This window comes from Roseovarius sp. MBR-79, assembly GCF_053628555.1.
On record NZ_JBRJGP010000006.1, the window covers coordinates 108005 to 163267 of the forward strand.

Annotated in this window: 53 protein-coding genes, 2 tRNA genes and 1 pseudogene; 31 read left to right on the forward strand and 25 right to left on the reverse strand. The window is 66.2% G+C overall.

Annotated elements, in window-relative coordinates; genetic code table 11:
• The first annotated feature begins 42 nt into the window (after positions 1 to 42).
• Entirely contained in the window at positions 43 to 879 is an 837-nt protein-coding gene (locus tag ACSSV8_RS08015; RefSeq protein ID WP_354538246.1) for a sulfite exporter TauE/SafE family protein, read from the forward strand.
• Positions 873 to 1646, forward strand: a complete 774-nt coding sequence (locus ACSSV8_RS08020) for a hypothetical protein (protein WP_354538245.1) — start codon at positions 873 to 875, stop codon at positions 1644 to 1646. Before ACSSV8_RS08015 ends, ACSSV8_RS08020 begins: the two co-directional genes overlap by 7 nt.
• 3 nt (positions 1647 to 1649) lie before the next feature.
• Here the strand turns inward: ACSSV8_RS08020 and ACSSV8_RS08025 are convergent, their stop codons facing one another.
• Genes ACSSV8_RS08025 through ccmI form a run of 3 tightly spaced genes read right to left on the reverse strand, consistent with a single transcriptional unit; the run spans position 1650 to position 3575 of the window.
• Positions 1650 to 1883: a DUF1289 domain-containing protein gene (locus tag ACSSV8_RS08025; RefSeq protein ID WP_454282081.1), complete on the reverse strand. Its 234-nt coding sequence runs from the start codon at positions 1881 to 1883 to the stop codon at positions 1650 to 1652.
• Positions 1873 to 2355 carry a Holliday junction resolvase RuvX gene (ruvX, locus tag ACSSV8_RS08030; protein ID WP_454282082.1) on the reverse strand — a complete coding sequence of 161 codons (483 nt, stop codon included), beginning with the start codon at positions 2353 to 2355 and terminating at the stop codon, positions 1873 to 1875. Before ruvX ends, ACSSV8_RS08025 begins: the two co-directional genes overlap by 11 nt.
• Positions 2352 to 3575, reverse strand: coding sequence for a c-type cytochrome biogenesis protein CcmI (gene ccmI / locus ACSSV8_RS08035; protein ID WP_454282083.1), 1224 nt, complete (start codon positions 3573 to 3575; stop codon positions 2352 to 2354). The genes ruvX and ccmI overlap by 4 nt, the downstream gene beginning before the upstream one ends.
• A gap of 197 nt (positions 3576 to 3772) precedes the next feature.
• Here ccmI and ACSSV8_RS08040 point away from each other — a divergent pair, with 197 nt between their 5' ends.
• From ACSSV8_RS08040 to rarD, 6 genes are all read left to right on the forward strand, one after another.
• Positions 3773 to 5017, forward strand: a complete 1245-nt coding sequence (locus ACSSV8_RS08040; protein ID WP_454282084.1) for a sarcosine oxidase subunit beta family protein — start codon at positions 3773 to 3775, stop codon at positions 5015 to 5017.
• Positions 5018 to 5030: 13 nt separating this feature from the next.
• The gene (locus tag ACSSV8_RS08045; RefSeq protein WP_454282085.1) at positions 5031 to 5360 is read left to right on the forward strand and encodes a sarcosine oxidase subunit delta; all 330 of its coding nucleotides are present in this window, start codon (positions 5031 to 5033) and stop codon (positions 5358 to 5360) included.
• Positions 5361 to 5422: 62 nt separating this feature from the next.
• Positions 5423 to 8431 (forward strand): sarcosine oxidase subunit alpha family protein, encoded by a 3009-nt coding sequence (locus ACSSV8_RS08050; RefSeq protein ID WP_454282086.1) that lies wholly within the window; start codon positions 5423 to 5425, stop codon positions 8429 to 8431.
• Positions 8424 to 8993 carry a sarcosine oxidase subunit gamma gene (locus ACSSV8_RS08055; protein ID WP_454282087.1) on the forward strand — a complete coding sequence of 190 codons (570 nt, stop codon included), beginning with the start codon at positions 8424 to 8426 and terminating at the stop codon, positions 8991 to 8993. Before ACSSV8_RS08050 ends, ACSSV8_RS08055 begins: the two co-directional genes overlap by 8 nt.
• A 101-nt stretch (positions 8994 to 9094) precedes the next feature.
• On the forward strand, positions 9095 to 9694 hold the full coding sequence (locus tag ACSSV8_RS08060) for a superoxide dismutase (RefSeq protein ID WP_454282088.1): 600 nt from the start codon (positions 9095 to 9097) through the stop codon (positions 9692 to 9694).
• Between the two features lie 102 nt (positions 9695 to 9796).
• The gene (gene rarD / locus ACSSV8_RS08065; RefSeq protein WP_354538236.1) at positions 9797 to 10693 is read left to right on the forward strand and encodes an EamA family transporter RarD; all 897 of its coding nucleotides are present in this window, start codon (positions 9797 to 9799) and stop codon (positions 10691 to 10693) included.
• On the opposite strand, the gene ACSSV8_RS08070 is transcribed toward rarD, so the two are convergent.
• On the reverse strand, positions 10654 to 11205 hold the full coding sequence (locus ACSSV8_RS08070) for an LOG family protein (RefSeq protein WP_454282089.1): 552 nt from the start codon (positions 11203 to 11205) through the stop codon (positions 10654 to 10656). The genes rarD and ACSSV8_RS08070 overlap by 40 nt on opposite strands.
• Positions 11206 to 11306: 101 nt before the next feature.
• On the opposite strand from ACSSV8_RS08070, the gene ACSSV8_RS08075 reads away from it, so the two are divergent.
• From ACSSV8_RS08075 to ACSSV8_RS08085, 3 genes are all read left to right on the forward strand, one after another.
• Positions 11307 to 12578, forward strand: a complete 1272-nt coding sequence (locus ACSSV8_RS08075) for a LysM peptidoglycan-binding domain-containing protein (RefSeq protein ID WP_454282090.1) — start codon at positions 11307 to 11309, stop codon at positions 12576 to 12578.
• Between the two features lie 66 nt (positions 12579 to 12644).
• Positions 12645 to 14465, forward strand: a complete 1821-nt coding sequence (locus ACSSV8_RS08080; protein ID WP_454282091.1) for an ABCB family ABC transporter ATP-binding protein/permease — start codon at positions 12645 to 12647, stop codon at positions 14463 to 14465.
• 140 nt (positions 14466 to 14605) lie between these two features.
• The gene (locus tag ACSSV8_RS08085) at positions 14606 to 15190 is read left to right on the forward strand and encodes an HNH endonuclease (RefSeq protein ID WP_454282092.1); all 585 of its coding nucleotides are present in this window, start codon (positions 14606 to 14608) and stop codon (positions 15188 to 15190) included.
• 216 nt (positions 15191 to 15406) lie between these two features.
• Here ACSSV8_RS08085 and ACSSV8_RS08090 read toward each other — a convergent pair.
• Together ACSSV8_RS08090 and ACSSV8_RS08095 are read right to left on the reverse strand one after the other, a co-directional pair.
• Positions 15407 to 15535: pseudogene (locus ACSSV8_RS08090) on the reverse strand (IS110 family transposase); the annotation flags it as partial.
• Between the two features lie 104 nt (positions 15536 to 15639).
• Positions 15640 to 16458 (reverse strand): quinoprotein dehydrogenase-associated SoxYZ-like carrier, encoded by an 819-nt coding sequence (locus ACSSV8_RS08095; RefSeq protein WP_454282093.1) that lies wholly within the window; start codon positions 16456 to 16458, stop codon positions 15640 to 15642.
• A gap of 130 nt (positions 16459 to 16588) precedes the next feature.
• Between ACSSV8_RS08095 and ACSSV8_RS08100 the strand changes: the two genes are divergently transcribed.
• Positions 16589 to 17614, forward strand: coding sequence for a quinoprotein relay system zinc metallohydrolase 2 (locus ACSSV8_RS08100; protein ID WP_454282094.1), 1026 nt, complete (start codon positions 16589 to 16591; stop codon positions 17612 to 17614).
• 4 nt (positions 17615 to 17618) lie between these two features.
• Here ACSSV8_RS08100 and ACSSV8_RS08105 read toward each other — a convergent pair whose 3' ends face one another.
• Positions 17619 to 18272, reverse strand: coding sequence for an SDR family NAD(P)-dependent oxidoreductase (locus ACSSV8_RS08105; protein ID WP_454282095.1), 654 nt, complete (start codon positions 18270 to 18272; stop codon positions 17619 to 17621).
• Between the two features lie 109 nt (positions 18273 to 18381).
• Here ACSSV8_RS08105 and ACSSV8_RS08110 point away from each other — a divergent pair, with 109 nt between their 5' ends.
• Entirely contained in the window at positions 18382 to 18951 is a 570-nt protein-coding gene (locus ACSSV8_RS08110; RefSeq protein WP_354538228.1) for a biotin transporter BioY, read from the forward strand.
• A gap of 60 nt (positions 18952 to 19011) precedes the next feature.
• Here ACSSV8_RS08110 and gpt read toward each other — a convergent pair whose 3' ends face one another.
• The 3 genes from gpt to fabI are packed head-to-tail and all read right to left on the reverse strand — an operon-like array spanning position 19012 to position 20935.
• Positions 19012 to 19509 (reverse strand): xanthine phosphoribosyltransferase, encoded by a 498-nt coding sequence (gpt, locus tag ACSSV8_RS08115; protein ID WP_354538227.1) that lies wholly within the window; start codon positions 19507 to 19509, stop codon positions 19012 to 19014.
• A 1-nt stretch (position 19510) separates the two neighbouring features.
• On the reverse strand, positions 19511 to 20119 hold the full coding sequence (locus tag ACSSV8_RS08120) for a LysE family translocator (RefSeq protein ID WP_354538226.1): 609 nt from the start codon (positions 20117 to 20119) through the stop codon (positions 19511 to 19513).
• 9 nt (positions 20120 to 20128) lie between these two features.
• Positions 20129 to 20935 (reverse strand): enoyl-ACP reductase FabI, encoded by an 807-nt coding sequence (fabI, locus tag ACSSV8_RS08125; RefSeq protein WP_354538225.1) that lies wholly within the window; start codon positions 20933 to 20935, stop codon positions 20129 to 20131.
• A 153-nt stretch (positions 20936 to 21088) separates the two neighbouring features.
• Between fabI and pdxH the strand changes: the two genes are divergently transcribed.
• The 5 genes from pdxH to ACSSV8_RS08150 all read left to right on the forward strand — a co-directional run bounded on the left by pdxH (position 21089) and on the right by ACSSV8_RS08150 (position 27024).
• Entirely contained in the window at positions 21089 to 21691 is a 603-nt protein-coding gene (pdxH, locus tag ACSSV8_RS08130; RefSeq protein WP_354538224.1) for a pyridoxamine 5'-phosphate oxidase, read from the forward strand.
• Positions 21692 to 21831: 140 nt separating this feature from the next.
• Complete coding sequence (locus ACSSV8_RS08135) at positions 21832 to 22344, forward strand: cold-shock protein (protein WP_354538471.1); 513 nt, start codon at positions 21832 to 21834, stop codon at positions 22342 to 22344.
• Positions 22314 to 22817: a DUF192 domain-containing protein gene (locus ACSSV8_RS08140; RefSeq protein ID WP_454282096.1), complete on the forward strand. Its 504-nt coding sequence runs from the start codon at positions 22314 to 22316 to the stop codon at positions 22815 to 22817. The genes ACSSV8_RS08135 and ACSSV8_RS08140 overlap by 31 nt, the downstream gene beginning before the upstream one ends.
• 57 nt (positions 22818 to 22874) lie before the next feature.
• Positions 22875 to 22951, forward strand: a tRNA-Pro gene (locus tag ACSSV8_RS08145).
• Between the two features lie 416 nt (positions 22952 to 23367).
• Entirely contained in the window at positions 23368 to 27024 is a 3657-nt protein-coding gene (locus ACSSV8_RS08150) for a vitamin B12-dependent ribonucleotide reductase (RefSeq protein ID WP_454282097.1), read from the forward strand.
• 165 nt (positions 27025 to 27189) lie between these two features.
• Here the strand turns inward: ACSSV8_RS08150 and ribA are convergent, their stop codons facing one another.
• Positions 27190 to 28281, reverse strand: a complete 1092-nt coding sequence (ribA, locus tag ACSSV8_RS08155; protein ID WP_454282098.1) for a GTP cyclohydrolase II — start codon at positions 28279 to 28281, stop codon at positions 27190 to 27192.
• Positions 28282 to 28436: 155 nt separating this feature from the next.
• Here ribA and ACSSV8_RS08160 point away from each other — a divergent pair, with 155 nt between their 5' ends.
• Positions 28437 to 29123 carry a response regulator transcription factor gene (locus ACSSV8_RS08160; protein WP_354538220.1) on the forward strand — a complete coding sequence of 229 codons (687 nt, stop codon included), beginning with the start codon at positions 28437 to 28439 and terminating at the stop codon, positions 29121 to 29123.
• A 137-nt stretch (positions 29124 to 29260) separates the two neighbouring features.
• Here the strand turns inward: ACSSV8_RS08160 and speB are convergent, their stop codons facing one another.
• A complete protein-coding gene (speB, locus tag ACSSV8_RS08165) occupies positions 29261 to 30220 on the reverse strand; it encodes an agmatinase (protein WP_454282099.1) in 960 nt (319 codons plus the stop codon).
• A 438-nt stretch (positions 30221 to 30658) separates the two neighbouring features.
• Here speB and ACSSV8_RS08170 point away from each other — a divergent pair, with 438 nt between their 5' ends.
• From ACSSV8_RS08170 to ACSSV8_RS08185, 4 genes are read left to right on the forward strand one after another with little or no spacing between them, the layout of a single operon-like run.
• Positions 30659 to 31447, forward strand: a complete 789-nt coding sequence (locus ACSSV8_RS08170; protein WP_454282100.1) for an exodeoxyribonuclease III — start codon at positions 30659 to 30661, stop codon at positions 31445 to 31447.
• A gap of 56 nt (positions 31448 to 31503) precedes the next feature.
• Positions 31504 to 32418 carry a co-chaperone YbbN gene (locus ACSSV8_RS08175; protein WP_354538470.1) on the forward strand — a complete coding sequence of 305 codons (915 nt, stop codon included), beginning with the start codon at positions 31504 to 31506 and terminating at the stop codon, positions 32416 to 32418.
• A gap of 26 nt (positions 32419 to 32444) precedes the next feature.
• A complete protein-coding gene (locus ACSSV8_RS08180; RefSeq protein ID WP_354538217.1) occupies positions 32445 to 33089 on the forward strand; it encodes an LON peptidase substrate-binding domain-containing protein in 645 nt (214 codons plus the stop codon).
• Complete coding sequence (locus tag ACSSV8_RS08185; RefSeq protein WP_354538216.1) at positions 33086 to 33274, forward strand: Trm112 family protein; 189 nt, start codon at positions 33086 to 33088, stop codon at positions 33272 to 33274. Before ACSSV8_RS08180 ends, ACSSV8_RS08185 begins: the two co-directional genes overlap by 4 nt.
• A gap of 9 nt (positions 33275 to 33283) precedes the next feature.
• On the opposite strand, the gene mazG is transcribed toward ACSSV8_RS08185, so the two are convergent.
• The gene (gene mazG / locus ACSSV8_RS08190; protein WP_454282101.1) at positions 33284 to 34099 is read right to left on the reverse strand and encodes a nucleoside triphosphate pyrophosphohydrolase; all 816 of its coding nucleotides are present in this window, start codon (positions 34097 to 34099) and stop codon (positions 33284 to 33286) included.
• A gap of 63 nt (positions 34100 to 34162) precedes the next feature.
• Here mazG and ACSSV8_RS08195 point away from each other — a divergent pair, with 63 nt between their 5' ends.
• Complete coding sequence (locus tag ACSSV8_RS08195) at positions 34163 to 35329, forward strand: M20 aminoacylase family protein (RefSeq protein ID WP_454282102.1); 1167 nt, start codon at positions 34163 to 34165, stop codon at positions 35327 to 35329.
• Between the two features lie 7 nt (positions 35330 to 35336).
• Here ACSSV8_RS08195 and ACSSV8_RS08200 read toward each other — a convergent pair whose 3' ends face one another.
• The 9 genes from ACSSV8_RS08200 to ACSSV8_RS08240 form a co-directional block, all read right to left on the reverse strand.
• The gene (locus ACSSV8_RS08200) at positions 35337 to 36821 is read right to left on the reverse strand and encodes a sulfatase-like hydrolase/transferase (RefSeq protein WP_454282103.1); all 1485 of its coding nucleotides are present in this window, start codon (positions 36819 to 36821) and stop codon (positions 35337 to 35339) included.
• Positions 36821 to 37606: a phosphonoacetaldehyde hydrolase gene (gene phnX / locus ACSSV8_RS08205; protein WP_454282104.1), complete on the reverse strand. Its 786-nt coding sequence runs from the start codon at positions 37604 to 37606 to the stop codon at positions 36821 to 36823. Before phnX ends, ACSSV8_RS08200 begins: the two co-directional genes overlap by 1 nt.
• Positions 37603 to 38790, reverse strand: coding sequence for a 2-aminoethylphosphonate--pyruvate transaminase (locus tag ACSSV8_RS08210; protein WP_454282105.1), 1188 nt, complete (start codon positions 38788 to 38790; stop codon positions 37603 to 37605). The genes phnX and ACSSV8_RS08210 overlap by 4 nt, the downstream gene beginning before the upstream one ends.
• A complete protein-coding gene (locus ACSSV8_RS08215) occupies positions 38787 to 39848 on the reverse strand; it encodes an ABC transporter ATP-binding protein (protein WP_454282106.1) in 1062 nt (353 codons plus the stop codon). The genes ACSSV8_RS08210 and ACSSV8_RS08215 overlap by 4 nt, the downstream gene beginning before the upstream one ends.
• On the reverse strand, positions 39845 to 40840 hold the full coding sequence (locus tag ACSSV8_RS08220) for an ABC transporter ATP-binding protein (protein ID WP_454282107.1): 996 nt from the start codon (positions 40838 to 40840) through the stop codon (positions 39845 to 39847). Before ACSSV8_RS08220 ends, ACSSV8_RS08215 begins: the two co-directional genes overlap by 4 nt.
• Positions 40840 to 42000, reverse strand: a complete 1161-nt coding sequence (locus ACSSV8_RS08225; protein WP_454282108.1) for an ABC transporter permease — start codon at positions 41998 to 42000, stop codon at positions 40840 to 40842. The genes ACSSV8_RS08220 and ACSSV8_RS08225 overlap by 1 nt, the downstream gene beginning before the upstream one ends.
• Position 42001: 1 nt before the next feature.
• Positions 42002 to 42994, reverse strand: a complete 993-nt coding sequence (locus ACSSV8_RS08230) for an ABC transporter permease (RefSeq protein WP_354538207.1) — start codon at positions 42992 to 42994, stop codon at positions 42002 to 42004.
• Between the two features lie 61 nt (positions 42995 to 43055).
• Positions 43056 to 45113 (reverse strand): ABC transporter substrate-binding protein, encoded by a 2058-nt coding sequence (locus ACSSV8_RS08235; protein ID WP_454282109.1) that lies wholly within the window; start codon positions 45111 to 45113, stop codon positions 43056 to 43058.
• Between the two features lie 134 nt (positions 45114 to 45247).
• A complete protein-coding gene (locus ACSSV8_RS08240) occupies positions 45248 to 46138 on the reverse strand; it encodes a LysR substrate-binding domain-containing protein (RefSeq protein ID WP_454282110.1) in 891 nt (296 codons plus the stop codon).
• A gap of 187 nt (positions 46139 to 46325) precedes the next feature.
• Between ACSSV8_RS08240 and ACSSV8_RS08245 the strand changes: the two genes are divergently transcribed.
• From ACSSV8_RS08245 to ACSSV8_RS08255, 3 genes are read left to right on the forward strand one after another with little or no spacing between them, the layout of a single operon-like run.
• Positions 46326 to 47264 carry a sulfurtransferase gene (locus ACSSV8_RS08245; protein WP_354538204.1) on the forward strand — a complete coding sequence of 313 codons (939 nt, stop codon included), beginning with the start codon at positions 46326 to 46328 and terminating at the stop codon, positions 47262 to 47264.
• Positions 47265 to 47273: 9 nt separating this feature from the next.
• Positions 47274 to 48398: a YeeE/YedE thiosulfate transporter family protein gene (locus ACSSV8_RS08250; RefSeq protein WP_454282111.1), complete on the forward strand. Its 1125-nt coding sequence runs from the start codon at positions 47274 to 47276 to the stop codon at positions 48396 to 48398.
• Complete coding sequence (locus ACSSV8_RS08255) at positions 48395 to 48574, forward strand: hypothetical protein (RefSeq protein ID WP_354538203.1); 180 nt, start codon at positions 48395 to 48397, stop codon at positions 48572 to 48574. The genes ACSSV8_RS08250 and ACSSV8_RS08255 overlap by 4 nt, the downstream gene beginning before the upstream one ends.
• 4 nt (positions 48575 to 48578) lie before the next feature.
• On the opposite strand, the gene ACSSV8_RS08260 is transcribed toward ACSSV8_RS08255, so the two are convergent.
• The 3 genes from ACSSV8_RS08260 to surE form a co-directional block, all read right to left on the reverse strand.
• Positions 48579 to 49745, reverse strand: coding sequence for a peptidoglycan DD-metalloendopeptidase family protein (locus ACSSV8_RS08260; RefSeq protein WP_454282112.1), 1167 nt, complete (start codon positions 49743 to 49745; stop codon positions 48579 to 48581).
• 70 nt (positions 49746 to 49815) lie between these two features.
• Positions 49816 to 50472, reverse strand: coding sequence for a protein-L-isoaspartate(D-aspartate) O-methyltransferase (locus ACSSV8_RS08265; protein WP_354538201.1), 657 nt, complete (start codon positions 50470 to 50472; stop codon positions 49816 to 49818).
• The gene (gene surE / locus ACSSV8_RS08270; RefSeq protein ID WP_454282113.1) at positions 50469 to 51251 is read right to left on the reverse strand and encodes a 5'/3'-nucleotidase SurE; all 783 of its coding nucleotides are present in this window, start codon (positions 51249 to 51251) and stop codon (positions 50469 to 50471) included. Before surE ends, ACSSV8_RS08265 begins: the two co-directional genes overlap by 4 nt.
• 285 nt (positions 51252 to 51536) lie before the next feature.
• Here surE and ACSSV8_RS08275 point away from each other — a divergent pair, with 285 nt between their 5' ends.
• The 4 genes from ACSSV8_RS08275 (at position 51537) to ACSSV8_RS08290 (ending at position 55095) form a co-directional block, all read left to right on the forward strand.
• Complete coding sequence (locus tag ACSSV8_RS08275; protein ID WP_454282114.1) at positions 51537 to 53027, forward strand: SulP family inorganic anion transporter; 1491 nt, start codon at positions 51537 to 51539, stop codon at positions 53025 to 53027.
• 14 nt (positions 53028 to 53041) lie between these two features.
• The gene (locus ACSSV8_RS08280; protein WP_454282147.1) at positions 53042 to 53896 is read left to right on the forward strand and encodes a universal stress protein; all 855 of its coding nucleotides are present in this window, start codon (positions 53042 to 53044) and stop codon (positions 53894 to 53896) included.
• 63 nt (positions 53897 to 53959) lie between these two features.
• Positions 53960 to 54934 carry a quinone oxidoreductase family protein gene (locus tag ACSSV8_RS08285; RefSeq protein WP_354538197.1) on the forward strand — a complete coding sequence of 325 codons (975 nt, stop codon included), beginning with the start codon at positions 53960 to 53962 and terminating at the stop codon, positions 54932 to 54934.
• 71 nt (positions 54935 to 55005) lie between these two features.
• A tRNA-Ser gene (locus ACSSV8_RS08290) sits at positions 55006 to 55095 on the forward strand.
• Positions 55096 to 55263 lie beyond the last annotated feature (168 nt).

The window sequence follows — 55263 nt, forward strand, 5'->3', positions numbered from 1 at the left end:
AGGCGGTATAAGTCTGGCACGGACCAGACCGGAGACGCGCCCATGCCGATCATCCTGCCCGAGACCGGGCTGATTTTGCAGATGCTCGGACTGCTGATGGCGATCGGCGCGGTTGCGGGGGTTCTGGCGGGGCTTTGGGGCGTGGGTGGCGGTATCGTGCTTGTGCCCGCGTTCTTCTACGCCTTCCGGACGCTCGGCTATGACAGCCCGCAGCTCATGCAGATCTGCCTCGCCACCTCGCTGGCGACCATCGCTGTCACCTCGGTGCGTTCGGTGCTCGGCCACCACCGCAAGGGAGCGGTCGATTGGGCGATCCTGAAAAGCTGGGGACCGTGGATCGCGGCGGGGGCGCTTTTGGGGGTGGTGGTTGCGGCGGGGCTGCGGTCGGTCACGCTTCAGGCAATCTTTGGCGTGGTCGGCGTGGTCATCGGCCTGCAACTGGGGCTGGGCCGCCCCGACTGGCGGCTGGGTGACACCATGCCTGGCGGCCTGAGGCGGCTGGTGGTGGCGCCGGTGCTTGGCTTTCTGTCGGTGCTGATGGGCATTGGCGGCGGCGGGTTCGGGGTTACGGTGATGAGCCTTTACGGCGTGCCGATCCACCGGGCGGTCGCCACGGCGGGGGGCTTCGGGCTCAGCATCGCCGCGCCGTCGGTGCTGGGCTTTCTCTTCGTCGCGGTCGCCCCCGAGGGCCGCCCGCCCCTGAGCGTGGGTGCGGTCAATCTGGTGGCCTTCGCCGTGGTGGTGGCGATGACGATGATCACCGCGCCCTGGGGGGTGCGGCTTGCCCATGCGATGGACCCCAAACCGCTCAAGCGGATCTTCGCGGGTTTCATCATTCTCGTGGCCCTCAACATGCTGCGCAAGGCGTCGGGATGGTAGAGGGGCTGCTTGACCGGGGCTGGGCGGTGTTTGCGCCCGAACCGGCGCTGAGCGCGTGGGCGCATGCGGCGCGGGCTTTGGTGCTGCCGGTCATCGCGGGGGCCGCGCGGGAATGCGAGGGGACATGGGTGGTCGGCGTTGATGCTCTGCCCAACGATGCCGGGGGCGGGGTGGGGGGCGTCCCGCTTGCCTGCCAGGCGCGGCAGGTGGCCGAGGCGCTCTGGGGCGCGCTGTCGCTGCACCGCGCACAGGTCTCGGTGATCTGGCCGGGCTATCCGCGCCCGCGTGCGGGCGAGGGGGCGGCGGCGTTTCAGTACCGTTTGAGGCGCGACGCGGCCCATGTGGACGGGCTTTTGCCGGTGGGATCCGGGCGACGGCGCAAGCTGCGCGAACGCCACGCCTGGATCCTTGGTCTGCCGCTCACCGAGGCGGATGAGGGGGCAAGCCCGCTTGTGGTCTGGGAGGGCAGCCACCACGTCATGCGCCGCGCCTTCGGGACGGCGCTGGCGGGGTGTCCTCCGCGCGACTGGGGCGAGGTGGACCTGACCGAGACCTATCACGCCGCCCGGCGCGCGGTGTTCGCGACCTGCCCGCGCGTGGCCGTCCATGCCCGTCCCGGTGCGGCCTATCTTCTGCACCGCATGACGCTGCACGGCGTGGCCCCGTGGCAAGAGGGGGCAACGGCCCCGCCCGAGGGGCGCATGGTGGCCTATTTCCGGCCCGAACTTCCCGACACTGCCAGCGCCCTGTGGCTCAACCTGCCCTGAGGATCAGCCCCGCGCCAGACGCGCCGCGCGCCCGCCCCGGCGCTTTTTCAACAGGTCGGCGCGGTCGGGCAGGGCGGCCATGATGGCACGGCGCTCATCGGCACTCAGCTTTGACCAGCGGCTGATCTCGTAGATGGAGCGCAGGCAGCCGGTGCAGATGCGCGCCTCCGGATGGACCACGCAGATGCGCACGCAGGGGCTTTCGACCTCGTCGCGTTGCCAGACATCATCCGCCATGCTCTGCCCTCATATGGCGCATCCGGTCGAGCGCCCCTTGCAGGATATAGCTTGCGGCCACCGCGTCGATCACCTCTGCGCGACGTTTCCGCGACGTATCCGCCTCCAGGAGCGCGCGTTCGGCGGCCACGGTGGACAAACGCTCGTCCCAGAAACCGATCGGCAACGCGGTGAGCGCGGCCAGATTGCGGGCAAAGGCACGGGTGGATTGCGCGCGCGGCCCCTCGGAGCCGTCCATGTTGCGCGGCAGTCCCAGAAGAATGCCCCCCGCCTCGCGCTTGGCGGCAATCTCCAGCAGGCGCGCGGCGTCAAGGGTGAATTTCTGCCGTTTCACCGTCTCGACGGCGGTCGCGCTCGACAAGAGCCGGTCGGAAAGCGCAACCCCGATGGTCTTGGTCCCGAGGTCGAGCCCCATGACGCCCCGTGCGGAGGGCAGCGCGGCGGCAAATCCGGTTATATCCTCATGGATCATTCGGTCATGCCCGCGCTCCGGGCTGCGGCGCGCAGGGTCGCAAGCGCGCCCGCGTCCTGCGCGAACACGCCTTTTGCCTCATCCCATATGCGCTGCGCGTTTTCCCGCTCGTCCAGCACGCCGTAAGCGTTGATGAGCCGCGCCCAGTCCTCGGCCGGGCCGCCCTCGGTGGCAAGCCGCTCCGACAGGCGCGCGACCATGCCGCGGATCATCTCGTTGCGCGCCTCCGGGTCCATCCCGGCGGCGGCCTGCATGTCAGCGGCAGAGGGGCCAGGACCCAGAGGGGGCAGGCTGTAGCGCTCACCCGCGCGCATGGCGATTTCCTCGATGTCGGCGCGGATCACCGGCACCCAGGGGGCCTGATCGGTGCTTTCCTCCAGCAGGTCGCGCCAGAGGCGAAAGGCCCGGTCGGGCCGGTCCACCTGAAGGAAATAGAGCCCCAGATAAAACCGCGCGGTCGGCGCGCGCGGATCGCGCTCGAGCGTTGCGCGCAACGCGGCCTCGGCATCGCTTGACACGTAACCGCCCGCAGCCTCGATCATCAGCTCGGCCAGCGTGGCGTGATCTGTCGCCGTTGCCGCCGCGCCGCGCAGACCGACAAGCTGCTCCTGTGCGGCACGCGCGGCGACCATATTGCCAAGAGCGGCCTCGCTGCGCACCAGAAATTGCAAGCCCTGCTCATCCTCGGGCCGCGTCGCCACCACCGCGCGCAATTGCTCGACCAGGGCCAGATGCTCCTCGCTTACCCCCTCGGGCGGGGTGCTCTCGGGGCCGAACCGCGCCTCGGCCTCGGCCTGCGAGAGGCGTTCGGCGCGCGCGGCGTCGGAGGCGGCGATGCGCTGCGCCATCGGCAGATCGGGATATCCCGGCGCGCCCACCTGCCCATAGATCCAGACCCCGCCACCGGCGAGCACGATGACGCTCACCGCCGCCATGCCAAGACCCATGATGCGCGGCTGCCCGCCCGTCTGGCCGCCCGCGCGCAGTTGCGCATCCGCGGCCAGGATACGACGCGAGATTTCGGCGCGCAGCCGTTCGGCCTCGTCCTCGGCGATCACCCCGCGCTTGAGGTCGCGCTCGATCTCGCCAAGCTGGTCGCGGTAGACGCGCAGATCGTAGGCGGCGGGGGACTCGCCCCCGGAATGGCCGCGCAGAAGCGCCAGCGCCATAAGCATCCCCGTGCCGAGCGCCAGCGCCCCGGCGATGATCCAGAAAGTCATGAGCCCATCCTTTTGCACCCCATCTAAAGCGCGCGCGCGCCGGAAAAAAGGGGCAAGCGACCGACCACCCGCGCCGCGATGTCGCAATGTCGCAATTTGCTGGCGAAGCGCCGCCCTCAGTCACCTGTTCAACGCGCCCCCGTCGCATTACGATCCGGACCGAGACCGGACCCCGAATCCACGAGGAACACCCGCGCATGAAACGCTATTCCGTCTTTGCCATCGCCCGCGAGGCCCTGCGCGACCACATGGGATGGGAGCGGGCCTGGGCCTCGCCCGAGCCGAAGAAGAAATACGATGTGATCATCGTGGGCGCGGGCGGGCATGGTCTCGCCACCGCCTATTACCTCGGCAAGAATTTCGGCATCACCAATGTCGCGGTGCTGGAAAAGGGCTGGCTGGGCGGCGGCAACACAGGCCGCAACACCACCATCATTCGCTCGAATTACCTCCAGGACCCCTCGGCGGCGATCTACGAGAAATCGCGCTCGCTTTACGAGACGCTGAGCCAGGATTTGAACTATAACATCATGTTCAGCCCCCGTGGCGTGATCATGCTGGCGCAGACCGAACACGAGGTGCGGGGCTATCAGCGCACGGCGCATGCCAACGCGCTGCAGGGCGTGACGACCGAATTCATCCCGCCCCAACGGGTCAAGGAAATCGTGCCGATCATCAATCTCGACGGACCGCGCTATCCCGTTCTGGGCGGGCTCTGGCAGGCGCGCGGCGGCACGGCGCGCCACGATGCCGTGGCCTGGGGCTATGCGCGGGCCTGCTCGGCCATGGGGATGCACATCCTCCAGAAATGCGAGGTGACGGGGATCAGCCGCGAGAATGGCCGCGTGACGGGTGTGACCACCAATCGCGGCGATATCGGCTGCAAGAAGCTGGGGATCGTCGTCGCCGGTCACTCCGGCCACCTCGCCGACATGGCGGGCTTCCGCCTGCCCATCGAATCCGTGGCGCTTCAGGCGCTGGTGTCGGAACCGATCAAGCCCTGCATGGATTGCGTCGTCATGGCCAACACCGTGCACGGCTATATGAGCCAATCCGACAAGGGCGAGATGGTGATCGGCGGCGGCACCGACGGCTACAACAACTACACGCAGCGCGGATCGTTCCACCATATCGAGGAGACGGTGCGCGCCCTGATCGAGACCTTCCCGATGGTCGCGCGGCTGAAAATGCTGCGCCAATGGGGCGGCATCGTGGACGTGACCGGCGACCGCTCGCCGATCCTCAGCAAAACGCCGGTGGATGGCATCTTCATCAACTGCGGCTGGGGCACGGGCGGCTTCAAGGCCATCCCCGGCTCCGGCTGGGGCTTTGCCGAACTGATGGCCAAGGGCCACTCGCCGCTCTGCGATGAGTTCGGCCTCGACCGGTTCTATCAGGGCCGGTTCATTGATGAATCCGTCGCCGCTGGCGTCGCCCACTAAGGAGGGACAAGACATGCTGATCCTCACCTGCCCCTGCTGCGGCACCACCGGCGAAGAGACCGAATTCCACCAGGGCGGCGAGGCGCATCTCAAGCGCCATGGCCCCGGCTCAACGGATGACGACTTCCACACCTACATGTTCGCCAAGGAAAACCCCAAGGGCGCGCATTTCGAGCGCTGGCGGCACAATAACGGCTGCGGCAAGTGGTTCATCATGGCGCGCGATACCGTCACGCTGGAGGTCTACGGCACCTATCCCGCCCAGACCCATGAACCGCCCCAGCATATCCGCGACGCGATCACCGCCAAGCGCCCCGGCTGGACATGGCGCGACTTCGCATGAGCCTTCACTGTTCCGAAAATACTCAATCGACGACGCCCGCCACGGGCAAGAGGGGCTGAGACATGAGCACCAGACTGGCCACCGGCGGCCGCCTTCTCGACCGCAGCCGCCGCTGCGAATTCACCTTCAACGGCAGGCGGATGCAGGGCCATCCCGGCGACACACTCGCCTCGGCGCTTCTGGCCAATGGCCAGATGCTGGTGGGCCGCTCGTTCAAGTATCACCGCCCGCGCGGCATCGTGGCCTCTGGCGCGGAGGAGCCGAATGCGCTGGTAGGGCTGGGCGAGGGGGCGCGGTTCGAGCCCAACCAGCGCGCCACCACGACCGAATTGTTCGACGGCCTCACCTGCGTGAGCCAGAACCACTGGCCGAGCCTTGACTATGACGTGGGCGCGGTCAACACGGCCTTCGCGCGTTTCCTGCCTGCGGGCTTCTACTACAAGATGTTCATCCACCCGCGCCCGTTCTGGAAACATGTCTACGAGCCGTTCATCCGCCAGTCGGCGGGCCTGGGCCGTGCCTCCAATCCCGACGATCCGGACCGGTATGAGCATTTCTATTACTTCTGCGACGTGCTGGTTGTGGGCGGTGGCGTGGCCGGGCTGCAAGCCGCTGTGGCAGCGGCAGAGGCCGGATCGAAGGTGCTGCTGATCGAGCAGACCGCCCATTGGGGCGGGCGCGCGCCGGTGGATGGCGGCGAGGTGGATGGCCAGCCGGTCGCGGACTGGATCGCCGCCACCCTTGCAAAATTGCAAGACATGCCCAATGTCACCCTGCGCAATCGTTGCATGGGTGCAGGGGTCTACGATCACGGCTATCTCTTGGGCTATGAGCGTGTGGCCGATCACACCCCCGGCACGAACGCGCCCCGCCACCGCCTGTGGCGCATCCGCGCGGGCCAGATCGTGACGGCCACCGGGGCCATCGAGCGCCCGCTGAGCTTTGCCGGCAACGACATTCCCGGCGTGATGCTCGCAGGGGCGGTGCGCGATTACGCGGTGGATTACGGCGTCTCCATCGGCGACCGCACCGTGGTTGTGACCAACAATGACGACGCCTACCGCACCGCCATCACGCTGAAAAAACTGGGGCTGGAAATCCCCGTCATCCTCGACGCCCGCCAATCGGGTGGCGGTGCCTTGGCCGATGAGGCGCGCAGCATGGGTATCCGCGTCGAAAACGGCAAGGGCATCGCAAAGGTCAAGGGCGGCAAGCGCGTGACCGGCGTCGCCATCTGCGCGCAGGCGGGCGAGGGTGCCGTGCTGGAAGAGATCGCCTGCGACGCGGTCGCCATGTCGGGCGGCTGGTCGCCGGTGGTGCATCTGTGGTCGCATTGCGGCGGCAAGCTCCTCTGGGACGAGGCGAGCGCCCATTTCCGCCCCGACCCGGCGCACCCGCCGCGGGGTGCCAAGGGCGAGGCATTTGTCATCCCCGCAGGTGCCGCCAATGGCGCGGGCGATCTGGCCAGCGTTGTCGCGGATGCGCATGGCGCGGGGCAAGCCGCCGCAAAGGCCATGGGCCACACCGCCAAGGGCAAGGCGCCTACGGCCAGCACCTCGCCCGAGGCGGCGATGGAGCCCGTCTGGCTCATGCCGCAGGGTGCGGGCATGAAGCTGCGGATGAAGGCCTGGCTCGATTACCAGAACGACGTGAAGGTCTCGGACGTGCAACTGGCCGCGCGCGAGGGCTACGAGAGCGTTGAGCACGCCAAGCGCTACACCACGCTCGGCATGGCCACCGATCAGGGCAAGCTCAGCAATATCAATGGCCTCGCCATCCTGTCGGATGCGGTGGGTCAGCCGATACCGCAGACCGGCATCACCACCTTCCGCCCGCCCTACACGCCGATTTCGCTCTCGGCCATCGCGGGTGGGGCGCGCGGCCCGGTCTTCCAGCCGGTCCGCAAGACGCCGATGCATAGCTGGCACGAGGCGCATGGCGCGCATTTTGAACCTGTCGGCCAATGGCGCCGCCCCTATTGCTTCCCGAAGGGCGAGGAAAGCCACCGCGAGGCCGTGAGCCGCGAAATCACCCAGACACGCGCGCGCCTTGGCCTGCTCGATGCGTCCACCTTGGGCAAGATCATCGTCAAGGGGCCGGATGCGGGCAAATTTCTCGACATGCTCTACACCAACATGATGAGCACGCTGAAACCGGGGCGTTGCCGCTACGGGCTGATGTGCAACGAGAACGGGTTTCTCATGGATGACGGCGTTGTGGCGCGCATCGACGAGGACACGTTCCTCTGCCACACCACCACCGGCGGGGCCGAGGCAATCCATGGGCATATGGAGGATTGGCTGCAATGCGAATGGTGGGACTGGAAGGTCTACACCGCCAATGTCACCGAGCAATATGCGCAAGTGGCCGTCGTCGGCCCCAAGGCGCGGGACACGCTGGCGAAACTCACCAATGCCGACATTGGCAATGACGCGCTGCCCTTCATGGGCTGGGCGGACCTCACGCTGGCGGGCATGTCGGTGCGCGCCTATCGCATCTCCTTCTCGGGCGAGTTGAGCTATGAGCTGGCCGTCCCCTCAAGCCTTGGCCGTGCGCTTTGGGATGCGCTTCTGGAGGCCGGGGCCGAGCATGGCGTGACGCCCTACGGCACCGAGGGCCTACATGTGATGCGCGCCGAGAAGGGGTTCATCATGATCGGCGACGAGACCGACGGCACGGTGATCCCGCAGGATCTCAACATGCAATGGGCCATTTCCAAGAAGAAAGACGACTATCTCGGCAAGCGCGCGCAGGAACGCGCCCATATGGCCGATCCAAACCGCTGGAAACTGGTGGGGCTGGAGACGCTTGACGGCGAGGTGCTGCCGGATGGGGCCTATGCCACCGCGCCGGGCCACAACGCCAACGGTCAGCGCAAGACCCAAGGGCGCGTGACCTCGACCTACCATTCGCCCACGCTGGGGCGTGGCATCGCGATGGGGCTGGTGCTGCACGGGCCTGACCGGATGGGCGAGGTGCTGGACTTTCCCAAACTCGATGGCGGGATCGTCAAGGCGCGGATCGTCGATCCGGTTTTCTATGACAAGGACGGGGAGAAGCAGAATGTCTGAGGCCGTCACCCCCCTGAACGGGGCCCGCTACGAGGGGCTTGCCACCATCGCCGATGCGGGCCTGACCGGCATGATCACCCTGCGTGGTGATCTCGCGTCAGCCGAGGTCAAGGCGGCGGTGAAAAAGGCCGTGGGCCTTGGCATCCCGGCGCAACGTCAGGCCCTGACGGGGGACGGCACCGCCGCACTCTGGATGTCGCCGGACGAGCTTTTGCTGATCTGCGCCTATGACGGGGTGGCCGAGACCATCGCCACGCTGGAAGAGGCATTGAAGGGCCAGCATTTCCTCGCCGTCAACGTCTCCGACGCGCGCACCTACCTGCATATTTCGGGCGCGGGTGCGCGCGAAACCCTGGCCAAGCTATGCCCGGTGGATCTTGCGCCGCACGCCTTCACCCCCGGCATGTTTCGCCGCACGCGGATGGCGCAGATCCCGGCCGCCTTCTGGCTGGATGACAGGGGCGTGTTTCACCTGATCTGCTTTCGGCCCGTGGCCGACTATGCCTTTGGCGCGCTTCGGGACGCGGCCCTGCCGGGGGGCGAGGTCGGCGTCTACCGCTGACGAAATCCCGACAGAAAAACTCTGTCGCAGGGTTGACGTTCCGCGCTCCACCGCTCCATGTATGGGCACAGGTTTCAACGCAGACGAACAGGGGGACCCCCATGGCCTTTGAACTTCCCGATCTTCCCTATGCCCATGACGCGCTGGCCGCGCATGGCATGTCGAAAGAGACGCTCGAATATCACCACGACATTCACCACAAGGCCTATGTCGACAACGGCAACAAGCTGATTGCCGGGACCGAGTGGGAGGGCAAACCGGTTGAGGAGATCGTGCGCGGCACCTATCAGGCGAGCGCCGTGGCGCAATCGGGCATCTTCAACAATGCCTCGCAGCACTGGAACCACGCGCAGTTCTGGGAGATGATGGCACCGGGCGGCACGGGTATGCCGGGCGCGCTGGAAAAGGCGATCACCGAGAGCTTTGGCTCGCTCGACAAGTTCAAGGAAGATTTCGCCGCCGCCGGTGCCGGTCAGTTCGGCTCGGGCTGGGCGTGGCTTGTCAAGGACAGCGACGGCGCACTGAAAGTCACCAAGACAGAGAACGGTGTCAACCCGCTCTGCTTCGGGCAAACAGCGCTTCTGGGCTGCGACGTGTGGGAACATTCCTACTATATCGACTTCCGCAACAAGCGGCCCGCCTATCTCACCAACTTCCTCGACAACCTGGTGAATTGGGAAAACGTCGCCTCGCGGATGTGATCCCGGCCTTGATCCCGGCGCATAGCCGGTTTGCGCGCCCCGCCCGTCACTTTCGGGCGGGGCGTTTTCGTGCGAAGGGAAAGGCCGGGGAGGACAGGCATCATGCGGGAGGCGACGAAAGGCATCATCGCGCTGGTCGGGACCTGCACGGTCTGGGGGCTGTCGGGCATCTATTACAAGCTGCTCGAACATGTGCCCCCCATCGAGATCCTCGCGCATCGCACGCTCTGGTCGCTGATCTTCTTCGCCGCGGCACTGGCGGTGCAGGGGCGGCTTGCGGCGCTCATGGGTGCCATCGGCACGCGGCACGCGCTGATGCTCACGGCGCTGGCGGCGCTGATGATCTCGACCAACTGGTTCGTGTTCATCACCTCGATTCAGGTGGGCCGCGCGATGGAGGCCTCGCTGGGATATTACGTGTTTCCGCTGGTGGCGGTGCTTCTGGGCGCGGTGGTGCTCAAGGAGCGGCTGGGACGCGCGCAGCGGGTGGCGGTGGTGCTGGCGGCTCTGGCGGTGGTGACGCTATCGCTCGGGCTGGGCGTGCCGCCCTGGATCGCGCTGATCCTGTCCATCAGCTTTGGCCTTTACGGTCTTGTTAAAAAGGGGCTTTCGGTCGGACCGGTGGTTTCGGTCACGGCCGAGGTTCTGCTGCTTGCGCCGGTCGCGCTGGTTGTCCTGTGGCTTGCCCATGCGGATGGCGGCGGGGCGTTCGGGACTTCGGTGAGGGACAGCGCGCTTCTGGCGTTTTCCGGCCTTCTGACGGGCGCGCCGCTGATCCTGTTCAGCTATGCCACCAAGCGGATCACGCTGGCCACGGTCGGGCTGGTGCAATACCTCAACCCGACACTTCAATTTCTGGTCGCAACCTTCTGGTTTCTTGAGCCTTTCAGCCCCTGGCACGCGCTTGCGTTCGGCATGATCTGGGTGGCGCTGGCGATCTACACCACGGCAAGCTGGCGTCAGGACAGGGCGGCGCGCAGGGCGGTGTTCAGATCCTGAACCGTGTCGATGGATTGCACGAAGGTCTTGAGAGTCTCATCGGCAAATCCCTGCGCGATGACATGGTCGATCAACTTCATGAGGGGTGTCCAGTAACCTTCTGTATTCAATAAAAAAATGGGTTTTTCATGCAGGCCGAGCTGGCGCCATGTCAGCACCTCGAAAAACTCGTCGAGCGAGCCTGCACCGCCCGGCAGCACCACGACGGCGTGGGAATTCATGAACATGACCTTCTTGCGCTCGTGCATGGTCTCGGTCACGACATAGCGGGTCAGGTCGCGCTTGCCCACTTCGCGGCGCACCAGATGTTCGGGGATGACGCCCATCGTCTCGCCGCCCGCCGCCTGCGCCGCGCGCGCCACCACCCCCATCAACCCGACATCGCCCGCGCCATAGACAAGCTGCCAGCCGTTCTCGGCCAGCATCCGGCCCGTGGCCTCGGCATCGGCGGCGTAGGCGGGGTGCGCGCCATTGCGTGCGCCGCAAAAGACACAGACGGCATTTTGTGGCATGGGGCGGCTCCGGCACAAGAAGGGTTGCTTTGACCCGTGATACCCTTGTTGATATGCTCCGGCAACCGGGCGCGGTGTCCCGGCTGGGGATGACGGAAAAGATGAGCAAATTCGCCGGTTTGGGAGCGGGGCCCGTGCTGGGTATCGCGGGGGCCGTGGTGGCCGGGGCGATTGCGCTCGGGGTCTTTGTGCTTTCGCAGCGGGTGCCGGATCCGGCGGTGGACCGGCCCGTTGAAACCGTGACGCTGCCCGCGCCGCAGCCAGCGGCGCCGGTGGTGGCGGATGTTGACGCCGCCCCCCCGGATGCGTCAGGGCCGGAGGCCGGGCACGTGCCCGACCCGGCGGAGGACCCCGCCGCCCCGATACCTGCGCCGCCCGCTCTCGATACGTTCCGGCTCGAGGCGGATGGGCGAATGCTCGTGGCGGGGCGCGCGGTGCCGGGTGGATCGGTGGCGATCCTTGTGGATGAGGCGCGGCTGGGGCTGACCGAGACGGACGGGGCAGGCAAGTTCGTGGCCTTTCTCGACCTGCCCCCGGCGGATGTGGCGCGCGCGCTGAGCCTGTCGCTGCTCTTGCCCGACGGGCGCGAGGTCCGCTCGCTTGAGGATATCCTGATCGCGCCGACGCCCCGCGCGGTGCCCGAGGCCGCTGTCGCGGAACCGCCAACCGAGGAGGCAACCGGGGACGCCACGACCGATGTCGCGGCGACGCCGCCCGAGATATCGGCAACCACCGCCCCCGTTGCCCCCGTTGCCCCGGTCGCGCCGGAACCGCCGGTGGAGACCGCTTCCATCCCGACCGGGATCACCCAACCCGCATCGCAATCCACCCCCGAGCCGCCCACGGTGCTCTTGTCGGATGAGGCGGGCGTGCGCGTGCTTCAGGCCCCCGCCGGGCCGGGGCCGGAGGTGCAGTCCGTCGCGCTCGATTCGATCAGCTATTCCGAGGCGGGCGAGGTTGAGCTTGCCGGACGGGCCTCGGCCTCGGAGGGGTTCGTGCGCATCTATGTCGATAACCGTCCCGTCACCACCTCGCGGATCGGCGAGGATGGGAGTTGGCGCAGTGACCTGCCGGATGTGGACAGCGGCATCTACACGCTGCGCGTCGATGAGGTCGGCCCCGATGGGGCCGTCACCTCGCGGGTGGAAACGCCGTTCAAGCGCGAGGAGCCAGCCGCCTTTGTGGCACCGGACACCCCCGCGCCACCACGCATGTCGGTGGTGACGGTGCAGCCCGGCTCTACCCTCTGGGCGATCTCGCGCGAACGGTATGGCGAGGGCATCCTTTACGTGCGCGTGTTCGAGGCCAACCGCGACCGCATCCGCAACCCCGACCTGATTTATCCGGGGCAAGTGTTCGAACTGCCTGAATAGGGCCGCGCTCTGGTCATCGCCGTCGCGCACCGCTATCTGTTGCGCGCGCAACCAAGAAGGCCAGCGATGCAGACCGACGACCCCCACCCAAGCGAGACCGCTGCGAGCGGCTGGCGCACCATCCGCCGTGTCGCGCCCTATCTCTGGCCCGAGGGTCAGGGATGGGTGAAGCGGCGCGTGGTGCTGTCGCTGATCCTGCTGGTGGCGGCCAAGCTTGTCTCGGTGATCACGCCGTTTTTTTACAAGGGTGCGGTCGATGCGCTGGCGGGCGAGGGGCAGGAGGCCGCGTGGATGCTGGGGGCAGGGGCCATCGGCCTGACCGTGGCCTACGGCATGGCGCGGCTGATGAATGTGGGCTTTCAGCAATTGCGCGACGCGGTTTTCGCCAAGGTGGGCCAGCGCGCGCTGCGGCGCCTCGCGCTGCAAACCTTTCAGCATATCCATGCGCTCTCGCTGTCCTATCACCTCACGCGCAAGACCGGGGGCCTGAGCCGGATCATCGAGCGGGGCGTCAAGGGCGTCGATTTCCTGCTGCGGTTCCTGATTTTCTCCATCGGGCCGCTGATCCTCGAATTGCTGATGGTGGGGATCATCCTCTGGGTGCTCTTCGACATCTGGTATCTGGTGGTCGTCGCGGGCGTGATCGCGGCCTATGTGGCCTTTACCTTCAAGGTCACCGAATGGCGCGTGAAGCTGCGCCGCGAGATGAACGATCAGGACACCGATGCCAACCAAAAGGCCATCGACAGCCTGCTGAACTACGAGACCGTCAAGTATTTCGGGGCCGAGGCGCGCGAGGCGGCGCGTTATGACCGCGCGATGGAGGGCTATGAGCGCGCGGCGCTCCTGACCGCCTATTCGCTGGCCTTCCTCAATTTCGGCCAGTCCTTCCTCATCACCGGCGGTCTTGTGGCGGTGATGGTCATGGCCGCCATGGGGGTGCAGGCGGGCACGATGACTGTGGGCGATTTCGTCATGGTCAATGCCTACATGATCCAGATCACCATGCCGCTCAACTTCCTCGGCACCGTCTACCGCGAGATCCGGCAGGCGCTGGTGGATATGGGCGAGATGTTCGGCCTGCTCGAGCAGCCCCCCGATGTGAGCGACCGCCCCGGCGCCACGCCGCTGAAGGTCGCGGGCGCGCATGTCCGCTTTGACGCGGTGGAATTCGGCTATGATCCGGCGCGGCCCATTCTCAAGGGCGTCACGCTCGATGTGCCCGCCGGACAGTCGGTGGCGGTGGTGGGCTCTTCGGGTGCGGGAAAGTCGACCATTGGGCGGCTTCTCTTCCGGTTCTACGATGTGCAGGGCGGCGCGGTCACCATCGACGGGCAGGATATCCGGCATGTCACGCTTGACAGCCTGCATGCGGCCATCGGCGTGGTCCCTCAGGATACCGTGCTCTTCAACGACACGATCGGCTATAACATCGCCTATGGGCGCGGGGACGTGACCCGCGCCGAGATCGAGGATGCCGCGCGCGCGGCGCAGATCCATGACTTCATCCAGGGCTTGCCCCGGGGCTATGACACGCAGGTGGGCGAGCGCGGGCTCAAGCTCTCGGGCGGCGAGAAACAGCGGGTGGGCATCGCGCGCACGCTGCTGAAGAACCCGCCCATCCTGCTTCTGGACGAGGCGACAAGCGCGCTCGATACCGCCACCGAGAGCGACATTCAGGATGCGCTGGCGCGCGCGGCCCAAGGGCGCACCGTGATCATGATCGCGCATCGCCTCTCGACCGTGGCGGGGGCGGATCGCATCGTGGTTCTGGAAGAAGGGCGCGTGGTGGAGGAGGGCAGCCATGCCGACCTGCTGGCGCGTGAGGGCCGCTATGCCGCGCTGTGGCAACGCCAATCGCGCGAGGAGCGGGGCGCGGCCGCCTGAGCCTGTCACATCGGTTTTACGAAAGCGGGCTAGAACGCGGCTAGATGTGCGGCGATATCGGGGGCTTGCCAGCTTGACGCCACGATATATAGTAGCACTTGAGAGGGTGATCGGGAGCCGGGAAAGAGGCGCGTGACGCGATGGACGGAGACTTCAGAACCGAATTCGTAAGGGACCCCGCCGCGCTGCGGCATTTCCCGGCGCTGGTGCTCAATGCCGATTACCGGCCGCTCTCCTATTACCCGCTCTCGCTCTGGACCTGGCAGGAGGCGATCAAGGCGGTCTGGTCCGACAGGGTCGATATCGTCGCCGAATACGATCACGTCGTCCACAGTCCGAGCACGGCGATCCGAATACCCTCGGTGATCGTTCTGCGGGATTATGTAAAACCTCAAAAGCGCGTGGCCTTCACGCGCTTTAATTTATTTCTGCGCGACGAATTTCTTTGCCAGTATTGCGGGGCAAGGGGCGATCTGACCTTTGATCATGTGGTGCCGCGCGCACGTGGCGGGCGCACAAGCTGGGAAAACGTGGTGGCGGCCTGTTCGCCCTGCAACCTGCGAAAGGGTGCGCGCAGCCTGCGGCAGGCGGGGATGACCCTGCGCAAGCCACCCCGCGCGCCGGGGGCCGAGGAATTGCGCAACATGGGACGCAAGTTTCCCCCCAACCACCTGCATGAAAGCTGGCTCGATTTCCTCTACTGGGATGCCGAACTCGAGGCCTGAGCGCTGAAGTCGCCCGGATGTCAGGGAGACCACGATTTCCGCTGCAACGGGCCTGTTGTTCGGGAAAGTAACAGATCAAGGGAGCATCGCGCTCGGTTACTGGCGCGACCATGACGCAACAGCAGGTTGGCGGCGTCGAGCGCGGGGGAAACCCTAACGGCCCTTGTCGTCGCCAATTCCTCTCGGCGTTATTCCGTGAAAGCCAATGGAATACTGCGCGATGAACGCCAATAGCTGACCCCGGGACAGCTTCTTGCGAAAAGCGACTGATCCGTTGTGGCGCGCGCCATGAAGCTGGAAGACACGCTTTGCCAGATCAATTCCGATGATGGTAACCTCGGACATGGATGGTCTCTCACTCATGTGATGGTTTCAACACTCATCACATTGGCACATTACGATGCCGTCGGGACGGGGCATCCACGCCATCAACAGAGCCGCTCTGCCGCCTAACTCCCTACGCCCTTTGGCAGGATCTGCTCGAACCTGTTGCCGTCCGTGTCGGTGGCCAGGACCCGCAAGGCAGGTGTGCCGTTATCGGCATAGGAAAAGCGGAACACCGGGTTTTCCGAGATCGAGATGCCGCCATCCATGGTGAAGAGCAGATCCTCGCCCTGCCAGACCTCGAGATGGTCGATGAAATGGGCGGGGATGAAAAGCTGGGTGATCTGGTCGCGTTGCAGGCCCGAGTAATTCGGGTGGCGCACCATGATCTGGGCCTCGCGCCGGGCGGGCGACATCTGCGGCGCGGCGGCCTCGGTCAGGAAGCTGCGCAGCTTCATCTCGCCCATGGTGGCAAGCGCGACCTGCGGATCGCGGCTGGCCGGGGCGGAACAGCCGCCCGACGCCTTGACGAAGCGCCCCGTCATGGCAAGCCCCGCGTCGGTTTCGGCGATCACGCGGATGTTGGAATACTGGTTCACCCGCACCCGCAACTCAAAGTCGATCGGGGCCATGGCCGAACCGAAGCCCAGTTCGGCGGCGACCGGGGCGGGGTTTTCGTCGATCACCACGGTGGCCTTGCGGATCGTGGCGGAGAGGTCGGTCTGGTGCAGCACGATCGGCACCGTGGCGGCGTCATGGGCGCGGTAAGGCGCATCGAGCGTCAGCAGGGCCGCACCATCGGCGATTTCCGCATCGCCCACGATATCCTCGCGCAGCATGTCCCACATCTCGCTGGGTTCCAGCGGGTTCGTCACCTCGCCGGCATATGCGGCGGTCCCGAGCATGAGGGCAAGGGCTGTGGCGCGGATCAGGGCGCGGGGCATGGCTGGCTCCTCTTCATATTCCCGGGGCTGTATATCACGGATCGGGTCTTGCGCGAAGCCCGACCAAAGTTGGCGTGGCACACATCCGCGTGTAGGCTGAGGATCAGGCGCGGCAAACCGGAGTGCGGCCATGTTCGAGGCGATCCTTACCCTTTGTCTGGCAGGCGTCGGCGGCGATGCCCCGTGCCGCGAGGTGCTCTTGCCGGGATATGAGGCGGCGACAGAGGCCGCGTGCGTGGCCGCGTTGTCGGCGCGCGCGCCCGACGGGGCAGGGGAGGCGCGCTGCGCGCCCGTGGGGGTCGCGCTCGACGTGGACGAGATCGCGCCGGGGGTCTTCGTGCATCTGGGGCAGGTCGCCGAACCCGATCCCGAGAACCTTGGCGACGCGTCCAATCTGGGCTTCGTGGTGGGCCGCGCGGCGGTGGCCGTGATCGACACCGGAGCGGCGGCGTGGATGGGCGAGGCGCTCTGGCGTGCGATCCGTGCGCGCACCGATCTGCCCGTCACGCATGTGATCCTGACGCATATCCATCCCGACCACGTTTTCGGGGCAGGGCCCTTCGTGGCGGCGGGGGCGCAGGTCTGGGGGCACGCGGATTTCAACCGCGCGCTGGCGGACCGGGCCGGGAACTACCTTGAAAGCCTTGACCGGGAGATCGGGCAGGGCGCGATGATCGGCACGGTGGTGCCCGTGGTGACGGCACCGGTGGCGGGGCGGTCGGAGATCGACCTTGGCGCGCGTGTGCTGGTGCTGGAGGCCTGGCCGATGGCGCATACCGGAACGGACCTTACGGTGCATGACGTCGCAACCGACACCCTTTTTGCGGGCGATCTGGTGTTCGACACCCATCTGCCCGCGCTCGATGGCAGCCTGCGCGGCTGGCGCGCGGTGCTGGCCGGGTTGCAGGCGCGCGCGTTTGACCGCGTGGTGCCGGGGCACGGCGGCCCGAGCCTTGGCTGGCCCGATGGCGGGGCGGGCACGGCGCGCTACCTGTCGGTGCTGGAGCGCGACACGCGCGCGGCGATTGCCGCAGGCGTGCGGCTGGGCGATGCGGTTCTGGAAATCGCGGCGGGCGAAGCGGCGCAATGGGCGCTGTTCGATGCCTACAACGCGCGCAACGCCACGGTGGCCTTCACCGAACTGGAATGGGAATAGACGGTCAAGAGAGCGCCGCCAGAAGGCGCGCCGCCTCGTCGCGGGGATGGCTGAGGCCGTCACGGTCCTCGCCGGGATGGAACCGCGCGCGCGTGGCCGTGGGCATGGGGGCAGGCGTCAGGATATGCACGCGCGGGCCGGTCTTGACGCTTTCCGTCTGCCAGCTTCGGGCAAGCGCGATCTGCGCCGCCTTGGTCGCCCCGTAGGCCCCGAAGAACCTGGTCCCGCCGCGCGGATCGTCGAAGAACACCGCCTGACCCGTCTCGCCCAGAAGCGGCGCGACAAACGGGATCAGCAGCCCCGTGGCCGATGCATTGACGGCGACCGAGCGCTCCCAGTCCTTCTCGGCCAGATGCATGGCAGGGCTGAGGGGGGCCGCGTGAACCGCTGCGTGAATCCAGAGCGCGATGCCGCCCCAGCGGTCATGGATCGCGCGGCAAAGCTGCGCCATGGCCTCGCGGTTGGTGATGTCCATGGGGGCCAGCGTGGCCTGTCCGCCGCGCGCCTTGATGCGGTCGTCCAATTCCTCGAGCGCGCCCACGGTGCGGGCGACAGCGACGACGTGATGGGCGGGCGTCAGCGCCTCGGCCATGGCCGCCCCCAGCCCGCGCGAGGCGCCGGTGACGAGGGCAACGGGGAGATCCTGTGTTTCGCTCATATGCGGCAAATCCCACCTGTCGCGCGCCAGATCAAGGACTATCGCTTGACTTTTTCGCGCCTGCGGCGAAAAAGTCAGGCCGACAACCGGAACAATGGAGGGACGCGACATGCGCGCACAGGTTCTCACTCAGGCCGTCATCGGCCACGATACGACGATCCGCAAGGCGGGTCTGGTGCTTGGCGGGTCGCTCTTCATCGCGCTGGCGGCACAGGTGAGCGTGCCCTTCTTCCCGGTGCCGCTCACACTCTCGACGCTGGCAATCCTGATCGTGGGCCTCACGTTCGGGTCGCGCCTCGGGGCGGCGGCGGTTCTGGCCTATCTTGCCGAGGGGGCGATGGGGCTGCCGGTCTTCGCGGGCGCGCAGAGCACGGCCTCGCTCATCGGGCCGACCGCCGGTTTCCTTTACGGTTTCGTGGCGATGGCCTGGCTCGCCGGTCTGGCGGTCGAGCGCGGGATCGCGCGCGGCGTGGTCTCGACGGCGCTGGTGGGGGTCGCGGTTTCGGCGCTGCTTTATATTCCCGGCCTCGCCTGGCCCGCGCTCGTCATGGGCAAGGCAATGCCCGACCTCTGGGCCTACTGGATGGCGCCGTTCCTTCTGGGGGATGTGGTCAAGGCCGTGATCGCCGCGATGGTGGTCTGGGGCGGCTGGACCGCGCTCAAGTCGCGCAAAGGCTGAAACCCGGCTTGGGAAAATGTCAAAGGTCGCGCTCTCGGGCGCGGCCTTTTTCGTTTTGCCTCACGCTCCGCGATAGGGCTCCACATATTGCAGGGCCATGTCCCACGGGAAGAAAATCCACGTGTCCTGGCTTACCTCGGTGATGAAGGTATCGACCTGCGCGCGGCCCATCGGTTTGGCATAGACCGTGGCCACATGGGCGCGCGGCATGGTCGCGCGCACCACTTCCAGCGTGCGCCCGGTATCGACCAGGTCATCGACGATCAGCACCCCCGCACCGTCGCCCACGATCTCCATATCCGGGAACTTGATGATGCGCGGCGCGGTCTGTTCCTGATGGTTGTAGGACTTGACGCTGATCGTGTCGACGGTGCGGATATCGAGTTCGCGCGCGACGATCATCGCAGGGGCCATGCCGCCGCGTGTGATCGCCACCACCGCGCGCCAGCCGCCCTCCGGGGCCTCGCCCTGAAGCCGCCAGGCCAGCGCGCGCGCATCGCGGTGAATCTGGTCCCAGCTTACGTGAAAGCCCTTTTCGTGGGGGAGGCGGTCCATCATGTCAGTCCCTGCTCAAAAGAAGTTTCAGCCCCAGCGCGCCAAGCAAAAGCGCCGCCGCGCGGTCGATCATCGGTTTGGCACCCAGATAGGCGCGCCGCGCCGTGGTCCCGCTCAGAACCGTGGCGAAACCGGCGTAAAACAGCCACTCCACCACCATGTGATTGGCGGTGATGAGGGCGATGTCGCTGGCCGAGAGGCCCTTGGGAAAGATCACCACGAGGACCGAGGCCGCGAAGAGCACCGATTTGGGATTGCCGAGGTTGATCAGCACCCCGTCGAGAAACGCCCGCCCGCGCGGTTTGCGTGGGCCTTCGGCTGCGGGCTGCCGCGCGGCGCGCCACGTGGTCCAGGCGATGTAGAGGAGATAGGCCGCCCCGGCGATCTTGAGCGCCATGTAGGCCCATGGGAAAAGGCCAAAGAGCGCCTCGAGCCCCAGAAGCGCCGCCAGTGTCCAGAGTGCGGCGACCAGCCCGAGGCCCAGCCCCGCCGCGATGCCCGCCCCCCGCCCGTCGGCCAGCGCCGTGCGCAGCGCAAAAAGCAGGGCGGGACCGGGGCTGAGGATGGCGGCGGCCAGAACCGCGTTGAAGGCAAGAAGGTCGAGCGCGCTCACGGGCGTGCCTCAGGTGGCGTCTATATCGGGCGCATCGACAGCCTTCATGCCGACGATGTGATAGCCTGCATCGACATGAAGCACCTCGCCGGTCACGCCGCTGCTCAGATCCGAAAGGATATAAAGTGCCGAGCGACCCACATCGTCGATGGTCACGTTGCGCCGCAGCGGTGAATTCAGCTCGTTCCATTTCAGGATATAGCGGAAATCGCCGATGCCGCTGGCCGCCAGCGTGCGGATCGGTCCGGCGCTGATGGCATTGACGCGGATGCCGTCGCGGCCCAGGTCCTCGGCCATGTATTTCACGCTTGCCTCCAGCGCCGCCTTGGCCACGCCCATGACGTTGTAATGCGGCATGACCTGCTCGGCGCCGTAATATGTGAGGGTGAGCGCGCTGCCGCCTTCGCCCATCATCTTTTCGGCGCGCTGCATCACGGCGGTGAAGGAATAGACCGAGATATCCATGGTGCGCAGGAAATTGTCGCGGCTGGTATCGACATAACGGCCGCGCAATTCGTTCTTGTCGGAAAATCCGATGGCATGGACGACGAAATCGAGACTGTCCCAATGGGTCTTCAGATCGACGAAGAGTTGATCGACCGAGGTCATGTCGCCCACGTCGCAGGGCAGCACGATATCGGAGCCAAGTTCCGCCGCCAGCGGATCGACGCGCTTTTTCAGCGCCTCGCCCTGATAGCTGAACGCCAGTTCAGCGCCCGCGCCCGCGCACGCCTTGGCGATACCCCAGGCGATGGACTTGTCGTTGGCAAGCCCCATGATCAGCCCGCGCTTGCCCGTCATCAATGAGTGCGACATTCCCATCCCCCGCCCTTATGCGATTTTTCTGACCTTTAGGCGATTGGGCAGGGTGCATCAAGGCCTGCCCTCGCGGCGCGAATTGGCAATGCTCATGGACTGTCCTAAAACGGTCATAATCACGGTGGATTGATCACGCGCGGAGGCGACAGAATGGAACGGGACGGAATTTTCGCGGGGGATGACCCGTTTGCGATCGCGCGCCGCTGGCTGGCCGAGGCGGAGGCCGCCGAGATCAATGACCCCAATGCCATGGCGCTGGCCAGCGTGGGCGAGGCGGGGCTGCCCAATGTGCGCATGGTGCTGCTCAAGGAAATCGCCGATGACGGGTTTGTTTTCTATACCAATTACGGCTCTGCCAAGGGGCAGGAACTGAGCGCGCATCCGCTGGCGGCGGGGGTGCTGCACTGGAAATCGCTGCGCCGTCAGTTGCGCTTTCGCGGCACGGTCACGCGCGAGGAGGGCGCGCGCGCCGATGCCTATTATGCGTCGCGCTCGCTCAAGAGCCGCCTTGGGGCCTGGGCCTCGCAACAGTCCCGCCCGCTCTCGTCGCGCGCTGCATTGATGGCCGAGGTGGCCAAGGTCACGGCACAGAAGGGGCCGAACCCGCCGCGCCCACCCTTTTGGGGAGGTTTCCAAATCACGCCGCTTGAGATTGAGTTCTGGGCGGACGGGGCGTTTCGCCTGCACGACCGCTTCGTCTGGCGGCGCGCGTCACCTGCCGACGAATGGGACATTCGGCGCCTGAACCCGTGAATTTCACGTTGCGTGAAATGCAAAACGTTGAAAGAGCGCCGTATTTTTGGCTTGCATGATGCTTTCAATATGAAGCAAGTCTAGGCTCGGTCTTGGGGATGAAGGCTGTAAGGTAGGGCACTGTGACAGAAGAAGAAGAGATCCTCCGCGTGAGGGGGCGTGTAAAGTGGTTCGATCCGGTCAAGGGCTTCGGCTTTGTGCTGGCCGATGAAGGTGGGCCTGATATCCTGCTCCACGCTAATGTGCTGCGCAATTTCGGGCAAAGCTCCATCGCCGATCGTGCCGGTGTTCTGCTCGACGTTCAGACAACCTCGCGGGGGCGGCAGGCGGTTCAGGTTCATGCGATCGAGCCGCCCGATGATATGGAGCACTCGGGTCTTGCGGACCTCGAGGAGATCGACCCGGAGTTGATTCGTGCCGCACCGCTTCTGCCTGCGCGCGTGAAATGGTTCGACAAGGGCAAGGGGTTCGGCTTTGCCAATACCTTCGGCAGCGCCGAGGACGTGTTTTTGCATGTCGAGGTGCTCCGCCGCTCCGGTCTTGCCGATGTTCAGCCCGGAGAGGCGCTGGCCATTCGCGTGATTGATGGTAAAAGAGGCCGCATGGCAACCGAGGTCTGCGGATGGGAAGCGGCAACACATTCAAGAGAGTGATCGGCGCTCTGACGGGCGCGGCGCTTCTTGCTCTGTCGGCGGGGGCGGCGTCAGCGGGAACCTGCCGGGACGAGATGGTGCATCTGCGCGGGCCGGGGGGCGAGGCGGCGTTTAACGTCGAGGTCGCCGATACCGACGCCCTGCGCGCGCAGGGTCTCATGCACCGTGAAAGCCTGGCCTCCTCGGCGGGGATGCTTTTTGTCTACCCCAGCCCGCGGCCGGTGGGCTTCTGGATGAAGAACACGCTCATTCCGCTCGACATGATCTTCATGGACGCGACCGGAACGGTGCAACGGATCGGCCACGAGGCACAGCCGCATGACGAGCGCCCGGTGATGGGCGGCGACGGCATTCAGACCGTGCTCGAGATCAATGGCGGGCTGGCGCGGCGCATCGGGATTGCCGAGGGGTGGGAAATGCGCCATCCGGCGGTCGATCAGGCCGCTGCCGCCTGGCCCTGCACCGCCGACTGAGGCGCGGCGGTTTTCGCTTTTCAACGCGGGCAAAGCGGCTTATCTGGGCGCATGGTCCGGGGCGTGGCGCAGTCTGGTAGCGCACCTGTTTTGGGTACAGGGGGTCGTGAGTTCGAATCTCGCCGCCCCGACCATATCAACCGGCACAGTCCGGTTGCGTCACCTCACATCTGAACATTGGCTGCCAAACGGTCGGAGAAAAAGGCTTTTTTGACGCCTTTCCTCTTCAGGGCGTCTGTTGGGGAATCGGCACGGCGCGGGGCCGTGTTGCGTGACGGTCCGGTCAAATCCTTTTTCTCTCGAATTGGCGATTTTTCCCGTTGACCGAGAGCGGTGTTTTACGTCAGTTTGTGTGGGCGGGCTTCAAGGCCACAAGATATAGTGGTTGAGCCCGACAGGGACATTCGGACCAAAGCAACACGATCGCCGGTTTTCCGGGCCTTCCAACCGCCAGACAGGGTGTTCTGGCGGAACGGATGAGGCGTATGGGACGTTCGGCGCGACGCAGACAACAGGCCTGAAGGCCATATCACAGGACGGGGCAGCGACCATGAAGATCGAACGCAAATTCACCAGTGCCGGCAAGGACGCCTATGCAGCGCTTGAATTCGTGACCACCAGTTCCGAGATTCGCAACCCCGATGGCAGCACCGTCTTCAAGCTTGATGGAATCGAGGTGCCGGCCGGCTGGAGCCAGGTCGCCAGCGACGTGATCGCGCAGAAATATTTCCGCAAGGCGGGCGTGCCCAACAAGCTGGCGCGCATCAGGGAAGAGGGCGTGCCCGAATTTCTCTGGCGGTCGGCCGCGGCCAAGGACAATGACGGTTTCGGCGGCGAGACGAGCGCGCGGCAGGTGTTCGACCGTCTGGCGGGAGCCTGGGCCTATTGGGGCTGGAAGGGCGGCTATTTCACCACGGAGGAGGATGCGCGCGCCTATTACGACGAGATGCGCGTGATGCTGGCGATGCAGATGGCTGCGCCCAACAGCCCGCAGTGGTTCAACACCGGCCTGCACTGGGCTTACGGCATCGACGGGCCGAGCCAGGGTCATTACTACGTGGATTTCGAGACCGGTGAGCTGACCAAATCCGCCTCTGCCTATGAGCATCCGCAGCCCCACGCCTGTTTCATCCAGTCGGTCAAGGACGATCTGGTGGGCGACGGCGGGATCATGGATCTCTGGGTGCGCGAGGCGCGCCTCTTCAAATACGGCTCCGGCACGGGCACCAATTTCAGCAGCCTGCGCGGCGAGGGCGAGCGGCTTTCGGGCGGCGGCAAATCCTCGGGCCTGATGGGCTTTCTCAAGATCGGCGACCGCGCGGCGGGGGCGATCAAATCGGGTGGCACCACGCGGCGCGCGGCCAAGATGGTGATCTGCGATGCCGACCACCCCGATATCGAGGAATTCATCAACTGGAAGGTCAAGGAAGAGCAGAAGGTCGCCAGCATCGTTGCGGGGTCCAAGGCGCATGAGGCAAAGCTCAACGACATCTTCGCCGCGATCCGCACCTGGGATGGCAGCAGCGAGGATGCGGTGGACCCGGCCAAGAACCCCGACCTGAAAACCGCCATTCGCGGCGCCAAGCGCGCCCATATCCCTGAGACCTATGTCAAGCGCGTACTGGATTATGCCAAGCAGGGCTATGGCAGCATCGAGTTCCCGACCTATGACACCGATTGGGACAGCGAGGCCTATGCCAGCGTTTCGGGCCAGAATTCCAACAACTCGATCCGCGTCACCGATGCCTTCCTGAAGGCGGTGCGCGACGATGCCGATTGGGCGCTCATCAACCGCGTCGATGGCAGCACCGCCAAGACGATCAAGGCGCGCGACCTGTGGGAACAGGTGGGCCATGCCGCCTGGGCCTGCGCCGATCCGGGAATCCAGTATCACGACACGGTCAATGCCTGGCATACCTGCCCCGAGGATGGCGCGATCCGCGGCTCCAACCCGTGCTCGGAATACATGTTCCTCGACGATACCGCCTGCAACCTGGCCTCGATGAACCTCTTGAAGTTCCACAAGGACGGCCGGTTCGACGCGGAAAGCTATATGCACGCCACGCGGCTCTGGACGGTGACGCTGGAAATTTCGGTGCTGATGGCGCAATTCCCCTCGAAGGAAATCGCGCAACTGAGCTATGAGTTCCGCACGCTCGGTCTGGGCTATGCCAATATCGGCGGGCTTCTGATGAACATGGGGCTGGGTTACGATTCTGCCGAGGGGCGCGCGCTCTGCGGGGCGCTGACGGCGATCATGACCGGCGTGGCCTATGCGACCAGCGCCGAGATGGCGGGCGAATTGGGGGCGTTTGCAGGCTACAAGCGCAACGCCAAGCATATGCTGCGCGTGATCCGCAACCACCGCAACGCCGCCTATGGCGCGACCGAGGGGTATGAGGCGCTCGCCGTCAAACCGATGCCGCTCGACCATGCCAACTGCCCCGATGCGCGGCTTGTCGATCTGGCGATGGCAAGCTGGGACGAGGCGCTCAAGCTGGGCGAGAAACACGGCTATCGCAACGCGCAGACCTCGGTCATCGCCCCCACGGGCACGATCGGGCTGGTGATGGATTGCGACACGACGGGCATCGAGCCGGATTTCGCGCTTGTGAAATTCAAGAAACTGGCAGGCGGCGGCTATTTCAAGATCATCAACCAGTCGGTGCCCGCCGCGCTTGAAAAGCTGGGTTATGGCGCGGCGCAGATCGGCGAGATCGTGAGCTACGCGGTCGGCCACGGCAGCCTTGGCAATGCGCCGGGGATCAACCACACCTCGCTCATCGGCCACGGGTTCGGCGAGGCGCAACTCATCAAGATCGAGGCGGCCCTCGGGTCTGCCTTCGATATCCGCTTCGTGTTCAACCAGTGGACGCTGGGGGAGGAGTTCTGCGCGGGCGTGCTGGGTATCCCGGCGGCAAAGCTGAACGATCCGACCTTCGATCTCCTGTCGCATCTGGGCTATTCGCGCCGCGACATCGAGGCCGCCAACGATCACGTCTGCGGGACGATGACGCTCGAAGGCGCGCCGCATCTCGATCCGGCACATTACCATGTCTTCGACTGCGCCAATCCCTGCGGCAAGAAGGGCAAGCGCTATCTGAGCGTGGAAAGCCATATCCACATGATGGCGGCGGCACAGTCGTTCATCTCGGGGGCGATCTCCAAGACCATCAACATGGCCAACGACGCCACCATCGAGGATTGCCAGAAGGCCTATGAGCTGTCGTGGTCCCTGGGCGTCAAGGCCAACGCGCTCTACCGCGACGGCTCCAAGCTCAGCCAGCCGCTGGCATCGGCGCTGGTGGAGGATGACGACGAGGCCGCCGAAATCCTCGAATCCGGCAGCCAGCAGGAAAAGGCCGCCGTTCTGGCCGAGAAGATCGTCGAAAAGGTGGTGATCAAGGAAATCATCCGCGCCGCCCGCGAAAAGCTGCCCGAGCGGCGCAAGGGCTACACCCAGAAGGCCATCGTCGGCGGTCACAAGGTCTACCTGCGCACCGGCGAATATCAGGACGGCAAGCTGGGTGAAATCTTCATCGACATGCACAAGGAAGGGGCCGGTTTCCGCGCGATGATGAACAATTTCGCCATCGCCGTGTCCGTGGGCCTGCAATACGGCGTGCCGCTGGAGGAATTCGTCGATGCCTTCACCTTCACCAAGTTCGAGCCCGCAGGGCTCGTGCAGGGCAACGATTCGATCAAGAACGCCACCTCGATCCTCGATTACATCTTCCGCGAACTGGCGGTGAGCTATCTCGACCGCACCGATCTTGCCCATGTCAAACCCTCGGGTGCCAGCTTCGACGATCTGGGCCGGGGCGAGGAGGAAGGCGTGCGCAACATCTCCGAGATGTCGCAGGAGGCCGCCAACCGCTCGCTGGAGGTTCTCAAGCAGATCAGTTCCACCGGCTATCTGCGCAAGCGCCTGCCACAGGAACTGGTGGTCTTTCAGGGCGGACAGGCCAATGGCACGACCGGGCTGATGGGCGATGCCGAGGTGGCACTCCGGACGCTGGTCCCCGAGACGATGAAGGCCAGCGTGACCACGGCGACCGTCGCCACGGTCTCGCTCGACGCGCGCACCAAGGCCCGGATGCAGGGCTACGAGGGCGAGGCCTGCGGCGAATGCGGCAACTACACGCTGGTGCGCAACGGCACCTGCATGAAGTGCAACACCTGCGGCGCGACGAGCGGGTGTAGCTGAGAAGATTGAGGGTTGGAGCGCGGAACTGGTACGTCCGCGCTCCGGCCAATCCCGCGATAGAATAGCACGCTGCGGGACAAGCGAAACCCGGCCCTCTCGGGTCGATAACGACGAACCGGGCCTGATGACGGGAACGCGTTCCGGCTCGGTGACTGTTTCAGCAGCCTAAAGCAAATGCCCCGATTTCGCGGCCTTGGTCGCCAGATAGGCGTGGTTGTGCGGATTCTCGCCCAGTCTGAGGGGCACGCGCTCGGCCACGCTCAGGCCGTTCTGCGCCATCATGGCCAGTTTCGCCGGGTTGTTGGTCATCAGCCGCACGGCGGAAAACCCCATCCGCCGCAGGATCTCGGCGCCGATGCGGAAATCGCGCTCGTCATCCTCGAATCCCAGCCGGTGATTGGCCTCGACCGTGTCGAACCCCTGATCCTGCAACGAATAGGCGCGCATCTTGTTGGCGAGGCCAATGCCGCGCCCTTCCTGGTTGAGGTAAAGCAGCACACCCGCGCCCTCGGCCCCCATCTGCGCCAGCGCGCCGCGCAGTTGCGGGCCGCAATCGCATTTCAGGCTGCCCATGAGATCGCCGGTAAAGCAGGCCGAATGCAGCCGCGCCAGCACCGGAGCCGCGCGGTCCGGCTGGCCGATTTCGATGGCGTAATGCTCTTCTCCACCATCCTCGGGGCGGAAGATGTGCAGCCGTCCGGCCTCGGACACGGCGAGCGGCAGGCGCGCGCTCACCACCGGGTTGAGCGGGCTGGTTTCCGTCAGGCGCGGCAGGGCGGCGGCGGCGTCGATCAGCGTGAGGCCATGCGCGGCGGCAAAGCCCGGCCCGTCGGCAAGCTCAAGCACGAGCGCGGCAGGCAGGAGCCGCGCGCCCTTGGCCAGAAGAATCGCCAGCCGGTGCAGATGCGCCGCACCCTCGCGGCGTGTGACGAGGGGGCCTTTCATCGGAACGCGCAGATCGTCCGCCGGATCGGCCACCGCCAGCACCCAGGAGAGCCGCGCATCGGGCGGCAGCGCCACGCGCGCCAGATCGCCGTCATAGGCGCGCGCCTTGAGCGTGGCCGCGCGCCGCGCGGTGATGGCAAGGACCGGCGCGCCGCCCAGCGCCTGAAGATCCGCGAGCCGCTGCGCCCCCAGCGTCTCGGCGGCCAGCACCAGCGCCGCGCCGCCGTGCCCCGAGAGCACGACCGGCACGCCCATGCGCAGATCGGCCCGCGCGCGAGCGAGGATTTCGAGGATGTCCGGGGAAAGCCCCATGCGTTTTCTCCGCTGTCTCGACACCGCTCTAGCGTATTCTGTAACGAAGTGAAAGAAACGCTCGCGCTGCAACACTTGGGCGTGAGGCGCATGTCGTCACTCTTGCCCGGACGGCACGGCTTGCGCATGTTGCCCGACAGGAAGAGGATAGCAGCATGGCACAAGTAAAGAAAATATTGCTGGTTGACGATGATGACGACCTGCGCGAGGCGCTTGGCGAACAACTCATCATGACCGAGGATTTCGATGTCTTCGAGGCCGGCACCGGCGTGGACGCGATGGCCCGGATCAAGGACATGATCTACGACCTTGTCATTCTCGATGTCGGCCTGCCAGATACCGACGGGCGCGAACTGTGTCGGCGGATGCGCAAGCAGGGGGTCAAGTCGCCCATCCTGATGCTCACGGGCCACGATGGCGACGCCGACACGATCCTGGGGCTCGATGCGGGTGCGAACGACTATATCACCAAACCGTTCAAGTTTCCGGTGTTGCTCGCGCGTATCCGCGCGCAGCTTCGCCAGCATGAGCAGTCCGAGGATGCGGTGTTCCAGCTTGGCCCCTACACGTTCAAGCCCGCGATGAAGATGCTGGTGACCGACGACGAGCGCAAGGTGCGCCTGACCGAGAAGGAAACCAATATCCTGAAGTTCCTCTACCGCTCTCCCGAAGGCGTGGTGGCGCGCGACGTGCTCTTGCATGAGGTCTGGGGCTACAATGCGGGTGTGACCACCCACACGCTCGAGACGCATATCTACCGGTTGCGCCAGAAGATCGAACCCGATCCCGGCAATGCGCGTCTGCTGGTCACGGAATCGGGCGGCTATCGCCTTGTGGTTTAATAGTCACGCTGGCTTGACCAAGATCAAAGTCTTATCCTCGTTTCACGATTAATATGGTATCGTTCACTTACGGTTATACGTGAACCTCCCTGTTGGACTGGCCCCGGCATTGCCCGGGGCCCTTTCTTTTCCGGGGGTTATCTCGCCGACGCATAGAGCGCGAGCATGTCGCAGGCGAGCGTTGCCGCCGCGAGCGCGGTGATTTCCGAGACGTCATAGGCGGGGGCCACCTCCACCATATCCATGCCGCGCAGCGCGATTCCCTCCAGCCCGCGCAGGATCTCCTGTGCCTGAAAGGTTGTAAGCCCGCCGATGACCGGCGTGCCGGTGCCGGGTGCCATCGACGGGTCGAGCGCGTCGATGTCAAATGTCAGGTAACAGGGCCTGTCGCCCACGATTTCGCGCACCCGCGCGGCCACTGCCACCGGGCCGGTCAGATGCACCTCGCGCGCGTCGATCACATGCACGCCCAAGGGATCGGGGTTGTGGGTGCGGATGCCGACCTGCACCGAGTGCTCGGGCACCACCAACCCGTCGCGCACCGCGTGCCAGAGCATCGTGCCGTGGTCGATGCGGCCCGGCTCGTCCTCCCATGTGTCGGAATGGGCGTCGATCTGGATCAAGGCCAAAGGCCCATGTTTTTCGGCATGGGCCTTCAGCAGCGGCCAGGTGATGAAATGATCCCCCCCCAGCGTCAGGAGGGCGGTGTCGGTGGCCAGCACATCGCGCGCGGCCTGTGCGATGGTTTCGGGGATCGCCGTGGGATAGCCGTGATCGAAGAACACATCGCCGTAATCGACGATGGACAGCCGCTCGAACGGATCGAAAGGCCAGGGCCAGGGCGCGGACCAGGCGATATGCGCCGACGCCGCGCGGATCGCGCGGGGGCCAAGCCGGGTGCCCGAGCGCCCGGACACGGACATGTCGAAGGGCACGCCCATGACCGCCACATCGGCACCGCTCAGATCGCGTGTGTAGCGGCGGCGCATGAAGCTGAGCGCGCCGGCATAAGCAGGCTCTGCGACGGTGCCGCGCGGGTCGGGCCGGGTAAAGGCAAGGTCGCTGGCGGTCGGGTTGATGCTCGTGCTGTCGGTCATGGGGGGCCTTCCGGAAGCTGCGTTTGCCCGGAGAGTGCCTTCGGGTTTGACCGGTGTAAACCTCAAGCGTCGCTTGACGTCCGCCCGGAGGGGGTATTTCCGATCGGGCGCGCCGGGGGCATGTCGGGATGCGGGCCTGTTGCTGACATTGGTGTAGCCGTGCGAGGGCCCGACCGCGGGTGGGCGCTGCAACGGTTTCGGGGGGCGCTTTATGGTGCCAAATACTGGAACGATTGTAGGGGTTCAGCGTCGAAAAAGCGCCCGCCCGGGGGGCGGTCGGGCGCTCGCGCGGCGGCGCGCAAGCGCGCCTTGATTCCGCGCGGGGGCTTCACTCCAACGACCGCTTCAGACCACACCTGCCCCCTCTCCGGATTTCCGCTTGCCCTCGCCCGCGCCCTGCGGTCATTTGCGCCCGAGACGCCACATGCCGGAGTGCCCATGCCCTTTACCCTTGCCACCTGGAACATCAACTCGGTGCGGCTGCGCGCGCCGCTTGTCGCGCGGCTCTTGCGCGAGGAGGGGCCGGATGTGCTCTGCCTTCAGGAATGCAAGAGCCCGGTCGAGAAGATCCCCGCCGAGATTTTCGCGGCCCTCGGCTATCCGCACATGATCGCGCGCGGCGACAAGGGCTATAACGGCGTGGCGATCCTGTCGCGGCGGCCCATCGAGGAGGCGGGCAGTTTCGATTTCGCCGAACTGGGCCACGCGCGCCACATCGCCGGACGGCTGGAAAACGGCGTGGTGATCCACAATTTCTACGTGCCCGCCGGGGGCGACGTGCCCGACCGCGAGGTGAATGTGAAATTCGGCCAGAAGCTCGATTACCTCACCGACATGCGCGACTTCTTCCAGGAGAACCGCCCGGAAAAATCCATCCTCGTGGGCGATCTCAACATCGCGCCCCGCGAGGATGACGTGTGGTCGCACAAGCAGCTTCTGAAGATCGTCAGCCACACGCCGGTTGAGGTCTCGCATCTGGGCGATGCGATGGAGGCGGGGGGCTGGTGCGACATCACCCGGCAGGACATCCCCGAGGGGCAGCTTTACAGCTGGTGGAGTTACCGCGCCCGCGACTGGGACGAGGCCGACAAGGGCCGCCGCCTCGATCACGTCTGGGCCAGTGCCGATATCGCGGCCGCGGGCCATGGGAGCCGCATCCTGCGGGCCGCGCGCGGCTGGGATCAGCCCAGCGACCACGCGCCGGTTTTCGCGACATTTGATCTTTGACACTGCCGGATGCACCCACATATACCGGGCGCAACCGGATGAAGGGGAGACAGGACATGCTGGAACTGGGCAAGACAACCGGCCCCACGGCCGCCGATCTGGTGCGCGACGTGACCGAGGCGGATTTCATGGCCGAGGTGGTGGATGCCTCGATGACCGTGCCGGTGATCGTCGATTTCTGGGCGCCGTGGTGCGGCCCGTGCAAGACGCTTGGCCCCGCGCTCGAGGCGGCGGTGATCAAGGCCAAGGGTGCGGTGCGCATGGCCAAGGTCGATGTGGACCAGAACCAGATGATCGCCGGACAGCTTCGCGTGCAATCCATCCCGACGGTCTATGCCTTCTGGCAGGGCCAGCCGATCGACGGCTTTCAGGGCGCGGTGCCGCCCTCGGAAATAGAGGCTTTCGTGGCCCGCGTGGTGCAGGCGGCGGGCGGCGACGCGAGCGGCGGACTTGACGAGGCGCTTGACGCCGCCGACGAGATGCTCGAGGCGGGCGCGCTCGGCGATGCCATGCAGACCTATGCCGCCGTGGTGCAGGAAGACCCCGAAAATGCCCGCGGCTTTGCCGGGATGGCGCGCGTGCAGATAGCCCTTGGCGAGCTTGATCAGGCCGAGGCGGTGCTGAACGGCGCGCCCGCCACCATTGCCGGCAAGGCCGAGATCGAGACGGTTCATGCCCAGATCGCCCTTGCGCGACAGGCTCAGGATGCGGGCCCGGTGGACGCGCTGCGCGCCGCCGTCGAGGCCGATCCCGAGAACCACCAGGCCCGCTTCGATCTGGCGCTGGCGCTGCATGCCAACGGGCAGGTGGCCGAGGCGGTTGACGCGTTGCTCGACCTCTTCCGCCGCGACCGCGAGTGGAACGACGGTGCCGCGCGCGCGCAGCTTTTCACCATATTCGAAGCGCTGAAACCAAACGATCCGGTGCTTCTGAACGGGCGGCGCAGGCTCTCGTCGATGATATTTGCCTGAGCGGCGCGTCGGGCTAGCTCCACGTCATGACATACACCCACGATCTGCCCGAAATCATTCCGGTTTTCCCGCTGCCCGGCGCGCTCATGCTGCCGCGCGCCCGGCTGCCGCTGCATCTCTTCGAGCCACGCTATCTTGCCATGCTCGACGACGCGCTCAAGACGCCCGAGCGGGTGATCGGCATGATCCAGCCCAACCGCGTGCCGGGGCGCGACGGGCACGGGCTTCATACCATCGGCTGTGTGGGCCGTGTGACGCAGTTTTCCGAAACCGAGGACGGGCGCTACATGATCACGCTCTCGGGTCTCTCGCGATTTCGCGTGATCGAGGAGGTGGAGGGCTTTGCCCCCTACCGCCGGGCAAAGGTGAGTTGGGCCGGGTTCGAGCGCGACCTTGGCCCGCCCGAGACCGATCCGGGGTTCAAGCGTCCGAAGTTCATGGCCCTGCTTGCGCGCTATTTCGAGACGCGCGGTTTGCAGACGGATTGGGGCTCTTTGAAAGAGGCGGAGGACGAATTGCTGATCAATTCGCTGTCGATGCTTCTGGGGTTCGAGCCCGAGGAAAAGCAGGCCCTTCTCGAAGCGCCCTCCCTCTCGACCCGGCGCGAAACGCTGGTCACGCTGATCGAATACACCCTGCGTGGCGGCGACAATGAGGACATCATGCAATGACCGAAGCATCTGCGCCCGCCTTTGACCGCCGGATGCTCGAGGCGCTGATTTGCCCGCAGACCCACGGCCCGCTTGATTACGACGCCGCGCGGCAGGAACTCGTCAGCCGCCGGGCGGGCCTTGCCTTTCCGATCCGCAACGGCATCCCGGTGATGCTGATCGACGAGGCGCGCACGTTGGAGTGACGGCCCGCGTCACCGCTGCTCTTCGAGCTTCGCCGCGTTCCAGAGCGCGTCCATTTCCGCAAGGTCGCTGTCCTCGGGGCGTCGGCCCTGCGCGGCCAGACGGGCCTCGATCCACGCGAATCGACGGGTGAACTTGGCATTGGCGCGGCGCAGCGCGGCCTCGGGGCAGAGCGCCATGTGCCGCGCGAGATTGGCCATGACGAAGAGCAGGTCGCCGAATTCGTCCTCGATCCTGTCGGGGTCCCCTTCGGCCGCGGCTTCATGCAGTTCTTCAACTTCCTCCCGTATCTTGTCGAGAACCTGAGACGAGTCTGGCCAGTCAAACCCCACCCGCGCGGCGCGCTTCTGCAATTTCACCGCGCGCAGCAACGCAGGCAGGCCAAGCGCCACGCCCTCAAGCGTGCCGCGCTGCCCCTGTTCCGCGCGTTCGGCGGCTTTCACCACCTCCCAGTCGCGGGTTTGCTGTTCGGCGGATTTTTCGCGGCTCTCATTGCCGAACACATGCGGATGCCGCGCCACCATCTTGTCGGAAATGGCATTGGCCACATCCGAGATGTCGAAAAGCCCCTTGTCCTGCGCAATCTGGGCGTGGAACACCGCCTGCAACAACAGATCGCCCAGTTCCGCGCGCAGGTCCTGCCAGTCGGCCCGTTCGATGGCGTCGGCAACTTCGTAAGCCTCTTCAATGGTATAGGGGGCGATGGTGGCGAAATCCTGTTCGATGTCCCACGGGCAGCCCGTCCTGGGATCGCGCAACCGCGCCATGATCGCAATCAGCCGGGGCAGCCCGCCCTTGGAGTCGTGAATAAGAGCATCGTCAGCCATTGCAGCGCCTTCGTCTTTGGGATTGACTGCACCCTGACCTGACCGAGAGGGGAGAGTCCAGCCATGGCCGTGATCAACCGCATCAGTGGTTTCGCCGACGAGATGACCGCGTGGCGGCGGCACCTGCACGCCCATCCCGAAATCGGGCTTGAGTGTCACGAGACGGCGGCTTTCGTGGTGGCAAAGTTGCGCGAATTCGGGATCGAGCAGATCGAGACCGGGGTGGCGCAATCCGGCGTCGTCGCGGTGATCGAGGGGCACGGCGCGGGGCCGGCCATCGGCCTGCGCGCGGATATGGACGCGCTGCCGATGGCGGACCTGAGCGGCACGGACCATGCCAGCACCGTGCCGGGGCGTGCCCATGCCTGCGGCCATGACGGGCATACCACCATGTTGCTCGGCGCGGCAAAATACCTGGCCGAGACGCGCAATTTTGCGGGGCGCGCGGTGCTCCTCTTCCAGCCGGCCGAAGAGGGGCCGGGCGGCGGGCGGCTGATGGTGGAGGAGGGCGCGCTCGACCGTCACGGGGTGCGCGAGGTCTACGCGCTCCATACCCTGCCCGGTGCGCCCGAGGGCCAGTTCGAGACCACGCCGGGGCCGATCATGGCCGCCGTCGACACGCTTCATGTGCAGGTGATCGGGCAGGGCGGCCATGCCGCCATGCCGCATGAGACGCGCGATCCGATCCCGGCGGCGGTGGCGCTGGTGCAGGTGATCCAGACCATCGTGACGCGCGACCGTGACCCGCTCGACGATCTGGTCATTTCGGTCACGCAGTTCCACGCGGGCAGCGCCGATAACGTCATCCCCGACCGCGCCTATGTGGGGGCGAGCATCCGCACATTCTCGGAAACCGTGCAGACGATGGTGCACCGGCGGTTGCGCGAGGTGGCCCATGGGGTGGCGGCGGCGCATGGGCTGCGCGCGGAGGTCGAGATCGAGCTTGGCTATCCGCCGACGGTGAACGAGCCGCAGGCGACCGCCTTCGCCGTCGAGGTCGCGCGCGAGGTCGTGGGCGCGGGCGCTGTGATCGCTGACCGCACCCGCGAGATGGGGGCAGAGGATTTCGCCTACATGCTGGCGGCGCGGCCCGGATCCTATCTCTTTCTGGGGCAGGGCGCGGGGCCGGGGCTGCACCATCCGGCGTTTGATTTCAACGATGCGGTGGCCCCGGTCGGCGCGTCGTTTTTCGCGCGGCTGGTCGAGCGGGCGCTGCCACTGCGGGACTGAGTGCCGGTCATGGCAGGTGCGACAGGTGGGTCAATCGCCGGTCGGCGCGCGTCATCCGCAGATCGAGGAGCGCCGCGCGCAAGCGCGCCACCTCAGCCGCGCCTTGGGGTGTTGACGCCAGATCGTGACATTCCAAAGGGTCGTTGCGCCGGTCGAAGAGCATCGGCGGCACACCGCCATTGAAATGCACAAGGCTGTGGGTCGCGTCGCGCAGGATGGCGGCATTGGCCGTGAGCGGTGTAAGGCCAAGCGCGCGCTCGAACCGCGTGGGCGCGCCCGGTTCGGCGAGGTCGATCTCGGTCAGCGACAGGCCGCGCCAGCCTTCGGGGCGCCTGCCATTCAGAAAGGGCACAAGGCTTGCGCCGTCCATGGCGGGCGGCACATCCGCGCCCATCAGCTCGAGGATCGTCGGGGCCACGTCCACGGTCGAGATCATATCCGCCACCGATTGCCCCGCCGCCACGCCGGGACCACGCATGACCAGCGGCACGTGATGGGCGGGGGCGAGCACGTTGTCCTTGCCCCAATACCCCTGATCGCCCAGCATCTCGCCATGATCCGACAGTAGCACGACAAGCGTGCGCCCGGCCTGTCCGGTCGCATCCAGCCAGTCAAGCAGGCGGCCAAGGTGGTGATCCACCTCCGCCACGAGGCCAAGGTAGGTGGCGCGCAGATCGGCCGCCTGATCGGGCGAGAGCCGGTCACAGCGCCCGTCGAACCCCCGGAAGAGCCCGTGCTGCGCGGGGGCCGAAAACCAGGCGCGGCGAAAGGCGTGATCGGTTCCGGCGGGCGCGGGCGCGGGAATGCGGGCGGTGTCGGCCAGGGCGTTCCATGGTTCGGGCGCGACCAGCGGCGGATGGGGGCGGATATAGGTGAGATGCGCGCACCACGCCTGATCGCGGCGTGCATCGAGCGCCTCCAGCGTGCGGTCGGTGAGCCAGGCGGTATCGCTGTCCTCGGTCCGGTAGAGCGCGGGCGCGCGCAGCCCCTCGCCGACCGGCTGATAGAGATCGAACCAGCGTTGCGGCAGGGGCGCGGGCAGGTCATAGCCACGGCGGCGCAGATGCCCGATCCAGGCCAACGGGGCCTCGAACCGCATTTCGACGATTTCCCGAAAACCGCGCGCGGGCAGCTCATAGGTGGCAAGGTCTGGATCGCCGGGGGGATGCTCGGACGGGTCGGCGGCCATGTCGCAATAGCCGAACAAGAGCGGCTCATGCCCGGCGCGGCGCAACTCGGTGGCCACCGTGGCATGATGCGCGGCCACCGGTGTGCCGTTGCGGATGCCGCGATGGTTGAAGGCGTAAAGCCCGGTCAGAAGCGAGGCGCGCGCAGGGCCGCAGGGCACGGCGGCGGTGAAGCATTGGGTGAAGGACGTGCCCTCGGCCATCAGCCGGTCGAGCGCGGGCGTGGGCACGATGCCATGAAGCGCGCCGAAGAGCACATCGGCGCGCAACTGATCGAGCGTCACAAAGAGGAGGTTCGGGGCCATCACCCCTCCGCGTCGAGCCGCGTGAGAAGCGCGGGCAGATCGGCGATGGAATCGATCACATGATCGGCCCCGGCGTCGCGCAATTCCGTCCCCGCTTGCGCGCGGATCGCGTCGCGCTCGGCCTCGGGCAGCGCCGCAAGCTCTTCGGGCGTGCGTCCCGCGATATTGCCCGAGAGGGTCACGCCCACCACGGTGCAGCCGGTGGCGCGCCCCTCCTTGATGCCCGGCGGCGTGTCATCGACCTTGACGATATGGGGTCCGGGCAACAGCGTCATGTCGGCAAAGACACGATACATCTGCCACGGGCCGGGGCGGCCCTTGGGCACGTCATCGGCGCAGACACAGATCTCGGGCGCAAAGCCCTGATCGGCCACCACTGGCAGCACCCGCGCCATGATCGAGCGGACATAGCCCGTGGTGGTGCCCACGCGGATGCCCTCTGCGCGCAACCAGTCAAGCGTGGCGGGCGCGCCGGGGACAAGGGTTGCGTAGCGCGCGACCACCTCCTCGTTCATGGGCACGAAAACCTCGTAGAGCCGGTCGATTGCCGCCTCGTCCGGCGCGGACCCTTGCGCCGCACGCCAGCCTTCGGCGACATGGGGCAGGGCCATCATCGCGCGGATATGGTCGCGCTTCGGCGCCCCCATCGGCCCGCGCGCATCCGCGATGCTGACCGTGACGCCGAAATGGGCGAAGGCCTCGACAAAGGCCCCCATCGGCGCGAAAGAGCCAAAATCAATCAGCGTGCCCGCCCAGTCGAAAATCACCGCGTCGAATTTGCTCATGCCATCTCCCTTTCCGCGCGTCGTTTCTCGGCCTGTGCGGCCTCGGGCGGGGCGGCGGAGGCCACGCCCATGTCTTGCAGCGTCGCGCGCGCCGCCTCGACGACCTGTCGCATCACGCCCGCATCGAGCCGCCCGATATGACCCATGCGGAAACTGTCCACCACGGTCAGCTTGCCGGGATAGAGGATAAATCCGCGCGCCTTCATGCGGTCGTAGAAATCGTCAAAGACAAAGGCCGGATCGGCGGGGCAGAAAAACGTGGTGATGATCGGGCTCAGCCAGCGGTCCGCGAGCAGCGTCTCGAAGCCAAGGCCCCGCATCCCCGACACCAGCGCATCGCGGTTGGCCGCATAGCGCGCGCCGCGCGCGGGCGTTCCACCCTCTGCCGCGTGCTCATCCAGCGCCTGAAGGAAGGCCGCGACAGTATGGGTGGGCGGCGTGTAGCGCCATTGGCCGGAGCGTTCGAACTCGGCCCATTGCGCGTGCAGGTCAAGCGCGAGCGAATGGGCGTTGCCGCGTGCCGCCTCCAGCACGGAGCGGCGGACAAGGGCAAAGCCGAAACCGGGCACGCCCTCGATGCATTTGTTGGCCGAGCTGACCAGCGCGTCAAACGGCAGGCCCTCGGGCAAGGCAACCGCACCGAAGGCGGACATGGAATCCACCAGCAGGCGGCGGCCTGCGGCGGCGACGGCCTCGGCGATCTCGGCCAGCGGATTGAGGATGCCCGATGAGGTCTCGCAATGGATGGCGACCACATGGGTGATGGCGGGATCGCGGGCGAGGATTTGGGCCACCTCGTCGCCCCGCGGCGGCAGGTAATCGCCCTTGTCGAGCACCTCGACCGCGCGGCCCATCTGCCGCAGGGCGGCACCCGCGCGCAAGCCATAAGCGCCGTTGGCCAGCACCAGCGCCTTTCCCTCGCGCGGCACCAATGTGCCCAGCATCGCCTCCACCACGAAACTGCCCGACCCCTGCATCGGCACGCAGGTGAACGCCTCGCCACCCGGTCCCAGCAGCGCGACCAGCCGCGCGCGCAGGTCCGCCGTCATGGCGCGGAAATCGCCGTCCCAACTGCCCAGATCGCGCAGCATGGCCGCCTTGACGCTGTAGGAGGTTGAAAGCGGCCCCGGTGTCAGAAGCCACGGCTCGCCGCCCTGCGGCGGCTCGATCTTGAGGGTGGTCACGGTATTTCTCTTTCCTTTGCGGGCGTTGTGCCCGCCGGTTCCCTTGATCTACGGAAATCGAACTCCTCGGCATAGTGACAGGCGACGAAATGATCTGAGGCCAGTTCGCGCCAGACAGGCACTTCGAGGGCGCAGCGCGGGCGCGCGAAGGGGCAGCGGGTGTGAAAGCGGCAGCCGGGCGGCGCGTCGGCGGGATTGGGGATCTCGCCCTGCAGGCGCTCGGGGCGAAACGGCAGATCGGGATCGGGTTCGGGTACGGCCGACAGCAGCGCGTGGGTATAGGGATGACGCGGGTGGAAAAAGAGGCTCTCGGTGGGTGCATATTCCGCGAAGCGGCCCACGTAGATGACGGCAACGCGGTGGCTGATGCGCGCGACCACGTTCAGATCATGCGCGATGAACAGGAAGGATGTGCCGGTTTCCGCCTGCAAATCCTTCAGAAGGTTGACGATCTCGGCCTGGATCGAGACATCGAGCGCCGACACGCTCTCGTCGCAGACCACGAAATCGGGCCCCGCCACCAGCGCGCGGGCGATGCAGATGCGCTGTCGCTGCCCGCCGGAAAAGGCGTGCGGAAAGCGGCGCAGGTGTTCGAGATCGAGCTTGCAGCGCGCGGCGATGGCGCGCACGCGGGCGTCGATCGACTCGCGGTCGCGCATCAGGCCCGCGACAACCAGCGGCTCGGCGATGATGTCGCGCACGGTCATGCGGGGGTTGAGGCTGGAATAGGGGTCCTGAAAGACAAGGCTCATGCGCGGGCGCAGCGGGCGCAGCGCCTTCGGACCAAGCGGCACAAGGTCAAGCGGCGCGCCCTCGCCATGAAGCAGCACCTGCCCGCCCGAGGGCGAGATCACCCGCAGGATGGCGCGGCCCACCGTGGTCTTGCCCGAGCCGCTTTCGCCCACGAGGCCCACCGTCTCGCCCCGGCGGATATCGAAGGTGACGCCGTCCACGGCCTTGAGCTGCTTGCGCCTGCCGGAAAAGAACCCGCGCTTGCCAAGATCGAAGCTTACTTCCAGATCGCGGATTTCAAGGAGCGGGCTTTTGTCGGGGATCATGCCACGGCCCTTGTCTCGTGCAGGTGACAGCGCACGCGGCGGCCCACGCCAAGCGTGACCTCGGGCGGCGTTTCGCGGTCGCACAGCCCCGCGATGGCCTCGGCGCAACGCGGATGGAACGGACAGCCCGCGGGCCGCGCAGAGGGCGAGGGGATGTCTCCCGGCACCGCCTCGAGCCGCGCATCGAGCCTGTCGGCGCGTGGAATCGCCTTGATCAGGCCGCGCGTGTAGGGATGGGCGGGCGATTTCAGCACCTCGCGCGCCGTGCCCGTCTCGACGATGGTGCCCAGATACATCACCGCCACGTCGTCGGCGACATGGGCAATGACGCCGAGATCATGGGTGATGAAGATCATCCCCATGCCCAGATCGCGTTGCAGCCCGCGCATGAGGTCGAGCACTTGCGCCTGAATGGTGACATCGAGCGCTGTCGTCGGCTCGTCCGCGATCAGCAGGCGCGGCCCGGCGGACAGCGCCAGCGCGATCATCGCCCGCTGGCGCATCCCGCCAGAGAGTTCGTGTGGGTATTGATCGACGCGCGCGCCGGGGTTGGAGATGCCGACCTTGTCCAGCATGTCCACCGCCAGATCGCGGCCCGCGCGCCCCTTGAGGCCGCGATGCAGGCGGATCGTTTCCATGATCTGGTTGCCGATGGTGTAGACCGGCGAGAAGCTCGCCATCGGCTCCTGAAAGATCATGCCGATCTCGCCGCCGCGCAGGTGGCGCAGCGCGCGCGCATTGGGCTTCAAGCACTCGATGGCGATTTCCTCGCCGGATTTGGCGGTATAGCGCATCCGCGCCTCTCGGGCGATTTCGGCATTGCCGGGCAGAAGCCGCATCAGCGCCTTGGTCGAGACCGACTTGCCCGAGCCGCTCTCGCCGACGATGCCCAATGTGCGGCCCTCGGCGACCGAAAACCCCACCCCCTGCACCGGGGTGACGCGCCCCTCGTCGGTGCGAAAGCTGATCGTGAGGTTTTCGACCGTCAGCATCAGCGCGCCTCCGAATAGGGATCGGCCGCGTCGCGCAACCCGTCGCCCAGAACGGTAAAGGCCAGCACCGCCAGCACGACGAAACCCGCCGGGATGAAGAGCCACGGCGCCTGTTCGATGGCCTGCACCGATTGCGCCTGTTGCAGCATCACCCCCCACGAGACCGAAGGCGGGCGCAGCCCGAGGCCGACAAAGCTGAGCGCGGTTTCCGACAGGATCATGTAGGGAAACGAGATCACCAGATCGACGATGATGAAGCTGGTGAACGACGGCAGCATGTGGGTGGCGATCACGCGGGCCGGGCGCGCGCCGGCCAGTTCGGCCGCAAGCACGTAATCCTCGCTCCGGATCGACAGAAGCTGGCTTCGGATGCGCCGCGCCAGCGTCGGCCAGCCGAAGAGGCCGAGGATGATGGTCATGGCGAAATAGACCTGCGTCGAGGACCAGTCCTTGGGCATGGCCGCCGCCAGCCCCATGTAAAGCGGGATGATCGGGATCACGCGCACCACCTCGGTCATGCGCTGGATCACGTTGTCGACCATGCCGCCGAAATAGCCCGCCGCGCCCCCGATCACCAGCGCCAGCACGAAGGAGATGAGCACCCCCGCCACCCCGATGGAGAGCGAGGTGCGCGTGGCATAGAGCGTGCGCGAGAACACGTCGCGCCCCATCTGGTCGGTGCCCCAGAGGTGCAGGCGCGCGCCGTCCTCCAGCCCGAACAGCCGGGTCTCGATCGGGATCACGCCCAGCAGATGCGCGGGCTGGCCCTCGACGAAAAACGCCACGTAGCGCCGCGTTTCGGGGTCGGGCATGGCCACGGCGCGCAGCGTGACGGGGTCGCGCTCTGTCCGTGTGCCGTGGACGAAGGGGCGCAGGCTGCATCCGTTATCGTCGCAGAACATCGGGATCTGCGGCGGGCCGGACAGGTAGTCGCGGTTGCGTTCTGTGGTGCCGTAGGGCGCGAAAAACTCGGCGAAGAGGCCGAGAATCACCATCAGGCCGAGCACGCAAGCGGCGGCCATGGCCGCGCGGTGACGGCGGAAGCGCCACCAGATCAGCGTCCATTGGCTGGCCGAATAATAGCGTTCGCGCTGGCGGCGCGCGCGCCGTTCGGCGGCGGTCTCGGTGCGGTTCTCGGGGGTGTCGGGCCTGTCGGTCATGTCAGCCTCCCAGCCGGATACGCGGATCGAGCCAAGCAAGCAGCAGGTCGGAGACAAAATTCATCACCACGATCACCACCGTCAGCAGCAGAAGGATCGCGCCCGCCACGTTCATGTCGAGATCGAGATAGGATTTGAGCAAGAGATCCCCCAGTTCGGTCAGCCCCAGCACCACCGCGACGATGGGCAGTTCCGAGAATATCCGGTTGACGTCGAAACCGATGGTCGAGACCACCGGGTTGATCGCCAGTCGCGCGGGATATTTCAGCAAAAGCCGCCCCTCGGGCACGCCGCGCGCGCGCGCGGCCATGACCGAGAGCTTGCCCAACTCGTCCGACATGGTCGCGCGCACGGTCTGGATCTGATAGGCCATGGCCGACCAGGCCAGCACGGCGGCGGGCAGCCACAGATGCTTCATCAGGTCCCAGAATTTCGCCCCCGACCACGGTGCATCGGAATATTGCGGGCTGAAGAGCCCCCCGATCGAGGCCCCGAACCAGCGGTTGGCGAAATAGAGCATCACCAGCGCCAGAAGGAAATTCGGCAGCGCAAGGCCGAGATATGAAAATACGGTCAGCCCGTAATCGGCGAACCCGCCCCGACGCACGGCGGCATAGATGCCCACCGGGATCGAGACCAGGTAGGTCACGATCAGCGTGGCAAAGAGCAGCCCCAGCGTCAGCCAGACCTTGCCGCTGATGATGGTGTTGACGGAGGTGTCAAAGGCATAGGCCGGTCCGAAATCGCCGCGCAGCACGATGCCGCCGATCCAGTCCAGATAGCGCGTCACGGCTGGCGCATCGAGGCCAAGCTCGACCCGGATCGCCTGCACATCGGCTTCGGTCATGGTGACGCCGGTGCCGGAATATTTGCGGAACGCATAGCGCTCGGCATAGTCGCCGGGCGGCAGTTCCATGATCACGAAGACCATGATCGAGACGAGAACGAGCGTCACGACCATGCCGACGATCCGGTCGATCAGGAAACGGGCCATCTGTGTCCCCCACAGGCGGCACCCGCCCCGGCGCAAGGCCGGGGCGGGCGGCGCTCAGTCCTCAGTTGGCGATGAACCACTGCTGCGGACGGTAGGGATAGGTCCAGTAGTAGTCATAGGTCTTGGACGTGAGAGGCTGCACGTTCTGCACGCTGTTGTGATGCACGTAAGGCGACGGGATTTCCGCCACGACGCCGATCTTGAGCATCTGGTCGGCATGGATGCGCACGATCTCCTCGCCGATCCGGCTCGACGTGGGCGTGCCGAGCGGCTCTGACAGGAACTGTTCGGAGAGATCCCACAGTTTCTTTATATCGGCGGGCGGCTCGATCCCCTCGGCGCCGTTCGTCTGGTGCCACTTGGCCCATTCGAAACCGCCGCCGGGGTTGAAGAAATCGCCGAAGGGCGGCACCAGCATGGTGGCGTCCTGCGCGATGAACGGGCCCGAAATGCCGTCATTTTTCCAGATGAACACGTCCACGTCGTTGGCATTGGCGCTGGACCGATATTCGTCCGATGTCACCTCGCGCAGATCGACGGTCAGCCCCAACTCTTCCCACATGCCGCGCGACAACTCGTGCAACTGCACCGGACTGCCCTGGCTGGCGAAGAGGATGCGGACGGCGAGCGGCTTGCCGTCGGGGCGCTGGCGCTTGCCGCTGCCGTCGCGGGCAAGGCCCATCTCGTCGAGGAGCGCATTGGCCGCCGCCACGTCATGATCAAGGAACTGCGTGAGCGCATAGTCGGGCACGAAATCGACGGTGCGCGCCTCGACCGGGATGGCCTGCGCGGGCGTGCCCTGTCCGAGATAGACGATCTCGCGGATTTCGTCGCGGTCGAGGCCCAGTGACATGGCCTGCGAAAACCGCGGATCGTTGAAGATGTCGCGCAGCACCGGGTCCTTGTGGTTGCGCGCGAAGGAGTAATAGACCGTCTCGCCCAGTGTCGGCGCAAGATTGACAGTATAGTTGCCCTTGGCCTCGTTCTCCTTCAGGAGCGGAAAATCGTTCAGCTCCATCGCCTGCTGCTTCCAGCCGATCTCGCCGTTCATGACCTTGAGGTTCACCACGTCGCGCTCGGGGATATAATCCTCGCGGATCTCCGAGATATAGGGAAGCTGGTTGCCGACGGTGTCGACCATATGGAAATAGGGGTTGGCGACAAGGCGGCGGCCGTTGGAATCCTCGGCCACGACGATATGGCTCTCCAGCGTCGGCTTGACGGCGGCGCCGAGGGCGGCGGCTTTGGCCGGGTCCTTCATGAGCGGTGAGGGCACGTCTTTCCAGTCAGACGCGCCGTAATAGAAGTCGATTGCCTCCTTCTCGCTGGCAAAGCCATGTTCGGCGCGCAGCGCGGCGGCCCCGTCATTGTGCTTGTCCATGAAACGGCCGAGGAAATGACGCGGCAGGAAGGTCTGGCCGTAATCCATCGCCCAGCGGTTGATGAGGTTGGGCTGCGGCGTGGGAAAGGTGAAGGTGACGGTGACATCGTCCACAGCCTCGACGCGGGCCGGCTCGCCGCCAAAGAGCCAGCGGCCGGGGGTGGTTTCGGTGATCGCCGGATTGGTGAGCACGTCATCATACCAGAAAACAACGTCATGCGCGGTGAAGGGCGCGCCGTCGGACCATTTGTGCCCCTTGCGCAGGGTAAAGGTCAGTTGCGTGTAATCGGCGTTCCACGACCAGCCCTTGGCCACGTTGGGCACGATGGTCTTGAGATCATCGGCGTAGCGCACGAGGTTGACATGACGCACCGACAGCATGTCGGATGTGCCTGATTCGGTGCCGCGCGACGCCCCGCTCAGCACGCCGCCATATTGGCCGATGGCCGCATAGGGTGCCACGACCAGCGGCTCATCGGGCAGGCGTGCGGCCACCGGCGGCAGATCCGGGTTGCCCGTGATGCGCGCATTGAGGTCGGCCATGGCCGGGTTCTCGGCCAGATCGAGCGTGCAGCTTGCGGCGGACTGCAACTCGGCCAGTTCGAATTGCTGCGGGAAGGCGGGCGCAAGGCCCTTCATGTCGGCCACGGTGGCAGGCGGGCAGGCGGCAAAGGCCATGGTGCCGCTCAGGGCAAGCGCCGTGGTGCTGGCAAGCAGCGATATTTTCTTGGGACGCATCGGTTTTCCTCCAGGTGTTGGTGGCGGGATGTTACCGCTAATTTCAAATCTGTCATCCCTTTGCACGATTCTGTAACGGATAAATGAAACATTAACATTCATTTGCTTATCAAATGCTCACGGAAGGTTCCCTATCAGGCGGCGCGCTTGCGCAGCCCGGCGATCTCGAAGAGGGCCGCGACCGCTCCCATGTCGCGCTGTTCGGGCAGGGTCACAAGGTAATGTCCGAGGCGCGGCACCGGCTCTTGCAGGGTGACGGCCACGATGCGCGGATCGTCCGGCTCGATCTCGCCGGCCATGGCGATGCCCACGCCCACGCCCTGCGCGGCGGCGAGGCGCATCGATTCCCACGAACCAAGGTCGATGGCGGTGCGCAGGCTGACGCCCTGCCGCGCGGCATAGGCGTCAAAGAGGCGTCGCGTGCCCGAGGCCCCCTCGCGGCGAATGAGGTCGAGCGTGCCCACCTCGGCCCAGGACACCTGCGCGCGGGTCGCAAGCGCGCTGTCGCGCCCGACCATCAGAACCACATCCTCGCGCCGCAATTCGAGGCAGACAAGGTCCGGCTCCGGCTCGGGCAGGGTGACGAAACAGGCCTCGAACGCGCCATGGCGCAGCCCCTCGAGCAGGTCATGCGAGCCATGGCAGCGCGCCTCGATCCGCACGCCGGGATGGCGCAGACGGAATGTGGCGAGAATGTCCATGATGAACTGATGCGTGGTGTAGCCGATGGCCAGGCGCCCAGAATCGAGCGTGGCCAGGCCGCCAAGCCCGTCCGCCACCTCGTCGGAGAGTTGCAACAATGCCCGCAGGCGCGGCAGAAGGGGCATCAGCAGCGCGTTCGCCTCAAGCCGGTGGCCGGAGCGGTCAAAGAGGCGCGCGCTCAGTTTCTCCTCGATCTGCGACAGGTGGTTCGAGACCGACGGCTGCGACAATCCCAGGTCGCGCGCCGCCGCCCCGATCCCACCGCAGCGCGCGATGGCCTCGAGCACCGAGAGTTGCACGAGGGTAAAGGGCGGCTTGGCCATGCGCGGTCCTTTTCGAAATGTTCCGGCTCCGGCCATGCTTGGGCCAAGCGCGCCGCTTGTCCAGTCACTTCTGGCGCGATGCGGGGTTTCAAACGTGCGTCAGACTGCGTGACGAGGCTTGTTGCGGCGGGGCTTGGGGCGTATCTATCGCGCAACCGTCAGCTTTCGCGCGAAAGGAGACCCGCTCATGTTCGCCCGCTTCCGCAAATCCCTCTTTGCCCTCGCGCTCGCCGTGTTCCCGATGGCGGCACACGCGCTCGGACCGCTTGTCGATGTCTCCGATCTGCGCGCTGCGCTTGACGCCGAGGCTCCTGTCGTGCTCGATATCCGCGCGGGCGATGCCTACGCCAACGGCCATGTGCCCGGCGCGCTCAACGCGCCCTACGGTCTCTTTCGCGGCCCCGCCGAGAACCCCGGCGAGCTTGTTTCCGAGGCGCATCTGACCGAGGTGCTGCGCGGTCTTGGCATCTCCACCGATACGCCCGTTGTCGTGGTCCATCAGGGCACCAACCAGACCGATTTCGGCGCGGCCGCGCGGGTTTACTGGACGTTGAAATCAAGCGGGGTCGAGACGCTGGCCATTCTCAACGGTGGCATGAACGCCTGGGCTGCCGCCAACGCGCCGCAAGAGACCGGCCCCGCATCGCAGGTCACGCCCTCGGATATCACCGTGCGTTTCTCGCGCGAATGGCTTGCCACGCGGGAGGATGTGCAGGCCATCGTCGACGGGCGCGACAATGCCCAACTGATCGACGCGCGCCCCGAGGCGTTCTGGAAAGGCGAGACCAAGCACGCCGCCGCCGCCCGTCCCGGCACCATCCCGCAATCGCAATATTTCACCCATGATCGCTGGTTCGGCCAAAGCGAGCCGTCGCTGATCAAGCCGGACCTCGTGCGCCAACTGGCCGAGGAAAACGGCTTTGGTCCCGGCGACCGGCTGGTGAGTTTCTGCAATACCGGGCATTGGGCCGCGACAAACTGGTTCGCGCTGAGCGAACTGGCGGGGATCGAGGGCGTGCGGATGTATCCCGAATCGGTCGTCGGCTGGTCCAATGCCGGGCTCGAGATGGCGAATGTGCCGGGGCTGTTTCAAAACCTGCTCGACAAGATCACTGGCAAGAACTGAGGCAAGAACATGACCACGGCCACGCCCGCTGCCACCACCGCGCCGGGCCTTGTGCCGCGCGCATTGATGCTTGCCCTCGTGGCGGCGACCGTCCTGATTGTGGCGCTGTTCGCAGGGCCACGTTCGGGGCTGGTGCTGCTGATCGGGCTGGGGTTCGGCCTCACGCTTGAAGGTTTTCGCTTCGGCTTTACCGGGCCGTGGCGGCGGATGATCCTCGAGCGCGACGCCTCTGGCCTGCTGGCGCAGCTTCTGGCGATTGCCATTGTCGCCTGTGCGGCGCTGCCGCTGCTGGCCGCCAACGGGGCCGAGTTGAAGGGGGCCCATGCGCCCATCGGGCTGGCGATGATTGGCGGGGCCTTCGTCTTTGGCGCGGCGATGCAGATCGTGCTTGGCTGCGGCTCGGGCACGCTGGTCAATGCCGGGAGCGGCAATGCCATCGGCGCGGTGGCGCTGCCCTTCTTCGCCATCGGCAGTTTCGCAGGCGCCTGGCACCTGAGCTGGTGGACCGCGCTTGGCAGCCTGCCGGTCATGGCGCTGGAAGGGACGGGCGGACTTGGCATCACGCTTCTCGGGCTGGCCGGGGTGGCGGCGCTGGCGCTCGTGATCGGACGCCGCGGCAGTCACCGGCTGCCTGCCCGATACTGGGGCGCGCTGCTGGCGCTGGCGGCGCTGGCCATCCTGCATCTGGTCGTGGCGGGACAGCCCTGGGGCGTGGTCTACGGCCTTGGTCTCTGGGTGGCCAAGGGTGTGGTGGCCGTGGGCGGTGATCTCTCGGGGTCGGTCTTCTGGTCGGCTCCGGCCAATGCGGCGCAGGTCAAGGCCAGCCTTTTGCTGGATATCACCTCGCTCACCGATCTGGGCCTCATCGGCGGCGCGGCGCTGGTGGCGTGGTGGCGGGCGGGTCTTGCCTCGCCTGTGGGCGTGCTGCCCGCGCGCGCCTGGGTGGCGGTGATCGTGGCAGGGCTGGTGCTGGGCTACAGCTCGCGGCTGGCCTTCGGCTGCAATATCGGCGCGTTCTTCAGCGGCATCGCCACCGGCTCGGCGCATGGCTGGGTCTGGTTCGCGGCGGCCTTTGCCGGATCCTGGGTGGGGATCAGGCTACGGCCCTCGCTGGGTCTGGAGGCGCGGCGATGAGGCGGGTGCATGTGACGCTTCTGGTGGCGCTGGGGGTGGCCGGGCTGCTGGCGCTCGATCAGGCGCAGTCGCAGCCGCTCAACCCCTATAACGCCCCGCCGATGATTGCGCTCGGCTCGGGTCTGGCGGCCACCGGCGGGCATTGTGCCGCGCCCCCGCCGCCGCTGACGCGCTGAGCGCTCAGGGATTGAGAAACCGGTTGGGATCGACGCTTTCGAACCCGTCGCGCACCTCGAAATGCAGCGCGGCCGCGCCGTCGCGGCGGATCTCGGCGATCTTCTGGCCGCGTGCAACGGTATCGCCCTTCTTGACGCTGAGCGCGTCCACGTTCGAATAAACGGTGAGCAGGCTGCCCTGATGGCGGATCACGATGATGGGGATGCCGTTGGTGTCCTCGGTGATCGCGGCAACCGTGCCCGCATCGGCGGCCTTCACGGGCGCGCCGGGGGTGGCGGCGATGTCGATGCCGTCATTGCGGCCCTTGGCATAGTCGCGGATGATCGAGCCTTCGACGGGCTGCGCCATGCGCGCGCTGCCTGTTGCGGTTTGGCCGAGGTCCGGGGCGGCGACCGGCGGGGTCGGTGTGGCGACCGGCCGGGTCTCTTCTGCGGGCAGGGGCTGTGCCGCGCTTGGCGGCGTGGGTGTGGGCGAGCCGGAGCCGGGCGGGCTGACGGCGGCCGGGGCGGCCGCCGCTTCGCGCGGCGGGGGCGTCGCGCCGGGCGTTGCCACGGGAATGAGCAGATGCTGACCCTCGCGCACGGCGAAATCGGGTCCGAGCCCGTTCCAGTCCGCAAGGCTGCGCACCGAGACGTTGTAGAGCCGCGCGATGGAAAAGGCCGTCTCGCCGCGCTCGACCCGGTGGCGCACGGGCTCTGTGCCCACCTGCGCCGCGGGGGCGAGTGTCGTGGTTCGGACCTGTTGCGCATCGGCGCGCGCGATGGCCCCGCCCGCCACCGAGGCAATATCGACGCCCGAAGGCGGCCGGATCGGCCCGCCGGTCGGTTCGGCGACACGGCGGGGCAGGGCCACGATCTCGCCGTCACGCAGGATGTCGCCGGTCTGGATGCCGTTGAAGCGGGCAAGCTCCTCGGCGTCGGCCCCGATACGGGTGGCCAGCCGCGCGAGCGTATCGCCGCGCCGCGCCACCGCCACCTGATAGCCGGGATAGGAGATGATGCCGCGTTCGTCGGGCTGCGGGCGCGCCGTGCTGGCGGTGCGCGCCGCGTCGGCGGTGCTGGGCGCGTTGCCGAAGGCCCCGCGCATGTCGATGTCGAGCGGTTGGCTACAGGCGGCAAGCCCCAAAGCCAGCCCCGTGCCGATCGCCAGATGTCGCGGTAACTGTCGCATCCTCGATACTCCCTGTTTCCTGCCTCGTCCTGCCTTTGCGCCTCTTGTCGCGCCGTGCCCGTGCGGGCCCCTACCCATCTCGCCCCAGCCCCTCGACCAGCGGCACGAAGCGCACCGGGCGCAGCTCGTCATACTCGTATCCGGTCTCGTGCCGGGTCACGCGGATGAGATGCTGCACCGCGTCGGACTGACCGACGGGCAAGACCATGATACCGCCGATCTTGAGTTGCGCCAAGAGCGGCCCCGGCGGATCCTCGGCCGCTGCCGTCACGATGATCCGGTCGAAGGGCGCCTGTTCGGGCAGGCCAAAGCTGCCATCGGCGGTGAGCGCTATGATATTGGTCAGATCGAGTGCCGCGAAAATCTCGCACGCCTCGCGCACGAGGCGGCGGTGACGGTCCACGGTATAGACGCGGCGGGCAAGCTGGCTCAGGATCGCGGCCTGATAGCCCGAACCGGTGCCCACCTCGAGCACCTTGTCGCGCGGCGTGACCTTCAGCGCCTGCGTCATCAGCCCCACCACCGAGGGCTGGCTGATGGTCTGGCCGCAGGCAATGGGCAGCGGCATGTCCTCATAGGCGCGGTCGGTGAAATAGCCGCGCACGAAGGGGCCACGGTCCATCCGCTCCATCGCGGTGAGCACGCGCGCATCCGTCACACCGCGCGAGCGCAGGGCATAAAGGAACTGCATCTTGCGTTCGGCGATATGATCGTCCCCGTCGCTCATTCGATGGCTTTCAGCGCCTCCAGCGCGTCATGCGCCGTGAGATCCGCGCGCATCGGCGTGACCGAGATATAGCCCTGAAGGTTCACATCCGCGTCCGAGCCGGGGCTGGTGGGCATGTTCTGCGGCGCGCCCGTGACCCACAGGAACCGCCGCCCCGAGGGGGAATGCGCGGGCTGCACGCCAAAGCCCATGTCGCGGCGAAAGCCCTGTCGCGCGGCGCGGATGCCCTTGACATCCGCCGCCGGGACGGGCGGAAAGTTGATGTTGTAGAAGATGCCGTAATCGTCGCGCGTCCACACACCCTTGTCCAGCAGGCGGCGCAGCACGGGCAGGCCGTGCACGCGCGCGGCCTCGAACGGGTCGGGGGTGTCGCGCTGCGCGGGGCCATAATACTGGCTGAGCGCGACCGCGGGCACACCGTGCAACGCTGCCTCCATCGCCGCGCCCACGGTGCCGGAATAGACCGCGTTCTCGGCCGAGTTGTTGCCGCGATTGACGCCCGAGAGTACCAGATCGGGGCGCGCGTCCTTCATCACGTCATAAAGCCCGGCCAGCACGCAATCGGCCGGGCTGCCCTCGGCGGCATAGCGGCGCGGGGCCATTTCGCTGATCATCATCGGACGGGTATAGGAGATGCAATGGCCCACGCCCGATTGCTCGAAGGCGGGGGCCACGGTCCAGACCTCACCGGCATCGCCCGCAAGGGCGGTGGCGATTTCCGCAAGCACCGCAAGGCCCGGTGCGTTGATGCCGTCGTCATTTGTGATCAGAATGCGCATGTAGCTGCCCCTCTTGCCTTCGATCCCTCTCTACCCCGCCCGACTGCGGGCAACAAGCGCCGCGCGCGCAACCCGGGAACACGCAAGTTGTCCTCTGACTTGCGCAGGGCGCAACGCTGCAATGCGGCGATTTTCGGTTGGCAGCACCGCACCCACCGGATAGAGAGAGATCATATGGCGGAGCGGAAAGGCGCATGTCGGTGCCACCGGTTGCCGGTTCCCCGAAAGACACACGAACAAGGACAGCCCGGAGGCCAAATGCGCCGGGCAGGAACGTATGAACGCATGATTTCTCTCGACGCCTATCGGGCACAATGGTTCGGCAATGTCAGGGGCGATATCCTCGCCGGGCTGGTGGTCGCGCTGGCGCTCATCCCCGAGGCGATTGCCTTTTCGATCATCGCGGGCGTAGACCCGAAGGTGGGGCTTTACGCCAGCTTCTCGATTTCGGTGCTGGTCGCGTTCACCGGCGGTCGGCCGGGCATGATCTCGGCGGCCACCGCCGCGACGGCGGTGCTGATGATCACGCTGGTGCGTGATCACGGGCTGGAATACCTGCTGGCCGCGACGGTGCTGGCGGGCCTGATCCAGATCGCGGCGGGGGTGCTGCGGCTGGGCTTCATCATGCGCTACGTGTCGAAATCGGTGATGACCGGCTTTGTCAACGCGCTGGCGATCCTGATCTTCATGGCGCAACTGCCCGAGCTTGATCCGCGCGCCGTGACATGGATCACCTTTGTGCTGGTGGCGGCGGGGTTGGCGATCATCTATCTCTTTCCGCTGCTGACAAGCGCCATTCCGTCGCCCTTGGTGACCATTGTTGTGCTGACCGCAATCGCCTACTTCATGGGTCTCGATGTGCGCACCGTGGGCGATATGGGCGCGCTGCCCGACACATTGCCGGTGTTCCTGATCCCGCAAATCCCGCTGACCTTCGAGACGCTGATGATCATCCTGCCCTATTCCATGGCGGTGGCGGTCGTGGGCCTTCTGGAAAGCCTGATGACCCAGAACATCGTCGATGACCTGACCGACACCAAATCCAACCGCTCTCAGGAGATGGTCGGGCAGGGCATCGCCAATACCGCGACCGGTTTCATCGGCGGCATGGCGGGCTGTGCGATGATCGGCCAGTCGATCATCAACGTGAAATCCGGCGGGCGCGGGCGGCTGTCGTCCTTTTCGGCGGGGGTATTCCTGCTGGCGATGGTGGTGGGGCTCGGCGATGTGGTCAGCCTGATCCCGATGGCGGCCCTCGTGGCGATCATGATCATGGTCTCGGTCGGCACGTTCTCGTGGTCGTCGATCCGAAACCTGCGCGAGCATCCGCGCTCCTCCTCGATCGTGATGATCGCCACGGTGGTGACGGTGGTCTATACCCACAACCTCGCCATCGGGGTGCTGGTGGGCGTGCTCTTGTCGGGCATCTTCTTTGCCGGCAAGATCGCGCAGCTTTTCAAGGTGACGAGCCATATAACCAAGAGCGGCAGCCACCGCACCTACGTCGTGGAGGGGCAGCTTTTCTATGGCTCGGTCGAGGATTTCATGAACGCTTTCGACTTCAAGGAAGCGCTGGAAAAGGTCATCATCGACGTGAGCCGCGCGCATATCTGGGATATTTCCTCGGTTCAGGCGCTTGACATGGTGATCCTCAAATTCCGCCGCGACGGGGCCGAGGTCGAGATCATCGGGATGAACGAGGCCACGGAAACCATCGTCGACAAGCTTGCCATTCATGACAAGCCGGGCGCGATGGACAAGCTGATGGCGCATTGAGGGAGGATATGACCATGACGGACAAGGTGATCGCATTGGTGGACGGGTCGATCTATTCGGCCTCGGTCTGCGACCACGCGGCCTGGATCGCGCAGCGCACCGGCGCGGCGGTCGAGTTGCTGCATGTGCTCGGGCGGCGCGAAGGGGCGGAGAAGCAGGACCTTTCAGGCGCGATCAGACTGGGCGCGCGCACGGCATTGCTGGAGGAACTGGCCGAGCTTGACGCGCAGCGCGCGAAGCTGGTGGCGCATCGCGGGCGGGCGATCCTGGAAGACGCGCGCGCGATCCTTGAGAAGGCCGAGATCAACGAGATCACCACCCGCCTGCGGCAAGGCGATATCGTCGAGACGGTGGCCGAGGTCGAGCATGACGCCCGCGTGATCGTGATCGGCAAGCGCGGCGAGGCCGCCGATTTCGCCAAGGGCCATCTGGGATCGAACCTCGAACGCATCGTGCGCGCCAGTCACAAGCCGGTTTTCGTGGCCTCCCGCGCGTTTCAGCCCATCGACAAGGTGCTCGTGGCCTATGACGGCGGCACCTCGGCGATGAAGGCGGTCGATCACATCGCGCGCAGCCCGCTTTTCTCCGGGCTGAAGGTGCATGTGGTGACGGTCGGCCCGGCCACGCCGGACGTCAGGAAGGGGCTGGAAGATGCCCGCGCGCTTCTGGTCGCCGCCGGGATCGAGGCCGAGACGGATGTGGTCGCGGGCCAGCCCGAGACGGCGCTCGGCAAGCTGGTGGAGGAGGCGGGCTTTGACATGGTGGTGATGGGTGCCTACGGCCACAGCCGCATCCGCAGCCTGATCATCGGCTCCACCACCACGGAAATGGTCCGCTCCTGCAAGGTGCCCGTGGTGCTGGTGCGCTGAGCCTTGCCATGCCCTGACCGCTGGTGTTGACTGCGCCGCGAACAGGACAGGGAGGGACGCGTCATGGCACGCACTGTGGTAATCGAGACAACCGGTGGCCCCGAGGTTTTGACGCTGGTCGAGCGTGAGGTCGGCGCGCCGGGTCCGGGTGAGATCCGCATCCGCCACGAGGCCTGTGGCCTCAACTTCATCGACGTCTATCAGCGCACCGGGCTTTACCCGCTCGCCCTGCCTCATGCCCTCGGGATGGAGGCCGCAGGCGTGATCGAGGCCGTGGGCGCGGGCGTCAGCCATCTCAAACCCGGCGACCGCGCGGCCTATGCCGCCACCCCGCCGGGGGCCTACACGGAGGCCCGCGTCATGCCCGCCGCCCAGGTCTGCCCGCTGCCCGAGGGGATTTCCTTCGAGGAGGCCGCCGCGATCATGTTGCAGGGCATGACGGTGGAATATCTCTTTCACCGGGTCTGGCCGCTGGAAAAGGGACAGAGCGTGCTCTTTCACGCCGCCGCCGGGGGCGTGGGGCTTCTGGCCTGCCAATGGGCGCGCGCCATAGGTATCCGCCTGATCGGCACCGCCGGGACGGATGAGAAATGTGCGCTCGCGGTCGAGAACGGGGCCGAGACCTGCCTCAACTACCGTTCGGGCGATTTCGTCGAAGAGGTCAAGGCGCTGACCGGTGGCGCGGGCGTCGATGTGGTGATGGACGGGGTCGGGCAGGACACGTTCGAGCGCTCGCTCGACTGCCTCAAACCGCTCGGCATGATGATTTCCTTCGGCAATGCCTCGGGCCCGGTCGCGCCGGTGAGCCTGCTGACGCTGGCGGCCAAGGGCTCGCTCAAGATGACGCGCACGACTCTTTTTACCTTTCTCGCCGATCACGCGCGCTGTCAGGACATGGCGCGGCACCTCTTCGACAAGGTCGGCAGCGGCGCGGTGCGCCCCACCATCGGCCGGCGCTACCCGCTCGAGGAGATCGCCGAGGCGCATCGCGCCCTCGAGGCGCGCGAGACCACCGGCTCCACGGTGATCACGCTCTGATCGAAGGCTTTCGGAACGCAGGGCAAATTCAGCCTTGTGTTCCCGCCGCCCGCCCCGTTATACGCATCAACGGAGCTGTGGCCGAGTGGTCGAAGGCGCTCCCCTGCTAAGGGAGTAGGCCCGGAAGGGTCTCGTGGGTTCGAATCCCATCGGCTCCGCCACTAAAACAACATAAGATACTGAAAAGATTTATGAAATAAGTCTTAAATCCGAGCTACAACCACATTTTCGACCACATTGATGTCAGCCTTTGGAGGCAAAAAGTCCCTCAGGGTCAGTGAACTCCCTTGATTGGAGTCAGCCCCGGCGCATAGCCTCGAAGCATGCTC

Bases quoted from the DNA above. Each gene is read 5' to 3' on its own strand.
- phnX (WP_454282104.1), bottom strand. From the start codon at position 37,606: ATGAGCAAATTCGACGCGGTGATTTTCGACTGGGCGGGCACGCTGATT.
- ACSSV8_RS08260 (WP_454282112.1), bottom strand. From the start codon at position 49,745: ATGCGACAGTTACCGCGACATCTGGCGATCGGCACGGGGCTGGCTTTG.
- ACSSV8_RS08250 (WP_454282111.1), top strand. From the start codon at position 47,274: ATGACCACGGCCACGCCCGCTGCCACCACCGCGCCGGGCCTTGTGCCG.
- speB (WP_454282099.1), bottom strand. From the start codon at position 30,220: ATGACCGACAGCACGAGCATCAACCCGACCGCCAGCGACCTTGCCTTT.
- ACSSV8_RS08240 (WP_454282110.1), bottom strand. From the start codon at position 46,138: ATGGCCAAGCCGCCCTTTACCCTCGTGCAACTCTCGGTGCTCGAGGCC.
- ACSSV8_RS08195 (WP_454282102.1), top strand. From the start codon at position 34,163: ATGGCCGTGATCAACCGCATCAGTGGTTTCGCCGACGAGATGACCGCG.
- ACSSV8_RS08280 (WP_454282147.1), top strand. From the start codon at position 53,042: ATGACGGACAAGGTGATCGCATTGGTGGACGGGTCGATCTATTCGGCC.
- ACSSV8_RS08110 (WP_354538228.1), top strand. From the start codon at position 18,382: ATGCGCGCACAGGTTCTCACTCAGGCCGTCATCGGCCACGATACGACG.
- rarD (WP_354538236.1), top strand. From the start codon at position 9,797: ATGCGGGAGGCGACGAAAGGCATCATCGCGCTGGTCGGGACCTGCACG.
- gpt (WP_354538227.1), bottom strand. From the start codon at position 19,509: ATGATGGACCGCCTCCCCCACGAAAAGGGCTTTCACGTAAGCTGGGAC.
- ACSSV8_RS08040 (WP_454282084.1), top strand. From the start codon at position 3,773: ATGAAACGCTATTCCGTCTTTGCCATCGCCCGCGAGGCCCTGCGCGAC.
- ACSSV8_RS08160 (WP_354538220.1), top strand. From the start codon at position 28,437: ATGGCACAAGTAAAGAAAATATTGCTGGTTGACGATGATGACGACCTG.
- ACSSV8_RS08055 (WP_454282087.1), top strand. From the start codon at position 8,424: ATGTCTGAGGCCGTCACCCCCCTGAACGGGGCCCGCTACGAGGGGCTT.
- ACSSV8_RS08235 (WP_454282109.1), bottom strand. From the start codon at position 45,113: ATGCGTCCCAAGAAAATATCGCTGCTTGCCAGCACCACGGCGCTTGCC.
- mazG (WP_454282101.1), bottom strand. From the start codon at position 34,099: ATGGCTGACGATGCTCTTATTCACGACTCCAAGGGCGGGCTGCCCCGG.
- ACSSV8_RS08075 (WP_454282090.1), top strand. From the start codon at position 11,307: ATGAGCAAATTCGCCGGTTTGGGAGCGGGGCCCGTGCTGGGTATCGCG.
- ribA (WP_454282098.1), bottom strand. From the start codon at position 28,281: ATGGGGCTTTCCCCGGACATCCTCGAAATCCTCGCTCGCGCGCGGGCC.
- surE (WP_454282113.1), bottom strand. From the start codon at position 51,251: ATGCGCATTCTGATCACAAATGACGACGGCATCAACGCACCGGGCCTT.
- ACSSV8_RS08215 (WP_454282106.1), bottom strand. From the start codon at position 39,848: ATGATCCCCGACAAAAGCCCGCTCCTTGAAATCCGCGATCTGGAAGTA.
- ACSSV8_RS08230 (WP_354538207.1), bottom strand. From the start codon at position 42,994: ATGGCCCGTTTCCTGATCGACCGGATCGTCGGCATGGTCGTGACGCTC.
- pdxH (WP_354538224.1), top strand. From the start codon at position 21,089: ATGGAACGGGACGGAATTTTCGCGGGGGATGACCCGTTTGCGATCGCG.
- fabI (WP_354538225.1), bottom strand. From the start codon at position 20,935: ATGTCGCACTCATTGATGACGGGCAAGCGCGGGCTGATCATGGGGCTT.
- ACSSV8_RS08150 (WP_454282097.1), top strand. From the start codon at position 23,368: ATGAAGATCGAACGCAAATTCACCAGTGCCGGCAAGGACGCCTATGCA.
- ACSSV8_RS08105 (WP_454282095.1), bottom strand. From the start codon at position 18,272: ATGAGCGAAACACAGGATCTCCCCGTTGCCCTCGTCACCGGCGCCTCG.
- ACSSV8_RS08100 (WP_454282094.1), top strand. From the start codon at position 16,589: ATGTTCGAGGCGATCCTTACCCTTTGTCTGGCAGGCGTCGGCGGCGAT.
- ACSSV8_RS08025 (WP_454282081.1), bottom strand. From the start codon at position 1,883: ATGGCGGATGATGTCTGGCAACGCGACGAGGTCGAAAGCCCCTGCGTG.
- ACSSV8_RS08170 (WP_454282100.1), top strand. From the start codon at position 30,659: ATGCCCTTTACCCTTGCCACCTGGAACATCAACTCGGTGCGGCTGCGC.
- ACSSV8_RS08245 (WP_354538204.1), top strand. From the start codon at position 46,326: ATGTTCGCCCGCTTCCGCAAATCCCTCTTTGCCCTCGCGCTCGCCGTG.
- ACSSV8_RS08175 (WP_354538470.1), top strand. From the start codon at position 31,504: ATGCTGGAACTGGGCAAGACAACCGGCCCCACGGCCGCCGATCTGGTG.
- ACSSV8_RS08070 (WP_454282089.1), bottom strand. From the start codon at position 11,205: ATGCCACAAAATGCCGTCTGTGTCTTTTGCGGCGCACGCAATGGCGCG.
- ACSSV8_RS08180 (WP_354538217.1), top strand. From the start codon at position 32,445: ATGACATACACCCACGATCTGCCCGAAATCATTCCGGTTTTCCCGCTG.
- ACSSV8_RS08095 (WP_454282093.1), bottom strand. From the start codon at position 16,458: ATGCCCCGCGCCCTGATCCGCGCCACAGCCCTTGCCCTCATGCTCGGG.
- ACSSV8_RS08265 (WP_354538201.1), bottom strand. From the start codon at position 50,472: ATGAGCGACGGGGACGATCATATCGCCGAACGCAAGATGCAGTTCCTT.
- ACSSV8_RS08285 (WP_354538197.1), top strand. From the start codon at position 53,960: ATGGCACGCACTGTGGTAATCGAGACAACCGGTGGCCCCGAGGTTTTG.
- ACSSV8_RS08220 (WP_454282107.1), bottom strand. From the start codon at position 40,840: ATGCTGACGGTCGAAAACCTCACGATCAGCTTTCGCACCGACGAGGGG.
- ACSSV8_RS08045 (WP_454282085.1), top strand. From the start codon at position 5,031: ATGCTGATCCTCACCTGCCCCTGCTGCGGCACCACCGGCGAAGAGACC.
- ACSSV8_RS08060 (WP_454282088.1), top strand. From the start codon at position 9,095: ATGGCCTTTGAACTTCCCGATCTTCCCTATGCCCATGACGCGCTGGCC.
- ACSSV8_RS08275 (WP_454282114.1), top strand. From the start codon at position 51,537: ATGATTTCTCTCGACGCCTATCGGGCACAATGGTTCGGCAATGTCAGG.
- ACSSV8_RS08255 (WP_354538203.1), top strand. From the start codon at position 48,395: ATGAGGCGGGTGCATGTGACGCTTCTGGTGGCGCTGGGGGTGGCCGGG.
- ACSSV8_RS08185 (WP_354538216.1), top strand. From the start codon at position 33,086: ATGACCGAAGCATCTGCGCCCGCCTTTGACCGCCGGATGCTCGAGGCG.
- ruvX (WP_454282082.1), bottom strand. From the start codon at position 2,355: ATGATCCATGAGGATATAACCGGATTTGCCGCCGCGCTGCCCTCCGCA.
- ACSSV8_RS08140 (WP_454282096.1), top strand. From the start codon at position 22,314: ATGGGAAGCGGCAACACATTCAAGAGAGTGATCGGCGCTCTGACGGGC.
- ACSSV8_RS08085 (WP_454282092.1), top strand. From the start codon at position 14,606: ATGGACGGAGACTTCAGAACCGAATTCGTAAGGGACCCCGCCGCGCTG.
- ACSSV8_RS08015 (WP_354538246.1), top strand. From the start codon at position 43: ATGCCGATCATCCTGCCCGAGACCGGGCTGATTTTGCAGATGCTCGGA.
- ccmI (WP_454282083.1), bottom strand. From the start codon at position 3,575: ATGACTTTCTGGATCATCGCCGGGGCGCTGGCGCTCGGCACGGGGATG.
- ACSSV8_RS08080 (WP_454282091.1), top strand. From the start codon at position 12,645: ATGCAGACCGACGACCCCCACCCAAGCGAGACCGCTGCGAGCGGCTGG.
- ACSSV8_RS08200 (WP_454282103.1), bottom strand. From the start codon at position 36,821: ATGGCCCCGAACCTCCTCTTTGTGACGCTCGATCAGTTGCGCGCCGAT.
- ACSSV8_RS08020 (WP_354538245.1), top strand. From the start codon at position 873: ATGGTAGAGGGGCTGCTTGACCGGGGCTGGGCGGTGTTTGCGCCCGAA.
- ACSSV8_RS08225 (WP_454282108.1), bottom strand. From the start codon at position 42,000: ATGACCGACAGGCCCGACACCCCCGAGAACCGCACCGAGACCGCCGCC.
- ACSSV8_RS08050 (WP_454282086.1), top strand. From the start codon at position 5,423: ATGAGCACCAGACTGGCCACCGGCGGCCGCCTTCTCGACCGCAGCCGC.